This window comes from Paeniglutamicibacter antarcticus (genome assembly GCF_039544305.1).
Classification (GTDB): domain Bacteria; phylum Actinomycetota; class Actinomycetes; order Actinomycetales; family Micrococcaceae; genus Paeniglutamicibacter; species Paeniglutamicibacter antarcticus_C.
In genome coordinates, this window is the sequence record NZ_BAABLK010000009.1 from 56,923 (window position 1) to 113,055 (window position 56,133).

Here is a 56,133-nt window from a genome sequence, read left to right on the forward strand (position 1 = left end):
CGAACCAACGAGCTGGCTGGCCACGAAGGGAACCCGTGGCTCCGAACCCGGGTTCAGGAAGTTGTCGCGCTCCGCCGCGAGGCCGTCCCGGCGCAGCTCGTTCCAGGAGGTCACCGACCAGACATCCGCCGATACACCCCAGTCCTCTGCCAGGAGGCGCTGGGCTTCCAGGGCCCACGGCACCGACACGCCCGATCCCATCAGTTGGGCGCGCGGTCCTTCGAGGTGGCTTTCCGAGACGCGGTGGATACCACGCAGGATTCCCTCGACGTCTGTGTTTTCCGGTTCCTTGGGCTGCTGGTAGGGCTCGTTGTACACCGTGAGGTAGTACATCACGTTCGGATCTTCGTGTTTGCCCCCGTACATGCGCTCCAGGCCGGACTTGACGATGTGGCCGATCTCGTAGCCGTAGGCCGGATCGTAGGTGACCACTGCCGGGTTGGTCGAGGCTAGGATCGGGGAATGCCCGTCGGCGTGCTGCAGGCCCTCACCGGTCAGCGTGGTGCGCCCGGCCGTCGCGCCGATGATGAACCCGCGGGTCATCTGGTCCCCGGCTGCCCAGAAGGCATCTCCGGTGCGCTGGAAACCGAACATCGAGTAGAACACGTAGACCGGGATCAACGGCTCGTCGTGCGTGGCATAGGAGGTTCCGGCGGCGGTGAATGCCGCCACGGCCCCTGCCTCGTTGATACCCGGGTGGATCAGCTGGCCGGCCGGGGATTCCTTGTAGGCCAGCACCAGGTCGCGGTCCACCGAAAGATAGTTCTGCCCGGCAGGGTTGTAGATCTTTGCCGTCGGGAAGAAGGCATCCATGCCAAAGGTGCGCGACTCGTCGGGCACGATCGGGACGACACGCCTGCCGAACTCCTTGTCGCGCATCAGGTCCTTGAGCACACGCACGAACGCCATGGTGGTGGCGGCCTGCTGCTTGCCCGAGCCACGTGACGCGGTCTCGTACGCCTTGTCCTCTGGGAGGTGGATCTCCGTTGTCTTGGTGCGGCGGGCCGGAACGGACCCACCCAGTGCCTCGCGGCGCTCCATCATGTACTTGTACTCGGGCGAATCCTGCTCCGGGCGGTAGTACGGCGGCAGGTAAGGATCGGCTTCGAGCTGCTCGTCGGTGATCGGGATGCGCAGGTAATCGCGGAAGTTCTTGAGGTCCTCGAGGGTCATCTTCTTCATCTGGTGCGTCGCGTTGCGCCCCTCGAAGTGCGGGCCCAGCCCGTAGCCCTTGACCGTCTTGGTCAAGATGACTGTCGGCTTGCCCTTGAACTCTGTCGCGGCCTTATACGCGGCATAGACCTTATGGTAATCGTGGCCGCCGCGCTTGAGGTTCCAGATCTGCTCGTCGGTCAGGTCCGCAACCATTTCCTTGGTCTGCGGGGACTTTCCGAAGAAGTGCTCGCGGACGAAGGCACCGTTCTCAGCCTTGTAGGTCTGGTAGTCCCCGTCCGGGGTCTCGTTCATGATGTCCACCAGTGCGTTGTCCGTGTCGTTTTCGAGCAGGGAATCCCACTCGCGGCCCCAGACGACCTTGATGACGTTCCAGCCGGCACCGCGGAAGAAGGCTTCGAGTTCCTGCATGATCTTGCCGTTGCCGCGCACCGGCCCATCGAGGCGCTGCAGGTTGCAGTTGACCACGAAGTTGAGGTTGTCCAGCTTTTCGTTCGCAGCCAACTGGAGGAAGCCGCGTGATTCGGGCTCGTCCATTTCGCCGTCGCCCAAAAAAGCCCAGACCTGTTGGTCGGAGGTGTCCTTGATGCCGCGGTTCTGCAGGTATCGGTTGGACTGCGCCTGATAGATGGCGTTGGCCGGTCCGATGCCCATGGACACGGTGGGGAACTCCCAGAAATCCGGCAACGAACGCGGGTGCGGGTAGGAAGGCAGCGCATGGCCTTGACGGGACTTTTCCTGGCGGAAACCGTCCAGGTCCTCTTCGCTCAAACGCCCCTCGAGGAAGGCGCGAGCGTACATTCCTGGCGAGGCGTGGCCCTGGAAGAAGACCTGGTCTCCGCCGCCGGGGTGGTTCTTGCCGCGGAAGAAATGGTTGAAGCCAACTTCGTACAGGGTTGCAGCACCGGCATAGGTGGAGATGTGTCCACCGACACCGACACCGGGACGCTGGCCGCGGTGCACCATGACGGCGGCGTTCCAACGCATGTAGGCGCGGTAGCGGCGCTCAACCTGCTCGTCACCTGGGTACTCCGGTTCGCGGTCAACGGCAATGGTGTTCACGTAGTCGGTGGTGTGGACCAGCGGCAAATTCACGCTGGCCTGTCCCGCACGACCCATGAGCGAGGTCATGATGCCTTCAGCAGTTTGGGTACCGCGGGCTTGCACCAACGCATCGAATGATTCGATCCATTCAGAGGTTTCTTCGGGGTCGAACGACGATGCTTGAGTGAACTCATCAACGATGGTCATAGATGTTTCCTTCAGACGTGGAGGGGTGGCAACTTTTGGTCACCAATTAAAGCACGAGAATATTTCACTGTGTGAAATCTTCCTCTCGCATACTAAGATTAAGTGAACGCTGTCACAAGCCCAAAAGTCAACGTTGCGTCATTATTCGATAGATGCTTCCCTTTCGTGACTGCCGATCCAGGCCTAAAACCCTGGATGGAAGTCCAACTCATCCAACAAGATATGATCCAAATTCCTCGTTCCCACTAGGGCAATTCAATATCTGTCGCCTCTCTTGGAGCCACAGCAGGTGAGCTCGGACAAGTTTTCCGAGGATAAGACCGAATGAAAGCAATCTTTCCGGTCTAGCCGCCGTCACCGGCAAACAGCTCGGCGCATTGAAGCCCTGAGTTATCCGTCGCAGGGGCCAAGGGGTCCGAATGCTACGTCCGGCCGCAGGTTCCTGACAATCCGGGCACGGCTGGATAACCTTGTCCGTGGGCCCACCATCGACAGCCAACCCCTGCATTTCCAATCCACGACCATAAGGATGGTTTCCCTTTGAACCCCGTTGAAGACCAACACACTCACAACTCGCGAACCATCGTGGTCACCGGTGCCGGATCAGGGATCGGCCAGGCAGTCACACGCCGCATGCTCAAATCCGGCTGGAACGTGGTCCTTGCCGGGCGGAGGGAAGCCCAGTTGCAGCGAAGTGCCGAGGACCACCCCAACGCACTGGTTGTCGTCACCGATGTCACCGACCCAAACGCGGTGGAGGCGCTGGCCACCGCCGCAGCCACTCGTTTCGGCAAGATCGATGTCCTCTTTAACAACGCCGGGATCTTCGGCCCCGCTGCGGGCATCGGAGAACTCACCCCGGAGCAATGGCAGCAGGTCTGCGCAGTAAACCTCAGTGGTGCCATGTACTGCGCCGGTGCCGCGTTCAGGCACATGCAGGAATCAGGTGGCGGACGAATCATCAACAACGGATCCATAAGCGCGCAGGTTCCGCGTCCGGCATCCGTGGCCTACGCGGTGACCAAACACGCGATCACCGGCCTGACCAAGTCCATCGAACTGGACGGGCGCCCCTACGGAATCACCTGCTCGCAGATCGATATCGGAAATACCGCCTCGGACATGATGGCAGACGTCGGTGCGAACTCCGGCGCATTACAAGCTGACGGGAGCAGAAGGATCGAACCTTCCTTCGATATCGACCAGGCCGCGGCCGCAGTCGAGTTCATGGCCAGCGCGCCGGCCGACGTCTCGATCAACAACATGACCATCACAGCCGCGGGCATGCCGTTCATCGGGCGAGGTTAAAGGCTATACGCCCTAGAGGTGCTTGGCGAACAGTCGATCCAGTTTGTTGAACGAGGATTCCCAACCGGTCCGTGAGGGCTCGAGGACCTCGGCCGGAAGCGGGCCTTGGATGACCCGCAGCGCTGTCCCCGTCGGGCAGTCGGCGAGCTCGACGCGCATTTCAATGACCAGGTTCAGGGTCATTTCATGCGGTCCGTCCTCGGTGACCATGAGTTCGTGCTCTCGGACCTCGGTAAACGTCGCATGCACCGGGGAAGTTTGCGTGGCGTCATCGAGCAGATGCATCACGAACTTCTGGACCCCTCCAACTCGGGGCTCGATCTCCACGGTATCCACGTGTACTCCCCACCCTTGGGGGCCAAACCATTCGGCAAGGATCTCCGGTTCGGTGAAGGCAGCCCATACGGCGCTGCGGGGTGCCGAAAATTCGTGTTCAATAACCAGTTCGCCCATATCCATGCGCATGAGGATATCGCGTTCTTGGCCATGAACCGAAAATTCAGGTGTCGTGCATGGGAGCAAACACCCACCTGCCGAGTGCGAGAGGATTGCGGGTATGACCTTGGTGAAATCGATCTTGCTCTTTGGCGTGGCCGCACTGCTGGAAATCGGTGGTGCCTGGATGGTGTGGCAGGGCATCCGTGAACACCGCGGATGGCTTTGGGTCGGCGGCGGGGCCGTTGCCCTGGGCCTGTATGGAATCGTGGCCACGCTCCAGCCGGATGCCAACTTCGGCCGCATCCTGGCTGCCTACGGCGGAGTCTTTATTGCCGGATCATTGCTGTGGGCGGTGTTCCTGGACGGCTTCCGCCCGGATCTCTGGGACATCACCGGCGCCCTCGTTGCCTTGGTCGGGGTAGGGCTGATCATGTACGGGCCGCGAGGCGCCTAAGACCCGAATAACCCGCGCCCGGTTTCGATGTCGACGGGCAACGAGGATTGCTCGTGGTCGATCAGCCAGCCCGACGCGCGTAGTGAAAGTCCCCTGGTGAACCTATCGGTTGGCGAACGCTTTTTCACATCCGGGCATCGACGAAGTCGACCTGAAGTGTTTCGGCACGCAGCAATCCGGCTCATCCTTCCTCCATCGTCCACCACGCGGGGGAACCCTCATACTCGAAACATCCCCACGCATCGTAGAAGTGGACATCACGCGCGCAGAGTCCCTGAAACCCGCAACATCCTTGCCCTTCACCGCCGTTGCATAGGAACCGAGGATCTGGCGGCCATGATTTTCGCTGAATCAGCTTTCCATGAAGCGGACCCTGGCTTGACGACGCATGGCGCGGATGGCTTTCTGCCGGCGCGGCCTTTGCCTCACCCGTCTAGGTGTGCGGTCACAGAGTAGTTCGCCCCCCCGGCTCAACCGGCGGCCGGCAAGCGACACCGCGGCCGACCTGGCACTACCTCGGCTGTGCGTCCATTTGATGGAGTGCGGGCGAGAGGCATCCCGGGATGCGGCATTCGGTCCCAGCCACGACTCCGGGGTCCTTTCTGGCATCCAAGCGGCCAGGAAAAGTGATTGCGCGAGCACCTGGACCAGCCCGCCGCCCAGGAACGCCATGTCCGCAAAGATGCCGGCGAGCAGAGCAACCACCACGGCCACTGGTGGGCGTCCTGCCTTGGTAGAGAACGCGTGCCACGCCAATCCCAGCAGCATCAGTGCGGGAGCCGCAATGGTGAAGCTAAAGCCCAAGGCATTCAATAAATCGACAAACGGTGTTTCGCCGGTCAAGGGCGTGGAGAAATTTGCTGCATAGTCGGCCATGAACAGCCATGATCCAACGGTTCCGGCAACAATTCCCAAACCACAGAGGAAGTTGACGGTGGTCAACTGCCAAGCAGCTAGTCATCCGATCCGATATAGAAACGCTGTGAGTGCCATGATCGTCAGGAAGTACGGCACGGCAAACGAGGCCAAGGACCGTGCACCGTCCAACGAAGCAAGGGCAATGCTCGAGAGGTTCGTCGATTCCAGAATCGATCCCTGGACTAATTCCGGGAGCGCTCCCAGCACCAGCCCCACGAACCATAGTCCCGTCGCGACCAACGCCAGGATACGCACCCTTTCGAATGTGTAGTGTTCCGCCATCCCCTGGAGCCTGAGGCCCACAAGTTGGCCAACGGGCACCTTGTCCAGGGCCTTTGCGTCGGTATCGTGCAGAAGCATTCCCAGGACAACTTCCGAGTGCCTTTCCTACCACGCCTTCGGAAACCTCGCCAGTGACCGGCGATAGGTTCGTTCCATCTCATTGCTCACGCAATCACCGCCCCCGGGCTGGGCACACCAGATGCCACCATTGGGGAAGTCACTTTTCTGGCTGCTTTCAACCTGTTCTCCATTGACTTCACCTCCGCCGACAGGGCCTGTGCGCCCTGGTCACTGAGCTTGAAATAGCGTCTAGCGCGGCCTTCCACGATTTCCTCGCCGTCCACGATGATTGCCCCGCTGCGCGTCAGACGTTCAAGCGCGGCATAGAGTGTTGTCACTTTCGGGGTAAAAGCTCCGCCACTTGAGGTGGCAATTTGCTGCATGATGGCGTATCCGTGCCGTCGCCCGCCGGCCAAGGCCGTAAGGATCCAGAAAGACGATTCGTTCAAGGCTCCACTCATGCAACAAGCATATTCCCATGATTGCAGTATTACCGGGAATCGAAAGATTTCCTTTCTCCATACCGCTGGTTCTCGATACTGGGGGATGATCAAGTCGTGGAACTTTCAATGGCATCGATTCCCTCCGGAACAATTTGCATGCGCGACGCACGCTCAGAGCGGGTCAGAGAGGTGCACCTGCGCCCATTTCAACTCGCACACACCCAAGTCACCAACGCCCAATGGGCGCAAGTCCCGGGCATGAGGCCGGAACACCATGCGGGATCGAACCTTCCGGCACACCCGGTGACATGGTTTGAGGCCGTAGCCTGGTGCAATGCTTCGTCGCTCGCCGCCGGCCTGGAGCCCGCATACGGGTTCGGCGAGCGCGGTACCCTCTGGAACGTTGGTGCGGAGGGCTACAGGCTTCCCACCGAGGCTGAGTGGGAGTTCGCTTGCCGTGCAGGGACAACGGGACCGACCCATGGGCCGCTGGACGACATCGCTTGGACCGCCGGCGACAGCCTCGATGGACCGCGGCAGGTCGGCCTCAAGGCGGCCAACGCCTTCGGCGCTTTCGACATGCTCGGAAACATCTGGGAGTGGTGCTGGGACTATGCCGATACCGCCCGGTACGGAGACTACCGGAGCCTGCGCGGTGGTGGATGGGATGACAAGGCCTGGAGCTGCCGGGCTTCGGTGCGCCGTGGCAGCGCCCCCGATGCCGTTATTGATGATGTCGGTTTCCGCGTGGCCCGCGGAGCCGTCGGTGAGCCGGGCGGGAGCATCGCCCAAGGTTGGTCGGCTCAGGCCGATCGCCGTCGCGCAGCTATCCGCGGCCCGCTTCCCGTCGGGTGGACACCGTTGCGCAGCCTGCAAGAGGATTGAGGCCGCCGGGCGACGGCTCTGCCCCCTGCCCCCCGAGCAAGGGACCGCATGCAACACCCTGTCGGGTGGGCTGTGCAAGAACATCATCAGCCGCGGTAGGCGGGCCAGTGGAGCACCTCGGGACCCAGTTCCCGACCAGCAAGGATGAGACGCTTCACCGATGCCTCCCCCACTGCTTCCACCGTGCTCGGCGATGGCCGCCCCTCCCAACGGAGCCGGAGCCCGGCCCTCTGCGCGACCGTGAGAGAGGCCGGGCTCAATGGGAGCATCCTGTCAACAACCGGAGTCTTGTCCCGGCAGGCGTGGGCACCCTCAATACCATGGCATGCCAGCTCGGTGTCAAAACCGTGGCCCCAACATTCCGGGGCAATCCGGTAGCCCAGCTTCCACAGCGGGGAACCTTCATTGGCCTCAAGTAGGTGGACTCCCCCTCTTCCCACGAGCTTCCTCGGAGCCAAGCCCGGCAGGGCTTGGTCGTTTCCCAGGCGCACCGCCCAATGTGAAAGCCCGTTCTGCTGCCAACCTACGCCAAACATTTCCAACAACGACTCGGTCGGCGCAGGTTTTTGGGTCCGCGATGTGCCTCGATCTTCGCTGGTTGCCGGCGATTGCGAAGACGGCAGCCAGGTCTTCCTGCGGGTGTTCGGAGAGCAGTAGCCGTGCCGTCGCACATTGCATCTGGGGCATTGCACCTCCTGGCGTTGCCGCAGAGGACATGTTCGCAACTCCGCACCACATACGCGGCCCCCGTGCTTTGGCAACGCGTAAAGCGGTTTCTTGGTCCCGGGGCCTATCGAGGGTCCTTTTTATGCGGTCCAACTCTTGTATCCGGGACCTTGGGATGTTGCACTGTTCTCCATGGACACCGAACCTCGAACCATCCTGGCCATCGGAACCAAAAAGGGCCTTTGGCTGGCTGAAAGCACTGACCGTGAAGACTGGACGCTCAACGGACCCCACTTCCTGAACCTCGAAGTGTCCTCCGTTGCCATTGACACCCGCGAAGGCAGGACCCGCATCCTGGCCGGGGTCAACGACTGGCATTGGGGGCCGAGCGTCCTCTACAGCGACGATCTCGGCGCCACCTGGTCCGAACCCGAGGCCGGCGCCATCAAGTTCCCCACCGACACCGACACCGCACTGGCACGTATCTGGCACCTGCGACCGGACACCGCCGATCGCCCGGGTGTGGTGTGGGCCGGATGCGAACCGATCTCCGTCTTCAAGTCCACCGACTCGGGGGAACACTTCGAACTGAACCGCGGGCTCTGGGACCACCCGCACCGCAGCCAGTGGGGCGCTGGGTTCGGCGGGGCCGCGGTGCACAGCATAGTTCCCCATGCCCAGGATGAGAACACCATCCACGCAGCCATGAGCACCGGAGGGGTGTACCGCAGCACAGACGGCGGGAAGAAGTGGGACCCACGGAACAACGGGATCTCCGCGTATTTCATGCCCGATCCGCTCCCGGAGTTCGGCCAGTGCGTCCACCACATCACCGCCGACGCCGCCGACGCCAACCGTCTCTATGCGCAAAACCACCATGGGGTCTACCGCAGCGATGACTCCGGGGACCATTGGACAAGTATCGCCAAGGGACTTCCCTCGGACTTCGGGTTCGTGTTCCTGTCCCACCCGCGCACCGGAGGCACCGTGTGGACCATCCCGCTGAAGGCCGACTCGCAGCGCATCCCGGTCGACGGCCGTCTCTCGGCGTTCCGATCCACCGATGCCGGAGAGTCCTGGAGCGAACAGCACGAGGGCCTTCCCGATGTGGATTACAACGCAGTGTTGCGGGACGCCGCAGCGGTGGATGACCATCCCGGAAGTGTTGGCGTGTACTTCGGTACCCGCGGCGGGGAGGTCTTTGCCAGCAACGACGAGGGTGCGTACTTCGCCACGGTCGCCGAACGACTGCCCGATGTGCTCAGCGTCAGGGCTGGCACGCTGGCCGGAGTGCGGCAATGAGCACGATCGTCATCGAGGTGCCCTCGGTGCTGGCCGCTACGTTGGCCGGGCAACGCCGGCTTGAGGTCCCGCTGCCGCGGGAACCGACCATGCGTGGGCTGCTGGATGAACTCGATGTCCAATACCCACTGTTTGGGCGGCGGGTGCGTGATGAGCGCGGGGATGTCCGCCGATACGTGAACATCTTCATCGGACAGGACAATATCATCGACCTTGAGGGCTTGGAATCGACGGTGCATCAGGGTCATTGCGTGCTGATCATGCAGTCCGTGGCGGGGGGTTAGCGACCCATCACGGCCACCGGGGCTAATCTGGCCTGAAGACCTTCTTGAAGGAGACATCGTGCCATCAGTGAACCGCCAGCCCGTCGCCGCCGCCGTCCCCAGCGGGTCCCTGGTGCGGTTGGACGCGGTGGTCAAGGGTTTCCCGCCTGCCGCCTTTTCGTTCGTGATGGCCACCGGCATCCTCTCCACCGGGCTGTGGATGGTGGGCCACGGGGCATTGTCCGTGGTTCTGATGTGGATAGCCGCGGCGGCCGGGGTCCTGCTGTCGGTGGCTTTGGTGTGGCGCGCGATTTCCCACCCGGGAACGCTGATGGCCGATGCAAACAACCCTGCCAAGGCCTTCGGGTTCTTTACCATCGTGGCAGGCGCCAACGTGATGGGCCTGCGCTTGGAGATAGCCGGCATGTCCGCTGCGATGATGGTGCTGGCGAGCATCGCGGCAGTGGTGTGGGTGGCGCTGACCTACGGAATTCCGGCCTCCATGCTGCTGCGCGACCGCTCCACCCCGATCCTGCACGACGCCAACGGCAGCTGGTTCCTCTGGGTCGTGGGCACCCAGTCATTGGCCAACGCGTTCGCGGTGTTCGCCCGCAATACGCACAACGATCTCGCCGCGGTCGGGGCCACGGCCGCGTGGGGCATCGGATTGGTGCTCTACCTGTTGGTCAGCACGCTGGTGACCCTGCGCATGCTGACGCTGCCCAACCGGCCGGAAACCCTGAGCCCTACCTACTGGATCTTCATGGGAGCGACCGCGATCACCGTGCTGGCCGGGGCAAACGTGCTGTCGATGCCGGGAGACCTGGCGATCTCCATCAGCACCCACACCTTCGTCGCCGGGGCCAGCTTCGTGTTGTGGGCCCTGGGCATGTGGTGGATCCCGCTGTTGGTGCTCTTCGGCATCTGGCGCCATGTGATGTCCCACTATCCGATGGGCTACGAGACCGGGCTCTGGGCCATCGTCTTCCCGCTGGGCATGATGTCGGCTGCAAGCATCTCCTTCGGCCGGGGCGAATCCATCTCGGTCATGATCCGCATCGGGGAAGTCGGGGTCTGGATTGCGGCCGCAGCATGGATCGGCACCATTGCGCTGATGCTGGTGTGCTTCGCACGCTGGCTGCGTGCCGGATCCAGGTCACTGGCCGCGAGCACGCAAGGGGATGCCTAAAGCCGACCCCGGCACTACGCTGGGGCCATGAGCAACATGGATGTCCATCCGGACGAGATTCTTTGCGGGGCCGGGGCACGGCACCCGGGGATCGAGCTGCTGGTCCCACGCAATGTCCCGCTCGGCGGACCGCGCTCCATGAGCGTACGCCGCACGCTGCCGCAAAAGCAGCGCAGCCTCATCGGCGCCTGGTGCTTCCTAGACCATTACGGACCCGACCCCGTCGGTGATACCGGCGGGATGAGGGTCCCTCGCCACCCGCACACCGGGCTGCAGACCGTCTCGTGGTTGTTCACCGGAGAAATCGAGCACCGTGATTCAGCCGGCTTCCACGGAATCATCCGCCCCGGCGAGCTGAACCTGATGACCGCGGGCCGCGGCATCAGCCACTCCGAATATTCCACCCCCGAAACCATTATGCTGCACGGGGCCCAGCTGTGGGTTGCCCTGCCCGACTCCGCGCGCCACGTGACACCCGCCTTCGAGCACTATCGGCCCGAGCCCCTGTCCGGGGACGGATTCAGCCTCAGCGTCTTTCTCGGCGGGCTGGGCGTGCTCAACCCCGGCGGCACGGACCAGCATTCGGCCTCGCCGGTTTCGACGTATACCGAGCTGGTGGGTGCCGAGATCCTGCTTCAGCCCGGCGCCACCCTCCGGCTCGCGGTGAAGCAGCAACACGAACACGGGGTGTTGCTGGATACCGGCACGTTGAGGATCGGCATAGACGAACTGCGCGCCGGCCAATTGGCCTACCTGCCACCCGGGAGCCAGGAAGTCAGCCTTACCGCAGGCTCCCATCCGGTGCGCGCACTGCTGATTGGCGGTGAACCGCTCAATGAGCAGATCCTGATGTGGTGGAACTTCGTGGGCCGCACCCACGAGGAAATCGTTAGGTACCGAAGGCAGTGGCAAGCGGAGACAGGTGCGGAGCCTGCGGGCCCGGACACCAAGCGTTTCGGGGACTTCCCTGCAGACGGGCCGGCGCCGTTGCCCGCCCCGGTCTTGCCCACGGTAAGGCTCCGGCCACGCAACTGATGCTCACGCACGCATTGCACGAAGACAAGGGAAGGAGCCGGGCGAAGATGTCGTTGAACGAGGAACTAGCCACGCTGCGCAAGGAACTGGCCGAACGCGCGGCGCTGGGCGACCAGCTCGTTACCAAGCGCGAGATGGAACATTTCATGTCCTTCCGCTCGCTACGCGAAGTCACGGAGGCCGCCGGGCATCTTGAGCGTTCGGGCTGGCAAGTCGATCGGACCGAGGGCCAGGACGCCAACTCAAGATACCTGCTGCGGGCCTACCGTGAGCAAACCCTGGACGTGGAAAGCGCCGAGCAGGCCCTGCGCGGCGTGTACGCCATCACCGACAAGCACGGCGGCAGCTACGACGGGTTCGGCGCCCGCTTAATCACCGCCGAGGGGAGCGAACCTCAGGGCTTCTTCGGGCGGCTTTTCGGGACCCCCTGAGTAGCAGCCCCACTTGGGAGCAACACCATCGGCTGACCCGTATCCAGCGCCCCCGCCGTGGACCGCGGCCTGCCCGGCTCCGTGATCGGCGCCGGGGCAATGGCTACGGAGCGGTTTAGCCCATGCCGTCCTGGGCCATGTTGTTGAACCGCGAGTAGTGGCCCTGGAAGGCCACAACGATGGTCTTGGTCGGGCCGTTACGGTGCTTGGCCACGATCACGTCTGCTTCGCCGGCACGCGCCGATTCCTTGTCGTAGATGTCTTCACGGTGCAACAGGATCACCATGTCGGCATCCTGCTCGATGGATCCCGATTCGCGAAGGTCCGAGATCATCGGCTTCTTGTCCGTGCGTTGCTCGGAACCACGGTTGAGCTGGGACAGGGCAATGACCGGCACGTCGAGTTCCTTGGCCAACAGCTTCAAGGCACGCGAGAACTCGGAGACTTCCTGCTGGCGGGATTCGACCTTCTTGCCAGAGCTCATCAGCTGCAGGTAATCCAGGACCACCAGTTTCAGGTCGTGCTTCTGCTTGAGCCGGCGGCACTTGGCGCGTATTTCCATCAGCGACATGTTCGGGGAGTCGTCGATGAACAGCGGAGCGTCGTTGAGCCGGCCCATGGTCGTGGCGATCTTGGACCACTGCTCATCCTGGATGGTGCCCTTGCGCAAATCCTGCAAGGCGATGCTTGCCTCGGCCGAAAGCAGGCGCATGGCGATCTCGTTGCGACCCATCTCCAGGGAGAAGAAAACGGCCGTCATATTGTTCTTAATGGATGCTGACCTAGCAAAATCCAGTGCGAACGTTGATTTTCCAACAGCTGGCCTGGCAGCGATGACGATCATCTGGCCGCCGTGGAGACCTTGGGTCAGTTCGTCGAGTTCGAAGATTCCGGTGGGAACACCGGTGACGCCCTCGCCACGGTGCCCGGCCGACTCGATTTCATCGACGGTGCCTTCGATGATGTCACGCAGCGGGACGTAGTCCTCGGCGGTACGGCGCTCGGACACCTTGTAGATCTCGGCCTGGGCCTCGTTGACGATCGCGTCGACTTCCCCGTCATGCGAGTACCCGAGCTGCACGATTTTGGTGCCTGCTTCGACCAGGCGGCGCAGCACGGCACGTTCGCGCACGATCTCTGCATAGAAGCCGGCATTCGCTGCGGTGGGCACCGACTGAATGAGCGTGTGGAGGTAGGCGGGGCCGCCAATCCGGGTGATCTCGCCGCGCTTGGTAAGCAGGTCGGAGACCGTAACGGCATCAGCAGGCTCACCGCGGCCGTAAAGGTCGATGATGGCCTCGTAGATGGCCTCGTGCGCCGGGCGATAAAAGTCGAGACCGCGCAGAACCTCGACACAGTCCGCAATCGCGTCCTTGGAGAGCATCATGCCGCCCAGCACGCTTTGCTCGGCTACAAGGTCTTGCGGTGGAGTACGTCCATAGTCCGACTCACGTGAGTCCGAGCTGGTTTCGACATTGGCTAGCGACACGGGCTTTTCCCTTCGAGCTTCGCGGGTTCCCAAGTTTTCCGCTTCATTACCTATTCAGTGTCTCAGGGAGCAATGACAATTCGTTAGGTCCAAACTCACTTGTGCGCAAGGGCACCGCGAACCTGTGGAAATAGGTGGGGAACACTGTCACCATAGACCGGTTTTCCCCTAAACCCAACACGGTTATCCACAGCCCATGTGGATAACCTGTGAACCTTACGGCGTGTTGTGTGCACAGTCTGGGGAAAACGTTGTGGATTTCACTTAGATTCTTGTATCAAAAGATGACTGACTAGGCTTTACGTAATCTGCACCTTGTGGATACAAAGTAAATTTCGGCATACTCCACGGGCGTAAATGCTAGTTATACACACAAGAAGCCCATGATTCCGGGGTTAACCCGCGCCTAACGCAATAGTTACCCACAAGCTATCCACAGACACGCCGAGGTTTACGAGAAAGCTGGGGATAAGGAACCTTGATGCACATCACTGCCACTGGCATACTGGCCAGCATGAACCCCACCAGGACCGTGCCGACGCACCTTGATCCACGGGAGTTCATCGCGACGGTGCCAAACCAGCGGCGGAGCGCCGATGTGGAGGTCCTGTTGGAGCTGATGGAGGAAGCCAGCTCTCAGCCAGCAACCATGTGGGGGCCGAGCATCATTGGCTTCGGTAGTTATCACTACATGTACGACTCTGGCCGCAAAGGTGATGCATGCCCCATTGGGTTCTCACCAAGATCATCAAACCTGGCCCTCTACGGGCTCACGATCGGCCCGAACGCCGAGCAGCTTCTGCAGACGCTGGGCAAGCACAAACGCGGAGCTTCCTGCCTCTATGTCAACAAGCTCGAGGACATTGACCTGGAGGTCCTGGCCCAGCTCGCCCGTGAAGGATACCGGCACATGATGGATACGGTCCACGACCCGTCATAGTGGCGCTCGTCAACGTCGATCTCGCGCCAAAGCCCACTCCCCGAGGCCCCCGTTCTCCATCCCGGGCTTCGGAGAAGCAAGCCTTGGTGTAGGAATGCCCTTAGGAGACCAGTTGCTCGGCTTCCAGTCGACGGAACGCCGACCCGTGGAACACCAGCGGAGGATTGACTGTCTCGTGCCCCTGGTGGCCGTGTACGCGCAAGAGGACGATGTGGTGGTCGCCCGCCGGGATTTCCTGCTCGATCGAGCAATCCAGCCACAGCGTGGCCTCGTGCAGGAAGAGGGCGCCCTCGTCGGTTGAATTCAAGCGGAGCCCGGCAAAGCGGTCCCCCGATTTGGAGGCTATCTGGCGGCATACCCCTTCGTTCTTTTCGCTCAGGACAGAGACGCCAATTCTTCCTCCGCTGCGAACCAACGGCCAGGTCCGCGAAGTATTCTGGACGGCGAACATGACCAGGGGCGGATCCATCGAGACCCCGACGGTGAAGGAGGAAGCCACGATCCCTTGCGGCTGTCCCTCCACAATGGTGCAAAGTGCTGCAATTCCTGAGGGGTGCTGGGCAAAGACGTTGCGCAGGGTATCGGGTGTGAGGTCAGAGGTGAGGGCCATGGTTCTCAGTCCTTCGGCTTCGGCCCACCGTCGCTAAGGTGCGTGAAATCACGCGCAGCCAAGCGAGGTGTGCGGTACTTGCCCCCGGGGTCCCCGAAGGCCGAATCTTCACCTGGAGCACCCCACCACCGTGAGAGGGTTGCCGGCCAACAAGCCAGGGCCTATAAGTTGACACTCTTGATTCATCACCAACGTTAGGAGAATTGTTGCGCTCGCGTCAAAGTTTGTTTCGACACACTTGGACATGAAGCGTAAAAATCAAAGATCCATCGCTCACATGGGGTCTTCTGCGCCCCCGGGCCTCGCCCCGCGCCGGCATGGCCACTGGTGGTGTGATTGCTGGCCGCTCGTCCGGCTCCATGGACCCGTTCTGCCTCCCGGTGCCTGTACCGCCCGGGCGCGGCCTCCCAAGGGGCCAGCAGGCCCAACGCCGGCCCCCTGCGCTCCCCCGGCCGCGGAACCCTGCGCCTTAAAGCAGTGTGGGCTCCGCCATTGGCGGGGCCCACACTGCTTCGTCGTCAACCACAAGGGTCGACGTGCAAGAAACTACTTCTTGCCAGCAACTACCTGCAGCGAAACCTTGGCCGATACATCGGCGTGCAGACGCACGGTCGCCGAGTAGTTACCCGTTGACTTGATGTGATCGTTGATTTCGATGTTGCGCTTGTCGAGCGAGCCCAGGCCAGCGGCTTCAACAGCCTTGGCGATGTCCTCGGTCTTCACGGTGCCAAAGAGGCGACCGGTTGCGCCGGCCTTGACGGTCAGCTTGACCGGCTTGGCCGAGATCGATGCGGCAAGTGCCTTTGCATCGTCCAGGGACGCCACGGCGCGAGCAGCACGGGCGGTCTTGATCGACTCGACCTGCTTCTCACCGCCCTTGGTCCAGACAATGCCGAAGGCGCGCGGGAGAAGGTAGTTACGTGCGTAACCGTCCTTCACCTCGACGATGTCGCCTGCGGCACCGAGGCCGGTAACTTCGTGGGTCAGAATGAGCTTTGCCATGTTGGTATACCTTCCTTAGCCGCGGCCGGCGCCGGAGTATGGCAGCAAGGCCACTTCACGCGCGTTCTTGATGGCCTGGGCGATTTTGCGCTGTTCCTGAACGGAAACACCGGTAACGCGACGGGCACGGATCTTTCCGCGATCGGAAATGAACTTGCGCAGCAGTGCTACGTCCTTGTAGTCGATGACAGTAATGTCAGCGGCCTTCAAGGGGTTGGACTTAGGTTTGGGCTTACGGAGTTCAGCCTTAGCCATCGTGGAGCTCCTTCATCTTGTGGAGCCCGCAGAATTTTCTGCGGGATGGTGAATAAATGTTTTTAGAAGGGTGGTTCGTCGGAACCCGGGTTGCCCCATCCGCCGTTGTTTCCTCCGGCAGGAGCACCCCATGGGTCGCTTGCCGGTGCATTCCAGCCGCCACCGGGGTTTCCGCCGGCGTTGCCGCCACCGAATCCACCGCCGCCGCCTTGGTTGCCGCCGGCATTGGCCCCAGCGTTCTGCTGTTGACCACCAAAGCCACCACCGCCACCACCGGAGCGCTGGGCACGGGTGACCTTTGCGGAGGCGTAACGCAGCGACGGGCCGATTTCATCGACCTCAAGCTCGGTGACGTTACGCTTTTCGCCTTCCTTGGTTTCGTAGGAACGCGACTTGAGGCGGCCCTGGGCAACAACACGCATGCCCTTGGTCAACGTCTCAGCGACGTTTTCGGCTGCCTCACGCCACACCGATGCACGAAGGAACAGCGTGTCGCCGTCCTTCCACTCATTGGTCTGGCGGTCGAAGGTTCGCGGGGTCGATGCGATGGTGAAGTTCGCCACTGCGGACCCTGACGGGGTGAAACGTAGTTCCGGGTCAGCGGTCAAATTACCGATAACCGTAATGACGGTCTCGCCTGCCATTGGAGCCTCCTACAAGGGTGTTGTTCTACGAAGATCGAAGAAGCAGAATTACTCTGCGACGACCTTTGCTTCTTCCGGGCGGGTGATCTTGGTGCGCATGATGGTCTCATTGAGGCCCAGTTGGCGGTCAAGCTCTGCGGAAGTTGCGGGGGTTGCGGTGAAGTTGACTACCGCGTAAATGGCCTCATTCTTCTTCTGAATGTCGTAGGCCAGGCGGCGACGGCCCCAGATGTCAACGTTCTCGATGGTTCCACCATCGTTACGGACAACATCAAGGAACTTACCGATCATTGGTTCGACGGTTCGCTCGTCGACCTCGGGGTCGATCAGCACCATTAATTCATAAGCACGCATGTGAACCCACCTCCTTTGGGCTAAACGGTCACGGTATTTCCGCAACAGGAGGTTCTTTGCATTTGCTGCAGCCGCAACCCGATTGCCGGGCGCGACGGAAACAGCCTCAATTATTCTAGCGGAAAATCCGCATCCCGACCGACAAACCCCGGTGGGGTGCATCACGGCGCACAAAGCCGGGGAAACCTCCCGCTTCCCGACGCGTCAACCACCGCTATGCTGCGAAGAATGCGGCTGAGATCTTTGCCAAGCGCAACGGATCCTCGACACCGCACAGCTCGCGGGCCGAGTGCATCGAAAGCAGCGGGATCCCCACGTCGAGGGTGCGGATGCCCAACCGGGTCGCCGTCAGCGGGCCGATCGTGGAACCGCACGGCATCTGGTTGTTGGAGACGAACTCCTGGTATGGCACGTTGGCCTGCGCGCAGAGCCGGGCGAACAGCGCCGCCCCGACACCGTCGGTGGCATAGCGCTGGTTGGCGTTGATCTTCAGCAGCGGGCCGGCACCCAGCAGCGGGTGGTTCGCCGGGTCGTGGCGCCCGGCGTAGTTGGGGTGCACCGAGTGCCCGGCATCGGCCGAGAGACACACCGAATCGGCGTAGGCGCGGGTGCGGTCCTGGGCATCGGCGCCCAGGCCATGCCCGATGCGCATCAGCACGTCTTGGAGGAACGGGCCCGAAGCGCCCGAGCGGGATGCGGAACCGATTTCCTCGTGGTCAAAGGCGGCAAGCACGGCGGTGTGGTCCCCCGACCGGGTCTCCGCGTGTTCGAGCAGCGCAACAAGCGAGGCATGCATCGAGGAGAGGTTGTCCAGCCGCCCGGAGGCGAAGAACTCGTTGGATCCGCCAAAGACCTCACCGGACTGGGCGTCGGCAACCACGACGTCATAGCCGCCGATCTGGGCCGCGTCCACGCCGGCGGATTCGGCCAGCACGGCAAGCACGTCGGCCTCGGCGGGGTCCCCGATGCCCCAGACCGGGTTCATGTGCGTCTGCGTATCCAGCTTCAACCCGTCGTTGACCCCGCGGTCAAGGTGGATGGCAAGTTGCGGGAAGCGCAGCATCGGGGCGGTGCGGGCGAGCACCACCGTGCCGTCGAGCAGCACCAGGCGACCGGCGAGGACCAGTTCGCGGTCGAGCCAGGAGTTCAGCAACGGGCCGCCGTAGACCTCGACCCCGGCCTGCAGCCACCCGTTGGCGCCGATGGTGGGCTTGGGTTTGAGCTTGAAGGACGGCGAGTCGGTGTGCGATCCCAGGATATGGAAGCCGGTGGTGCTTACCGCGGCTGCGGGTTGCACCCAGGCGATGATGGCGCCGTCGCGCAGCACATAGTGTCCTCCGGCGCCCAGGTCCCAGGACTCGGATTCGCACAGGGCGGTGAACCCTGCTTCATCAAGCCGGCGGGCGGCTTCTGCCGCGGCATGGAAGGACGAGGGCGAGGCCGCGACGAAGGCGGAAAGGTCGTTGATGTGCTTGATGGCTGCGCTTGACATGCATTGTCCTTGACTCGGTGGCTAAAGGAGGGGGCCGGTGCTCCGTGCCGGGTGGAACCGCGGTCCGGAACTTATCGCCGGTGGTATGTTCCCGCCCTAGGCACGGGTGCGGATCAACGCCACCACGAGGGCGGCGACCCCCAGCACGATGCTAGCCCACCCGGGCACGGGCAGCGCGAAGAGGGTGATCAAAAAGGCGCCCAGCACACCGAGCACCACGGCCAGCAGCAACCAGGGGCTGCGCAGGATCTCCGAATTCACGCTTCACCCTTCCTTAGTAGTCCAGGCCCTGGCTGGGGACGACCAACCCGGTCTCGTAGGCGTAGACCACCGCCTGCACGCGATCGCGAAGGTGCAGCTTGGTCAGGATCCTGCGCACATGGGTCTTCACCGTGGCCTCGGAGAGGAAGAAGCGGTGGGCGATCTCGGCGTTGGAGAGCCCCTCGGACATCGCCCCGAGCACTTCAAGTTCGCGCGGGGTCAGGTCTCCGAGCAACGGGTCGCGTTCGGGGGCCGGGGCCAAACTGCGGTTCGGGGCACCGTTGCGCACATAGGTTTCCAGCAGGCGCGCGGTCACCCTGGGAGCGACGACTGCGTCCCCGGAGGCCACCAGGCGCACGGCGTGCACCAGCTCCTCGGGCGCCACGTCCTTGAGCAGAAATGCGCTGGCCCCGGCCTGCAACCCGGCGAAGGCGTATTCATCCAGGTCGAAGGTGGTCAGGATGATGACTTTGGCTTCGGGTGACTGGGCCACGATGCGGGTTGTCGCCTCGATGCCGTCCATCACCGGCATGCGCACGTCCATCAGCACTACGTCGGGCTTAAGCTTTGCCGCCAGGGCAACGCCCTCGGCCCCGTCGGAGGCTTCCCCGAGGACCGCCAGGTCTTCCTCCCCCTCGAGGATGAGCCGGAAACCCATGCGCAGCAGCGGCTGGTCGTCAACCAGCAGCACCCCGATGGGGGCGCATGCCTGCTCGGTGTTTTCGGGCATTTTCTTCACGTTCCTCGGTGTTGGGCTTGGGGTGCCGGTTCGGGGTGCTCGGCCGGTGCCGGGTCCCCTTCACAGTGTGTGGTGTTCGGCAACTTGAGTTTAGCGACGACGCTCCAGCCGCCGCGGGAGGCCGGTCCTGCGTGCAGCGTGCCGTCGAAAAGTGCGGTGCGTTCCTTCATGCCGCGGATGCCCTGGGCCGATCCGATCAGCTCACGCCGGGCTTCCTGGGCGGTGCCGTCGTCGTGGATGCTTACTGTGACGTCCTCCCCCTTGCGGTCAACGCCCACCTGGACCACCGAGACGTTGCGTCCGTAGCGCAGCACGTTGGTCAGCGACTCCTGGATGATCCGGTAGACGGTCAGCTGGAAGGTTGCATCCTCGGGCAGCGGCGGGCCCGAGGCGGTGTAGCGCAGCGGCAGTCCGGCCACCTTGAACCCTGCCAGCATCTGCTCGAAAGAACCGGCTGCAGGTTGTGGCTCCAGCGGCGCGCCGTCACCGGTGCGCAGCACCCCGATGACCCGGCGCATGTCCCCCAGTGCCCGGCGCCCGGTGCTCGAAAGCTCCCCGAGCACCTGACCGGCACGCTCCGGGTCGCGCTTGAGAACCACGGCGGCCCCGTCGGAAAGGGCGATCATGACCGAAAGCGAGTGCGCGACCACATCGTGCATCTCCCGCGCGATGCGGGCGCGTTCGCGGACCCGGGCCAGCGTCTGGACCCGTTTGGCCCAGTTGTTCAGTTCGGCCTCGTGCAGCCGCTGGTTGCGGATCACCGCCCCGATGGCCACCGCCGCGATGTTGGTGCCGAGCACGAAGGCCAGGAAGAGCGCGATCGTCAGGCTTCTTCCGCCCAGATCGGCGAGCACCGCTTGGTCCTCGACGGATTCGGTGAACAGCGCTGGCATCCCCACGATCACGAAGATCAGCCCTTGCAGGGCCGTGATCAGTGCCATCAACATGAACATGCGCCTGGCGGCATATTTGGTGGAGGCGGTATACAACGCTATCCACACCCCGGGGTTGCCCCCGAAGTACGAGGAGTCAAGCAGTGTTGCGGCCGAGTCCAGGAGGACCACGGCAACCAGCACAAGCATCGGCCAGCGGCGGCGGAAGGCCAGGACGGCCCCGGTCAGCACCAGCAGCACCACGGTGGGCCAATGCCCCGAGAGCCCGGAGTCGGTCAGGGACGTGGCGGTCAGCAGGAAGTAGAGCAGCAGCACCGCGGCGTTGACGAGCGCCGGATGGGCACGCATGAACCGGCGCAGCCAGCCGATGCGTTGAGCGGAGAGCTCGTCGAAGCCGCCCTCCGTGGTTGCCGGGACCGGTTGAACCATCATCTCTCCCATGCCCCTGAGCCTAACGGCCCGGAGGTCCCTAGATGTCCCGGCGCTGCAACACGAGCGCAGCGCCGATCAGCGGAACAAGGACCCAGGCGGCAACCACCAGGGACGAGACCCAGGGTTCCAACGCGTTTTCCGCCCCGGGTATCTTCATCAATGCGGCACCGGCCTGGTCCGGGAGGAACCGGGCCGCATCGGCCAGCCACGACACCATGGGGGCGAACCCGCTCACGGCGATGGGAATCACGAAGAACAAGGCAGTGAGAACCACGATTCCACCGGCCGAGTTGCGCAGCAGCGTCCCCAGGGCCAGGCCGATCAGCGCGACCATCAGCACGTAGAGCACCCCGAACCAGAGATTGCGCTGGAAGGCCTCGGAGTCGAAGTCCAGGGCCAGTTTGTAGTTGTCCGCGATTGGCTTGGCCACCAGGAAGGAGGCCAGGATCGAGGCCAACGCCACAACGATGGAGACGATTGAAACCAGCAGGGCCTTGGCCCAGAGCACCGGTGCCCGGGTGGGGACCGCGACGAACGTCGAACGGGCCGATCCGGTGGAGAACTCCGAGCTCATCACCATCACCGCGAGGGAACCGACGATCAGCTGGGCAAAAATCAGCCCACTGGCCGGCAGCGAGGCGACGGCCTCGTCCATGTCGCCCATCTGGGCTGCCATCTCGGGATTGGAGGCGAACATTTCCATCGTCTGGCCGATGCCCCAGGTGCTCAGCGCGGCGAACCCGACCATCACCACGATGGTGGCCAGGATGAGGATCAAGGTGGAGGTCAGCGAAAAGAACTTGATGAATTCGCTGCGCAGCACCCCTGAGAAGCTCAGCTTCCCGGACCCGGCGGCACCCGGCGCCGCGGCGCGTGGGCGTTTCATGGTTTCGGTGCTCATGGCTGCTCCTGGCTTTCTTTTATCGTTTCTGCCGGGCCGTCCGTGCTACCCGATTGGTACTCGACCTCGCCCTGGGTCAGTGCCATGTACGCCTGCTCGAGGGACTGGAGGACCGGTGTCAGTTCGTGGATCAGGATCCCGGTCTCCAGCGCCCGGGTGGCGATGGCCCGTCCGTCCAGGCCCGCAACCTCGATGGTCTCGGCGTCCAGCCGGGTCAGTTGCACGTTGGCCGCGGCCAGCGCGTTCATCAGCTCGGGGGCGGCATCGGTCTTGACCTTGCAGGTGGGCACGTTGTGCCCGCCAATGACCTGTTCGATGGGTGCATCGGCGACTATCCGGCCGCGCCCGATCACGATGAGGTGGTCGGCCGTCACTGCCATTTCGCTCATCAGGTGCGAGGAGAGGAAGACGGTCTTGCCCGCGGCCGCCTGCTGGCGGGCCAGGTTGCGCACCCAGAGCACCCCTTCGGGATCCAGGCCGTTGACCGGTTCATCCAGGATCAGGGTCTGCGGGTCCCCGAGCAGCGCGACGGCGATCCCCAGGCGTTGGCCCATCCCCAGGGAGAAGCCTCCGACCTTCTTGGCGGCGACACCGGCGAGCCCGGTCAGCTCGATGACCTCGTCGACCCGCCTGTTGGGGATCGAATGGGTTGCCGCGATGGCCCGCAGGTGCGTGCGCGCGCTGCGGGACTTGTGCATCGATTTGGCTTCAAGCAGCGCACCTACCTCACGCAGCGGTGCCGCGTGCTCGGCGTACCGCCGTCCGTTCACGCTCACGCTTCCCGCAGATGGCCGGTCCAGGCCGACGATCATGCGCATGGTGGTGGATTTCCCTGCCCCGTTGGGGCCCAGGAAGCCGGTGACCTTGCCCGGTGCGACGGTGAAGCTCACCGAGTCCACCGCCCGCTTGGCCCCGTAGTCCTTGCTCAGTACCTCTGCTGTGATCATGTCTTACACGCTACGCAGTGACCTGGCCGCCCGTCACCGCCCGCATGGATGATCTTGGTGCCGTGGAGCATCACTCTTTCGGCGGACCGCTTCCTCCGCGGCCGGCAGGCTAGCCGGACTCGGATTCAAAAACGCACAGTGCCACCTGGACCCGGTTCTCCATCCCCAGTTTTTCCAGCACCCGGCCGATGTGGGTCTTCACCGTTGCCAACGAGATGAACAACCGTGCGGCAATTTCCTGGTTCGAATACCCGCGCGCCATCGCCACAGCGATCTGGCGCTCCCGATCGGTGAGCACCCCGAGCCGTTGCCGGGCGGCACTGCTGCGCGGGATCCCCTGGCCTGGACCGGCCGCGGCAATGAGCTGCCGGGTAACCGCCTCGGAGAGCATCGTTTTCCCCGCCGCGACCTGGTTGATGGCCTCCATGAGTTCGGCCGGAGGGGTGTCCTTGAGCAGGAAGCCGCTGGCGCCGGCCTTGAGCGCACGCAACACCATCTCGTCGGTGTTGAACGTGGTCAGGATCAGGATCTTCTGCTCCGGAGCATGGCGCAGGATCTCCTCGCTGGCTTCCAGCCCATCCATGACCGGCATGCGGATATCCATCAGCAGTACATCCGGCGCCAACGATGCCGCCATCGAGACCGCGGCCCGCCCGTCTGCGCATTCGCCCACGACGACAATGCGTGGATCGGATTCCAGGATCATCCGCAGCCCGGCGCGCACCAGGTTCTCGTCATCGACCAGCACGATCCGCAGTTGTTCACTCATGGTGCCCACGGCAACCACACCTGAAGCACAAAGGAGCCCGCGTCATCGGGGTCGATGTGCAGCCTCCCACCGGCCAGCCGCACCCTTTCGGCCAGGCCGTTGAGCCCCAGCCCGGAGGCGGGCCACCGCTGTGGCCCCGGGGGCGCAGGGGTGTCGGCGCACAATCGGTTTTCCGCGCGCAGGTGCAGTGAATCGCTGCCGTACCCATCGATGGCAAGGCGCACCTCGCGCCCCGGGGCGTGGCGCCGGGCGTTGGTCAGTGCTTCCTGGACGATCCGGTAGAGGTGCCGGCCGGTGCTGGTGGGAAGTGTTTCCATCCGCGCCGTCGTTTCGGCGTCCAGGTGCAGGTCAACCGGGGTGCCCACGGCCCGGCTGTCGGACAGGATCGATTCCAGCTCCCCGAGTGCGGGCTGCGGCCTGGCCAGTTCGTCCGCAAAGAGCGTGTGCGGATCGCGCAGCATGCCCAGCACCTCGCGCAGCTCGCCGAGGGCCAGATGGGAGTTTTCCCTGATGATTCCGGCGGTGGTCTTTGTCTGTTCCGGGGAAAGGTCGTTGCGGTATTCCAGCGCCCCGGAATGCAGGGCCACCAGGGAGAGCCGGTGCGCGAGCACGTCATGCATCTCGCGGGCCAGACGGGTGCGTTCATCGGCCTTTGCGGCCTGGATCTGTGCATCCCGCTCTCCCTGGGCGGCATGCAACTGCCGCCTGTGGGATTCAGCGAGCTGGCGCCGTCCGCCGATGATCAGGCCGACGAGCACCGGGATGAGGGTGGCCACCAGGGCGGCAATCAAGGACTGCCACCAGATCAACGGCTCCTGCTCCGGGTAGAGCGCATCTGCGCCGTACTGGTCGCCCAGCATTCCCGCGATGACCAGAAGCAGCGACACCGCGGTGATCTGGACCGGCCGGCGGTGGGTGGCCAAGGAGATGATCGCCAGCAGCGTGAAGCCGGTGGCCAGGGTCGAGGGGAAGGACAGCACCACCAGGACGGCGGTGACCACCAGCGGGAAACGGCGCCTGAAGGGGTAGACCACCAAAGCTGCCAGTCCGCACAGCATGTCCAGGCCGATGTATCCGCCTACGGCCTCGACGTCGGCTGCCGAGTCCGGGGAGAAGGCCTCATAGGTGAGCATGAACAGCCCCAGGCCCACGGCCAAGCCAACGCACATTCGCCAGCCATGGCCCATGAACAGCCGCACCCTGGAGGGTGCGCCGGCGGAATTGCCTTCTAAACTCATGGGCTCAACGTTACCGGCAGCCACCGGCGCCGGGTATCGGCCGATAGGACCACGTGGTCGTGGTCCTCCGAGCTAGTCGAAAGATCGTCCTTCGGAGCGAGGCGCCGGAAAGGTCCGGTGCGACAGAATGGTTCCATGAACACGATCCCCCCGCCGTACCCGCCGCCAGGTCCGGATCCGTATCCTGGCCAATATCCCGACTATCTGCCTCCGATGCCTCCGGTCCCCACGCCGGCGGTGGCCGAACCACTGGAATACCACCGGTTGGCACGCACCTACAGCGCCTACCGCTGGTTCAAGCCACTACTGGTGGGGCTGATAGCACTGGGCCTCTACCTGGGGTTGATGCTGGTGCTGGGCATCGTCTTCGTCATCGTCGCCGTGGGCAACCCGGAGCTGGCGGACTCCATGGACTCCCTGGAACTAGCTGCCACCAACATCGATCTTTCGGACCCGGTCTTCTTCGTGCTCACGCTCATCTCGCTGATCGCGATGCTTCCGGTGCTGCTGCTGGCCACCCGCATGATGAACATGCAGAAGGTCGGGACGCTGACCTCCGTTACCGGGGCCATGCGCTGGAGCTGGCTGGGAACGTGCATGCTGGTGGCATTGGGCGTGATGGCGCTGAGCTTCGGGCTCTCCTTTACCATTGATGCGATCACTGGGCAGGGCGCCACCGCGGATTTCGGCGCCCCGGACATGTGGTTGATACTGATCCTGACCCTGTTGCTGGTCCCCTTCCAGTCCGCCGCGGAGGAATACGTCTTCCGCGGATACTTGATGCAATTGCTCGGGTCTTGGCTGCGCCATCCGGCTTTTGCCATCTTGCTGCCCGTCCCGCTCTTCATGCTGGGCCACGCCTACGACATCTACGGACAGCTGGACGTGGGGTTCTTTGCCCTTGTTGCCGGTTGGCTGGCATGGCGCACGGGCGGGCTGGAGGCAGCTATCGGGCTGCACGTGGTGAACAATACGGTGATCTTCGCCTTCGGTGCCATCGGGCTGGTGGATGTCAGCGCCACCGACAGCGACCTGCCCAGCCTGATCGCCTCGATGATCACCACCATCGTGTTTGCGCTGGTGATCGTGCGGTTGGCAAACAATCGCAACATCCAGCGACTTTCCGTTCCGCCGGCCCCTGTGCCCGTTCCTGCCCCTGGAGGATGGGGCGAACCCGGTCAGTGGAACGAACCGCCGCAGCACTGAGCCTTCGCAGGCATACACGTTGACGCATGCACGGCGTAGGTTGGACCACACGGTATCGAGCGTAGAAGCATCAAGCCCACAAGCCACCGAAGGGAAAGCCCATGCAAGTTTCGCGGCGTCGCACGGGCCGGACCATGCGCCTGCGCTTGGGCTTGGGCTTGGGCTTGATGGTGTTCGTACTACCCTTGGTTGGTTGCGTTCCGCTGGATGGCGACAGGTCCGGGCAGGATCAGGACACCGGCACCAACGCCTCCCAGGACTGCGGGGATCCGGTGGCCACCGCGGGCAAGCCTCGGGCCGAGGGCTGGCAGATGATCACCGCCATGGAGTTGGACACCACCGCCGACGGATCAACAACCAAGGTGTTCCTGGATACCGGTTTTGTTCCGGCACTTTTTGGAGGTAAAGACACCCCCACCGATCTTGCGCCATTGCTGCAGTTGGTCAACCAAGACACCGGTTATGACACCACCGGGACCGCTTCCGAGATCGAGGCTGTCTCCCGGCATTTGTCCGGCGTCCAGGCGCCCGGCAAATCACTGAGCTACAAGGCCATGGAGGTTTTGAGCGTACCGATCACGTTGAAGTGCGGCACCCAACGAACCAACCTCACGCTTCGCACCTCGAATCAGAGCGAAACAGGACTCATCGACTGCTCCCTCCCGTGGAATGCAGTCCAAGGCTCGGCCGGCGCCATGGCACGCACGCAATATTGCCCCAGGGGCTGGCCCGAACCCGACTAGCGAATCAGGAGGGGTTTCATTAGGCCGTCTCTTTTCGCGCATCAGCAAGCCGGAAAGGAGGGGGATCATCAGAGGCACCTCTTGAAGCAACAAAGGCCTTTCCTGCCCTCGCCCAATGACTAAGTAAGCCGATATTCAGGGCAAAGATCCTGTCGTGGCGAAATCAGAGAGGTTGGATTAGGCGAAGCTCCAAGGATTTCGGTGGCCGAGCCTGTTGGCCTTGAGCGCTGTCCCTGTGATTGGAATTCAACGGTCCGGGTCAACGGCCGGTATCTGTTTCATCGACCGAGATACGACGATTCAGCCGAATAGGACCCGAAACGGTGTCAGCTTCAACCTCGATGCCTTTTTGGGTGGCAACGATCTCGCCGCGGGAAGCCATCCCGGCAGCTACTCGACGGACATCGCCCATATCTTCACGCCAGGCATCGTCTTCGCCACCCAGAATACGGGCAACGTCGCTCGGACAGATCGACGAGTCGATGCGTTTGCGCAGAAGTGCTCGAATGGTCGCAGAAATCCGCTCATCGAATGCCGCGAGATCGCGCGTTTCCCACCAAGGTTGTCCCCGCTCCCCCAAGGCAACCTTCGCATCGTTCACTCGTGCTCGAGCATCGCTTTCACTGGTTTTTACGGCCCGACGAGCAGACATCAGTTCATCGACGAGTTCCTGACGAAGTTTCGGAGGGATGGAGGGATCGCTCGCTCTCCACTTCCTGCCGTTAATGATGAGGTAGCGCCCGTCCGGGGTGGTTTCCGCAGTCTTGTCGCTCGGCATGATCGGGCTCTCTCCTGACTATTGCATCGGCGTCTTGACGATCTTTGGCCCATCGAAGACCCCCGTATGACAATCATCTTGGACCACACCCGGTGCTGGCAAGGCACGCAGACTAAATCAGCATTGCAGTACCGGACGTCATCAGATCCCAAGTTTCCGATGAGTCGACACACTCTGGTTTTCGCTGGTTCTTCCTCGCACCAACGGTCCCACCGCTCACATGCATCCACGTCGCATCCAGGGACGACCCGGATCCGCCACTTATGTCCGATGGCGCGGTCCTTGGTTGTGCTGCTTCCGATGGGCAGATTGCTGCCCGCATTGACCCGATTAATTTAACCGAAAGGCCTTCATCGCACGGTAAAAGACGAATATTCGTGTGCAGCGGGTTCCCGATCTGGTGCAGTTGTTCAGAAAACCCAAGGTAGGCGTGAGAGATATCGCCAAGCCGGAAGAAACCACTCCCTGGGTGCAGGGATCTGTGTGTGCTTAGCCGAAATCCATCGATTCGCTTCCGACTGCTGCTTGTTCTCGATGCTCGAGAGCAGTTTCGTCTTTGGGCAGAAAAGACTTGCTTGGCGGCTCTGCCTCTGAGTTATCCATGGTCGTCTTCTTCCTTGCACCGGTGAAGATTACCCGGCAAGGAACTAGTTGGCGCGGGCAAGGTTGCTCTCCGACTTTCGGCGTGGTGACCGGGTGTTCAGCATGGCCGGAGGTGTTCCGTGAACAACAATATCTGTGAGACTCGATCTAGCTGGTCTGGGACTGGCTGGCAGGATAGGGACCGACCGTCCCACCCTCGGATGTGACTCAAACAGTATCTGACCTGTCACAGTGTCATGCTGCGGACTTGTCCATCTAATCAGGGTGGGTAGGTCATCTTCCCGCGGCGGCCATTGACGTCGTGGGCACGGCGCTGGCGCACCGCGGTGAGCATCTGATTGCATCTTTGGATGATGTGGAAGTGGTCCAACGAAATTCGTGCCTCGGGCAGGAAATCGCGGATGGCCTTGCGGAACTGAAGCTGACATGTCCATGGCCACGTACTGAATGTTTCACCGCCAGTGCTCGGGGCGCTGGGTCATCCAGTCGGTGACGGCCTTTCCGCGGCGCCCGTCGACAACGTCCAAGATCGTGCCGGTGTCCAGGTCGGTGAACACGATCGACCATGGCTCGACCCGCATCATCTTGCCCGTGGTTCCCAGCACGAAACGGACACGTCGGAAGCGGTGCTCGTCCACGCCGAGCCGGCGCACCAACCGCTGGTCAACGTCCAGGACGATCTGCTCGGTCACCCACAGCTTGCACATGACCGTCGGCCAGGAGACCCCGTGCGCCCGGGCTATCCCGGTGATCGCACGCAGCTCGAGCACGGCGTCCTCGACGATCTCCCCAACCAGCCTGGTGGTCAGCCTCGACCGCAAGGGGATCTGTTCGGTGACCTGCACGAAGGTCCTCTTCGGAGACCCCATTTCTTGGCACACCAGTCGACGTTTCTTCACCAGCACCACCAGGCCCTTTACAACCGCAGGCCACGTCCTTGACGCGGTGCACGGGCAGGGCTTGGATGCGGCGGGAGAACACCGAAGCAGGCAAGGCACGGTGCCTCGGGGTTCCGTGGTTCAACCAACACCAGCCGCCCGGATCCTGCTCCTTCCACGCTCAGCACCGCATAGTCATCAAGATTGAACAGGGTCGACGCAGCATCATCTGCAGCCGTATCGTTAGACACGGCTCGTAGTCCTTGGATATGAATGTTTTAGTCAACGCCATATTTTCGTAGGGCTGCGAGCCTTACTTATTTGATGACGCCACGCTCAAAGTCCGAGAGTCACAAATAGGAGGTGTTCGTATCTCACAATAATCCGGCCCTACCCCAAAGCGGGCCAAGTAGATCTTTGACGAGGGCTGGAGCGCATCCGCCGCGACGAAGATGTTCGTAGTTTGCTAGCAAGCAGCCAAACACTGCCAAATTCATGGGCAGGCTGGAGTGTTCGACAAACTCAGCTGGACACACCGAGTCTTGGCATCATGCTCTCCGACGCCGATATATGCATACTCCGCGCACCCAGCGCGGCGATCTTCCCGGGCATCGCGATCGCTGCATCTGCCTTGCTTTCGACCTGTTCGACTACACCGTGCACGAGGACTTCGACCCGGCGAACCCCACCTGAAAGTGCTCTAATGACATACACACCACCTATTTGCTTCACCACCAGGCCCACGCTGCAGGGAACATTCGGTATGACTGCATCAACACACTGGCTTGCCACCGCCTCCGCGCAGGCCGTTCTGGAACGTGGCGGTAATGCGTTCGACGCAGTGGTGGCCGGGGCGTTCGTACTACATGTGGTCGAACCGCACCTCAATGGCCCCGGCGGTGACATGACCGGGATCTTCGTAACCGCAGCGGAACCGTCCAAACCGGTTGTCCTCATGGGGCAGGGGCCTGCACCAGCCGCGGCGACGCGCGAGCACTACCTCGCCGAGGGCTTGGAGCTGGTTCCCGGCGCTGGCGCTCTCGCTGCCGCCGTGCCCGCCGCCGTCGACGCCTGGCTGATCCTGCTGCGCGATCACGGTACTTGGGAACTTGGAGACGTACTGGCGTTTGCCATCGACTACGCCCGGAACGGCCACCCCATCCTCGGACGCGTCGCAGCGACCATTGCCACCGTGGCGAACCTCTTCACAGATCACTGGCCCACCTCGGCTGCGCTCTGGATGCCGGAGGGCACGCCGCCGCGCGAAGGCGACATCATCTGGAACGAGGCATACGCCCTCGTTCTCGATTCTCTCGTCAGTGCAGCAACGGACGGTGCCACACGGACCGAGCGGATCAATGCGGCACGACTCGAGTGGCGGACCGGACTCGTGGCTCAGGCCGCCGCCGATTTCGTGCAGACCCCGCACCGGCATTCCTCCGGACTTGACCATGCAGGCGTGATGACCATCGAGGATTTCGCCGGCTTCGAAGCCGGCTATGAGGCAGCGACAACCTTCCAGTTCCGTGGCTACACCATTGCCAAGACAGGGCCCTGGGGCCAAGGCCCTGCACTGTTGCAGACCCTCGCCATCCTGGCCGGGTTCACCGACGAGTTCCTCGACCCGTCCACAGCAATAGGCGCACACACCATCCTCGAAGCGCAGAAACTCGCGATCGCAGACCGTGAGGCGTACTACGGTGACGTCGAAGTGCCCATGGACTACCTGTTGTCACCGGAGTACGCCGCCGAGCGACGTACGCTCATCGAGGAGACGGCATCTTTGGAGTTCCGGCCTGGCACCGTACCGGGCTTCACACCCTTCACCCCTCCACTGCGGGTCGCCTACACGTCTCCCGCCCTTGCCGCAGGCAGCGGCTTCGCCGGCGTCGGTGAGCCGACGGTCTCCCGCAGCGGAGAGACCCGCGGGGACACCTGCCATATCGACGTTGTCGATTCAGTAGGCAACATGATTTCCGCGACGCCCAGTGGCGGCTGGCTGCAGTCTTCCCCGACCATCCCAAAGCTCGGATTCTGCCTCGGCTCGCGGCTGCAGATGACGTGGTTAGAGGATGGCGCTCCGTCCACGCTACGACCAGGGAAACGGCCTCGCACCACGCTCACACCAACGCTAATCCTGAAAGACGGCAAGCCCGTCGTCGCTCTCGGCTCCCCTGGCGGCGACCAGCAGGACCAATGGCAGCTGCTCTACATCCTCCGGACCGTCATCGGCGGCTACACACCGCAACAGGCCATCGACGCACCCTCGCTGCACACCACCTCAATCCCTGGCTCATTCTTCCCGCGCACTTGGGAGCCGGGCGGCGCGGTAGTCGAGGACCGGCTAGGGGATGACGTTCTCGTCGATCTTGAAAAACGAGGGCACATCATCACGCGGGCTGGGGACTGGGCGCTCGGCCGGCTCTCCTGCGTTGCGAAGAACCACAAGACCGGTGTGATCTCAGCCGCCGCCAACCCACGAGGAGCACAGGGTTACGCTGCAGGGCGATGAGAATACTCCGGAGGTCAGCAATCTGGAGGTTGATTTCGGTCGCACGTTCGGCCCGCAGCGGATCGGATTCTCGATGCGGTGCTGTGCTGTGAGCGCATGTCAATCAAACCTTAGGCAGACCCGGAGCTAGGGTGTATGCCAGTCTTAAGCCACGGCAACAAACTCAGCATCAGCTGACATCAAGTCAATCGAGTCATGAGTTCAATAATGTGTCATTACACCTTGCGTAGACTCTTTCCTCGATCTGCGATGGTTACTGTTCTTATCGACAGAAGTCTGATCTCTCGCATCCATCCAGTTATCCAGGCAAGATAGGCATCGATTAGTAGAGTCAGCGAAGAAGACGTCGCCACGACCAGTGCACAGAAATATCGCTACTTTAGTGCAATCAACCCTTAGACAATTAAGCTTCTATTAAAATAACGTTATTAAATACCGATAACCTAGATTATGTAAAGTAATACTTATGTACACCCAATTAAATCAAATATTATTTGATTTAATCGATTATTGATTTAGGTTCGAGCATATCTTCGTGCGCCGACAATGGCGCTGACTCACCCGGCTCTGCCGGGACCTAACGCAAGAGCCACCGCTCATAGCCCACGGCGATGCTCTTCAGGAATTGTGGTGTCCAGCCGTCACCCGTGACTGCCACGGATTCCAAAGCTAAGGCAAGGGTACGCTCAGGTAATGCGCGTGCATGGAATATTGGCGCTGTGAACAATGTTGGGCTGGATGAGGGGCTCAGTCAGAGCCCACCAATGAAGATCTGTGGGGTCAGTCCCGCATCGTAGGAGGAATCATGGGTAACTTCGAAGGCAAGACTGCGCTCGTCACCGGCGGAGGCTCCGGACTCGGCGAAGCGATCAGCAAAGACCTCGCCAAGAACGGCGTCAACATCGTTGTTGTCGATATCGACCTCGACAGTGCCAAGCGTGTCACCAACGAAATCACGGCTGCGGGCGGCTCCGCGGTTTCGTTCGAAGCCAACACTGCGATTGCCGAAGACAGCAAGAAGGCCGTCGATTTCGCGGTTTCCACCTACGGCGCCCTCAACTATGCGGTCAACAACGCCGGAATCGGCGGTGCCAGCGCCCCTGTCGGAGAGCTCGACGTAGAGGACTGGGACAGGGTCATAGACATCAACCTGAACGGGGTCCTCTACGGCATGCGCCACCAGATCCCGGCTATCCTTGCCTCAGGTGCCTCCGAAGGCGCCATCGTAAACATGGCCTCGATCCACGGTACCGTCGCTGCTCCGGGCAACGCCGCCTACACCGCAACCAAGCACGCAGTGGTGGGCCTGACCAAGAACGCCGCAGCCGAATACGGATCCCAGGGCCTACGCATCAACGCGGTCGGCCCAGGCTATATCGAGACACCGCTGCTGGCCGCTGCCCCAAAGGAAGTCCTTGACGGACTAGAAGCCAAGCATCCGCTCGGCCGCCTGGGGCAACCGGACGAGGTCGCGAACCTCACCACGTTTCTGCTTTCCGACAAGGCCAGTTTCATGACTGGCTCCTACGTACTCATTGACGGCGGGTACACAGCGATCTAAGCCTTCCCGTCATATCCGGTCAGAGATGGAGCCACGAAAATCCCGAGAACGGGCGTTCTTTGGTGATCTGACTACCAGTCCCAAGATCTTGAATGCGCACTGCTAAGTAGAGATCGACAGCGCGCTCAGCGCTACGTCGTAGCCCAGCTCGAGCAGGCGGCGGACCGCGTAGTTCTTGGTGCTGGCGGGTTTTTTCAGTGATGAAGTTCCTTCTTGGACCATGGTCACGCTCGTCCTTGAGCGTGCTTGTGCCACACGGAAGTGAAAATGCAGAGCTCTATGGCAATGATGCCCAACGCTCCAGCAGGTACCGCTTCCCTGAGCGGTTCCTGCTGGAGTGGACCAACCCGGCAGATTCGCTGAAACCGAGGCTGTGGCCAACACAGGAGGCGAGCCGGCCTGAGGGCCTCACACCACCGCTACACAAGCGGTTCCGTGCGAAGGCTCCGCGTAGGGAGCAGAGCTCGAAAAATGATGCTGCGGCCTCCTGCCACACCCAGCCGTGTCCACCCATAGGATGGTGGAGCGGGGCGTGACAAGACGTTCTTCGCCAGTGCTATATATAGGGCAGCTGAGTTTTTTCGAAAAGGACCACCATGATTACCCTTGAACAGTTGCAAGACTCCATGAGTTCCGGTGCCAATGTCCTGAGCGAAGAAGGCGCCGTGCTGGGGACGATTGAACAACTTCACATCGACGACACTTCCGGAGATCCCCGATGGGTCGTTGTCACACCCCACGTGATTGGTCTCCCTAGTTATTTCGCACCCCTCCAAAATGCCACTCTGAGGGACAACACTGTTGTTTTGCCTTACGCCCAAGCCACAGTCCAGAATTCACCGATGCCCTCCCAGGGAAACCATCTTCTGCCTGAGGAAGAGCAACAATTACTGCGTTACTACTCCCACGCGGCCACAAGGGATACTCCCGTAGATCCTGCGGCAGATACGATCCACAACAGCAGTGCTCCGCCATCTGGAGACGACGATGCGGTCATGATCCGCTCCGAAGAGCAGCTTCTGGTTGGCACCGAAATCCACGAAACAGAGCGCGTACGACTGGTCAAAAGGGTGATCACCGAGGATGTGACCATAACGGTCCAGATCCGGCGCGAAGAACTCGTGATTGAGCGCACTCCAATCACTGACGGGACAACGTTCTACGATGACGGCGAGACCCCCTATACCGATGCTGAACGGGAACGGTTATATGAAGCCGTAGAGACGGCCTTCAACGGGGACGCTGTCGAGGTGGTCCTGTACGAGGAGAAACCGCGCGTCGAAATGGACGTCGTCCCGATCGAACGCATCCGGCTAAGCCGCAAAGCAGTGACACGAGACGAAGTTGTTGAGGGACAAGTGCGCAAGGAAATCATCGAAACCGAACTTATCGAACCTTAAGGTCCTAACGGTCAGCACCCTTCTTCGTTAGGAAGACCCAACGCCTTGGCTACGGCGCTGGCGGGCTTACCGCCGGAGGCAGCACCCGATGACCATTAACGCCATTGAGCTGATCAAGGATCTATTGTCATGGCAGATTCCATACATTCTCTGCTCCGCGCGTTCGATGGCCAAGGGGCAGGACCGAGCCTGCGGTGCACCTTTCTAGCGGCGGTAGCGTGGACCTCGATCGTCCCCTTGACGCGATATATCGTCCTTGTCACGCTGCTGCTGACGATCCCGCTCAGCTTCTTCTCGGTAGGCTCGAGCTTTCCGGGCCGTCTCGGCAGCTTTGCTTATCGGGGTCCCATCCGAGTCGCCTTCCTTGCGATCCCCGCCTTCTTCCTTGCGCCGCTGCTTCATGGCAGCAAGCGCTGTCTTATAAGCCTCGGAGCGCTCTGGTGGGGCCTCCCCTGACTTTTGGCGTGACGCCTTCAAGCGGCGCGAAAGCTCAGCAATACGTTCGGCTCGGGCTTGCTCAGCGGTCAGCGTGGACTCTTCGGCGCGCTCGGTACGCATGTGGTCGATGACCTGCTCGGCCGGCACTTGTTCCTCCATCAGTCGTGTTTCTACCTCGGCGGCCTCGTGCATCAACCGAGCGTCATCACGAGACAGTGGTTCCTTGGCTGTCTGCTGGGTGTATTTGTGCATGGCGGTGATCCTTGCGTTCAGCTCAGACCCGAGGTCCTTGTCCCGGTGTTCGGCCGGGATGGCGGTCGCTTCGGTGACCGGTATCCGGTACTGCTCCCGATACACAGCAACTTCGGCTGCCAGCTGTCGCCACTGTTCTTGGTGTTGGGTATCGGAGGGCACCGGCCCCAAGGCTTGGGCCCAGGTTGGTGGTTCGGCGGCAAGTTCGGAACCCAGGCGATTGAACTGCGGGACCATTTCCTCACGCCGTGCAAGGAGTTCCTGCCTCCACAACACCGGAGTGTCCCACTGTGCGGCGGCAACGGCCGGGGCAATCCATTCGGGCAACCCGTCAGGGATCACCGAGGCGGGAGAAACGGGCATGATGCGTTGGCGGATCAGCTGTTCACGGTGAATCCGATCCAGAATAGTGCTGGCGTGCTCAACCCGATCAGTGCCGCCACGTTGTAGCGTCTCGCGCAGCAAAGCATCTTCTGGGAGCTGTTGACGGGTTTGTTTCTCGTGGTTCAGTTTCCAGAGCTGCCATGACAGGGCCACGGACTGGTTCTGCGGATCCGAAGGGATCTGCCGATCCTTCACATCCGATGCGGCCTTGATGCGTGTATCGAGTGCATCATCGGTGAGGTGCCCGTAGAGGCGTTGGATCCAGGGCTTCTGTCCGGCATCCGGTGTTTCTTCGGCCACGATGTTCCCGGCACGGACCCGCTGTTCGGCCGCGCGCTGCCCCAAGGTCTCCAAGTGTTCATCGGAGACGTTGGCCAACGGTCGTTCCCCGGTAGCCATATCGACGGTGCCGGCGGTTTCGGCTTCGAGCCGCCAGACCATGACCGCGGAGCTATCCACGGCATCGCTGAAACCTCTTTCCGCGTAAGCGCCAGCCAGCGCATCTGGGACGTTGACCCCGGACTTTTCGGCGGTCAGCATGGTCCTGGCTAGCGGCTCCCACGCGTTCTCATCAATGAGTCCTTGGGCCGGCCCATCACCTAGGGCACGACGGGCGACGTTCTTCATGCGTTCCAGGTTCGCTTGGTCATCAACGTCGAGGTAGGCCGCGGACTTTTCTGGGATCGAACGTGCTTGGGCGCGAGCTGCTGCAACGAGCTCATGGGCGGTGAGGTTGGTGTCGTGATTCGCTGCCACGGAATCAAGTAACCCGTCGAGGGTTTCCCCGTCGGCCAACGCACCATAGAGGTGGTTGGATTCCCGGCCGCGTGAGGCTGCCACGTAAGCCAACGAGCGGGTGAGTTCGGAGGACAGCATGGCGTGGGTGGTATCGCACGTCATGCCTTGGGTGCGGTGAATCGTTGCGGCGTAGCCAAGCATGGTCGATTCGCGCACATACTCACCGGGAAGCGTGGTGGTCCCTGAATGGTCCCGGTGCTGTACCGAGAGGCTGCCGTCAGTGTGGACGCCGGTCACGGTCCACACGTCGTTGTTCTTCACGAAGTCTTTGCCTTGGTTCAGGGACATGAGCCGGTTGTTCTTGCGGGTCACCACCACGTCCCCGACGTGGGCGGTGAGTCCGTCGCGCAAGGTTGAGCCGGGGCCGTCGCTGATCTTTTCGGTGGCCAGTCGGTAGGACTGGGCGCGGGCGTTCAGCTCGGTCACGGTGTTGTTGTCGAACGCCATCATCACCGAGTTCTTTCCGGCGTTGGTGTCCTTCTGCCACGCTTCAAACACTTCGGTGGTCATGGTTTCTACGTCGCCGGCAACGATGCGGTGGTTGGTGCGGTAGAACGTCCATGGGTCATCGGTGCCTATGGCCGGGGGTTCGCGTAGTGCCAGCGTGGCGGCGGCTTCTTCCTCGTTCGCTGTACCGTCTGGATGGCGGAAGCGGTGCAAGTCTTCGAGGTGCATGGCTCCGGCTTCGGTGCGGATCAGGCGCAGTGCGCCGCCGGATCCCACGGCTGAAAGCTGTTGGTCATCGCCCAGGGCGCGGACCACGGCACCGTATTGTTCGGCAATGGTCACAGCTGCGGCGAACAACCCGGTACCCACCATCCCGGCTTCATCAATGATGATCACGTCCCCGGGTGAGGGAATGATCGCATCCGGTGACAAGCGCTGGTGTGCAAGGACGAAGGAATCAATGGTGGTTGCTGTCGCACCAAGTTCACCGGACATGACGGCGGCTGCCGCCGCTGTCGGTGCTAGTGCGATGACTTTGCCGCCAGCTTCGTTGATCGTGTCAGCAGCGAGCCGCAGTGCGGTGGTCTTGCCGGCCCCTGCCGGTCCGACACCGACGCGCAACAACTTATCCGAGCACGCGAATTCACGGGCCATTCCCAGTTGCCCGGCATCGAATCTCTTCCCCTGCATCGCCAGTGCGCGCTCGAATGCTTCGCCTGTTGCTGCCGGGATGATTTGCTTCTGTGCTGCTTCTAGCAAGCGGTCTTCACTGTGTAGGACACCGGAGGATGTGTAGAGCTCACGGTGTGCCTTGGAATATTTGGAAGACCCATCAAGGCGCCTCAGCGAGTCCACTAAGGGTGTGCGCTCCCCCGGGGTCAACAGCAACGAAAACTGGTCGGTGGCCCGTGCGGTGACCTGCTCGATGAGGTTGGCCGGGATCGTTACGTCTCCGAAGCGTGAGCCAAGATGGCGGCGGGTCTCCGCCTCGATGTGGTGCGCTCCCCAGGATCCTCGGGAGCGTTCCAGCACACCGATAACGTGTTGTGCCGCTTCTTCGGGGTCAACCTCATCGGCCGTGTTGACCATCCATCCGGGGTTCTCCTTTTCGGCTTTGATGCGTGCATCGAAGCGGTGCTCCCTGGCTACCGTCAAGGCTCGTGGCCCCACGGTGACACCTTCGACCTTGCTGAGGTCTTGCTTCCATTGATGCACCAGTGCTGAGAGCTGTCGGGCTTCCTTCTTCACCGGCCGCGTGGTCAGTGTCGCTTGCTGAGCCAGATCGATCATCTGCTTGGAATTCGGTGCATAACCGTGGTCCTCGGTGAACTGTTTTACTAGCTCATCGATCACGGGTTTGATGGCGGTACGCCTCGAGGATGCTGCTTCTATGGCAGCAAGATCAACACCGGCAATCTCCATGATCGGACGCTTGCCAGCTATCGGGCGTTCCACCAAACCAACGCCTAAGCGTTCGGTGATCTTCTCCATCACCCTTCGGTTGTAATGCTCGGAGGCGGCCACGTTGAACTTGTAAAGCAGTGCTCCATCAAGGGAGGACCAGCGGCCATCCTTGCCCATGACCTTGTTGGATACCACCACGTGATCGTGCAGCTGCGGATCCCCGTTGCGTGAGTCATAGTGACGGAACGTGGTGTAAACCAAGCCACCCTCCACGTCTTCTTGCCGCACACCGTTACGGCCCCGACGCGTATAGACAGCCTCGGACTCAAGGTAAGCCATGGCCTCTTCAATGGCTTCGTGATGGGCTGCCTCGATGGCCTTTCTGGCCTCGTCGCCACCGACTGCCCAAAGCACCGAAGCGGATTTGGCGGGAGCGAAAACAAGGTCATATCCTGCCACGGCTTGTGAGGCTGGCTTCGTCTGGGCGGTGATGAACCGGCCCAGCTCTTCCTTGTCCTTGGGGTTCCTGGCGTGCATTTCACGGAAGTACACCGCACCAACACGGGAGCGGATCAAGCGGCGATCATCCGGTCCTGGTGAACGCTTTTCCATCCGCTCGAAGTCGCCCATGGCCGTATTGATGCGCGAACCAAGGACGTTCTCACCTTGTTGGTAGCGCTTGTAACGCTGCCCCAAACGAACCTCGGCCTGAGGATCCTGCGCTAGCAATGCTTCGGCGTCAGGGTGGATCCCCTCACCGAACAGCGCTGCCATTTGAGCCTCGGTGACAACACCGGTCACGCCCAAATGAACGGCTCCTGCGCCGCCCCACTGGCCGGGAGGGTTCCCGTCAGCGTGGTAGTAATCGCCCAGCTGGCGATCAGCGGCACGGTACTCGTCCGCGCTGGCGACCTCTCTGGTGTAGTACAAGTACCCGTCCCCAGCGCTGAGCTTGTGGAGGGTCATCATCACACAATCATAGCTTCAGCACCCAAATTTATCGATGATGCATGAGGTGTGACAGATATTAGGGCAATTCCTGATTCGAGGGACGAGGAAACAGATCAGGAATCGCGCTATGATCGGGCCATCAATCTTTTGATGCGGTTCTGCACATGAGAATGCGCGGTGGGTAACATGCTGTTGGTTATCCACGGTGTATTCGATTGTGTAGAACCGTACGTGGTGGGTTGTCCACATGTGTGCGGGAAAAGAACTGTGGACTTTATCTTTTGCCGTGCCCATGTGCACAACCCACCACAGAACCAGCCCGGGCGAAGAACGGTCCGCTTGGGCCGGCGAAGACGGCACTCCCCCGCACTATGCAGGGTTCGCTTCCACTGACCGTTAGGTTTCACGAACAGAGGGATGACATGGCATCGCCACGTAAGTCAGCACAGCAAATTGCCGCTCGTGAGAAGGCGCGGCAAAAGGCCGCCGACTTCACCGCCCGCAACGAAGAACTTATCGAGCTGGCCGCGAAATTTATTGAGTTCGATGACGCAGCCCAGGAAATGGAAACAGCAGCACAGGAAAAGGCCGAGAAAATCATTGAACAGGGAAAAGCTGACGCCGAACAGGCAAGAAATGAATCGGGCGATGTTGTAGCCAGGATGCTCGAAACGGGCGAGTCCAGGAGTGCTGTTGCAGCGCGTTTGGGCATGAGTGTTTCAACGCTCAAGAAGTATGTGCCGACCCCTGGTCCTGCCAAGTCGGCTGTTGTTCCCGCCGACGCTTAGAACAACGTAGGAGTGTCCGGATCGTGGTTGAAACGAATCGCGACGATTCGTTCACTGTCCCAACCATGGGCCAACAGTTCTTCACGGATGCGGCGCGACCTATCCGCTTGCGCGGCGCGTCCCACGCCCCAATACCTTAAGCCGGTTCCGTTACTGTGTCGCATCTTCTTGATCCGGTCGAGCATGTTCTCCCGATGAGTGCCGGGCATCAAATGCGAACTGGGATCCACGGTGGCATGTACGCATGTTGGCTCGTCGCAGCCATGCATTAGCGAGGGCATATCATCGAGCCAAACACCGGTCGCTAGATAGTAGGCGAAGCGGTGTGGGCGAACTGCCCTGGTTGTCCCGTTCTTGTTGAGAGTGAAGCGGCCATAGCCATCATCACTGATGGCCCCAACCCAGAACCAGCAGTCACCCGGGGCTGGCCCCTTGATGACTTTGGCCCAAAATCGTTCATCGGCGGCGCGCATTCTTTGGACTCCAATGTTGTGCGGCGTGTAGACAAGTAAAGTATCCGGCGGCCGAGCGATAAGGCAACACCGAGCCCATCAACTGACTAAAAGGGACGCGTTCGAAAATTGGTCATCCTCAACTGGGGCTTCTTCTAAACAGCGTTCCGTAAGCGGTACGCACGCGACACAGTCCAACGGTCGGGCCAAACGGAACAGTCGTCGCTCAACGTCTGCAAAGGATCAGGTCATGCGCTGTGATGTCCGGTGACCGACCCCGTTGCGGTCGTCTGAGAAGGGATCGGTTCGCCATTTGGAACCGCGAGAAAGATAACAGACGAAAGCTATATATCTATTGTATTGCAAGACTACTCGTGCAAGGGTAGTTACATGTCTTCGATCCGTATCTTCATCCTCGGTGCTCTTGCCGATCGTGGCGCTATGCACGGCCACCAGCTCCGCCTCCTCGCCACTGAAGAGCACGTGTCCGAGTGGGCGGACATTACAGTTGGCGGGCTCTACGGGGCGATCAAGCGACTCGCTGCCGAGAGCCTAATCGAGGAACTACGGGTGGAACAGCCCGGCAACTACCCCAAACGACAGGTCTGGGGCATCACCGAAAATGGTCGGCGCGTGCTGGTATCGCTACAGCTGAATGGGCTGCGCGAAGTCATGTTCAAACCGGACCCGTTTGATCTTGCCCTAACACGCCTCGACTTCGACCACCTCGAGAATCTGCCGGCGATTGTCGAGGCGAGGATCGCCACATTCCAGGGCATGCTGGCCGACCAGGAAGCCCAACGGGCAAGCGTGGCCCGATATCTCACCGTCGCCGAACGAATAGCGATGGCCCACCGAACCGAACGGCTGAAAACGGAGATCGACTGGCACCGCCAGCTCGCCGAACGCGTCGGAGACATCATCGCTGACGAGCGAAATCGAAAGGCCATTGTCGATGACTAGCAACCCGACGACGGTGGTGGCACGCACCCTGTTCATTACGTATTGGCATTGTTCATCGGCTCAAGCATGAGCTGGTTCACACTTCCCCGCACCGCCACAACATGTCCGCAAAGCCAGCATATTTTGCCAGAAAGGATGACGACAATGCACATCATCGTTTTGGGGGCTGCCGGGCGAACCGGAAGCCAAATCGTTCAACAGGCACTCCGCGCGGGACACACGGTCACCGCGCTAGTTAGGGATGACAGCACTTACGGGCCTCCTGCGGTTGGGGTTCAGGTTCACCGCGCGGACGTCTCCGACCCCAGCTCACTTGCGGGAGCCTTCGCTGGCTCCGATACCGTGATCAATGCCATCGGGCCACGAAACGGCAAAGAACCCGCGATGGTGTACTCCGAAGGTGCTGCCAATGTCACTGCCGAGATGCGCCGGGCCGGGGTGAGGCGTTTAGTGACGGTCAGTGCTGTTCCCGCGTCCCTCCCGCACGAAAAGAACCTCTTTGAGCGGCTTCTCCTCCACCCGATCCTGTGGCGATTCTTCGGTCCCAGTTACGCCGACCTCCGCATCATGGAGGCAGCCCTCCGCGACAGCGCCAACATCGATTGGACCATCATCCGCCCTCCGCTCTTGACTGATGACGAGCCGACCGGTATCTACCGCACGGCGATCGACTCGCACCTCAACGGAGCCAAGAAAATCAGCCGAACTGACCTCGCTACTGCCATGCTCGCCGCATCCACCAATGACACTCTCATCGGCCACATCCTCACGGTATCCATCTAGACTCGCACGTTCCTCTTGGGCTTCTGGTCACCTGGTCCTGATCGACAATGGCGAGATTCGTGGGGAAAACCGTATCCGGAAGGGAGCATTGGCCCCTCTCTTCTCGCGTTCGGTGACCGTTCCCCCTCGTGGAGGGCCTCACACGTGTCGAGCGTGCACTACGTCGCATACGATCGGTGTGAATTCGGCGAGATCCGCAGCTCTCTTCATGTGGGCACCGCACGCTGGGTCTTCTCGCATGGCATCGAAGTGGGCGCGGCTTTGCCACTGCGCGTAATTCACCACGTGCCGCCCGTCAGTGCTTCGGTGGATGTTGGCCGAGATGAATCCTGGCATATTCTGCATGACTCCATCAGTCGCTTCGACCAGAACGTCGACTAGTTCTTGTTGGTGCTCGGGTGCAACTGAAAAAACATTCACCAAGGTCATCATGGAGTCATCTGTGCTGATTGTTGTGTTGGTCATGGGAACAGCTTAGAAGTAAGAGTCATACATTTGATCCGGTGACCTCACACCTTTCGAATGATCCGGCGGCAATCCAGCAGTTCCCTTCAAGGTTCCCGTCACGGACACATAAGCGCAGTACGTTTGACCTCTGACGGCGATGCCGGGAATCCAGTTGGTGCGGGCCTAGGCCAGATTTTCGCGAAGCCACGTGGATGCCTTGTCCGCCGCAGCCGAGATCTCGGAATCCGGCCGCCGGGAAACGACCAGGAAGCCCACCTGTTGAAGCCGAAAGGTGTTTCGCCGGACCAATGCCCGGTGAACTTGATCGGCGGAGGCAATCTCCGACAGCTTCTCCCATCCATGCCAGACACCCAGGCTGGCAAGATCAGTCGCACGGTCACTCTCGGAAGACAAATTCCAGTCCAGGATGCCGGATACACGTCCTTGATCCCACAAGACGTTATGGCCTCCCAAATCACCATGGGAAAAGACCCGATGCTCCGCACCGAGAGACGCGAGAGCCTCGACTGCTTCCCTGGCCAGAACCCTCGTTTGGGGATCGAGCCGGGGAAGCACCTCATCGACTTGAATCCGGTACCAGGCAGCACCCCCGCAAAAAGACAGTGGATCAGCCAGCAAACCACGGAGCGGGACCGCATCCACGGAGGACACCACATCCAGCAGGCGCCGCAGTTCGCCCGGTGACCCTTCGCCAACGGGGCAAGGGCTCCCGGCAACAAATTCCGTGGCGACGGCACATACGCCATTGATCTCGATGACCGGTCCCAGGGACCAGGGCAATGCCAACCCCATATCGCGCGGAATCCCATCGACAAGCCCTTGTCTCCGACACATTGTCTCAGCCGTAGATTTGTCACGTGCAATTCTGACTGCGGCATGCCCCTGAAGCAGCACGACAATGTGGGCGGAACCTTCGTCGACAACTGTTCTTCGTGCGGCACGCGCCTTGCTGGGAAGGTCGATAACCGCAGCATCAACAATGGAGGCCAAGTCTGAATTGATTACTGGTGCTGGCACAATCACGGGCCTACAAGATCTGGCATTGTGGAGTCTCTTCGTCATGGGTGTCGCCCAATTCTTGCCGACCTACCAAGTACCATAGGCCCTTCCTCTTCGGAACGATAGCGCTGCAAAGCTCTGAAGCCTCGTTTTGAGTCAAATTGCCCCGCCTGTAGACCCTCTTGCGGCCTTGCCATAGTGGGCTCCACCAGTGGGTATAAGCCTCTTGCTCAATTCCATTGCAGCGTCGCCGCCCGCTGAGATAAAGAGACGTCTCGTTAAGCAGCCACGAGCGCCGCGGCCACGGCCCACCCGTTCGCGAAGACGTGAACGACGACGTTGGCGAAGAGATTTCGGTATCGCCACCACATGATCCCGAGAAATAACCCAAACGAGCCTTGAACGACAATGACGCGTGCGACGTCGATGAAGAATTCGCCTGTTCCATGCGAACCAAGATGCATGAGCGCGAACGCGAAGGACCCTATAACGATTCCCGACCATGCCCCGAGGCCCGCTTCCAGTCGAGTCTGAAGCCATCGACGGCAAAAGAGCTCCTCACCAACGCCCGCTGTCAATGCCGTCGCAACCGCAGCAGTGACGACAAAAGCCGGATCCAAACCACCTATGTCGAAAGTTGGATTCCACGGGGCAACCTGCGAAACGATCACCCACAGCACGATCACGATCGCTGGAGCCCACCACCGCGCAGCACTATTACGAAAGTCGATCTGCACACTTCGGCGGACCAGAAGCAGGAGTCCGCCGGGAATAATGATCAAAAGAAGGAGCTTGCCGAGAACGTACAGCTCGCCTTGAAGCGGAATCGTCGCGGAAGCCAGCGGGAATAGCGCAGCTAGCACCAACAGGACGACCGTCGTGATAAGAAACCTTCGGCGTTCTTGCACGACTGCTATACGAGCAAGCGAGCGTCTTGGAATCAGAAGAACCAGTGAAATTCCCACCGCCGACGGAAGTAACGTCACCCAGTATGCGATCGCCTCCGCACCCGGATCCGACGACACCGAGGTCCCCAAAGGTGACACCACGAGCAAAACCGCGAAACTGACGATCCAGAGAACGGCCCCAGCAGCCACCACCCATAATTCAAGCCTCTGGCCACCTCGAATCGAATTTTGCAACATCCAACTGACAGTACTGCATACCTTCAGCACCGTTCAGCTATCAGAACGGTTCGGAGTTCCGCTACGGGTTCCTTCAGTGACTCCACTTCTTGCGGCCCAAAACATTATCCAACCAAGGTTCTCGTTTCAGAGGTTTTGATTAATCCCAGAGGGGCGAGGAGACAGCCAGATACCGCGGTCCCCGCATAGCGAACAACGCTAGACTGAACAGAATCCTGGCCTGATGCTGGCGCGGTTTTGGGAGCGACGAATGCCAGGCATGGGCCAGGAGATTGGCTATCCTCCACGGAAAGTTTGGTCGATACATGAGGGAATGGCTCTGGCAGCACAGGATGGCCGTCATCCCGCTGGCAATCGTACTGATGACTTTGGTGTCACTTCTCGCCTACGGGGCTAGCGGAAACAGTTGGTCCTTTGGGTTGTACTCAACCCTGTTCAATCTCATGTGGTGGGGCGGCCTGTACTACCTGTACGCAAGGGAAGCTAGGAAACGGACGAACGCCTTGGAAAAGCGGGGCATCTTCATATACCTAAGGTATCCGGGTTCCCGCCCAGGGTCATTGCAGGACGTGTGGGCAGGCGGAACTGCGGCCTGTCAACCACATCAAATCCTGTTCCAAGAGGTCATGTCAGGCTCCGAAGTTTCCCTGGGTAGGCCGACAACACTGGACATTGTTGGTATCCCCGGCCATCCAGAGCGCATCTCAGGTGGTAGGGTGCCGCGCCACCTGCCTCCGGGTCTGATGGTACTGACACTGGCCCTGCCCCATGGCACCGTGGAAATCGCCGCTGAATCCTTGGCTCTAGAGCAATTGAAACAACAAGTGTTCCATGCTGGACCGGTAGCCTAATTCTGGCTTGGACAGACGTGACTTCCAAGGAAGCGACCGTATTCGAGGATAACTTGGCAGCGTTGTCCCACAGAGCGTTCCGCTCTGGAACGTCAGTGCCACAAAGCCTAGAACCCTCGATTCCGAGCCCAGCGGCCCCGGCAGCCGACCGTCTCACGGGACGTCTTCGGATGACCGAACATCAACAAACGTTACGACACTGCTAGCCTCCACGTTTGTCCATGACCCATCACGATTCATGAACATATTCGGTGAGAACGCAGACAGAGTCAGCGCATCAGTGAACCCTACGTCAGTCCTGATCGGATCCGGATTTAGCCGCTGTCACAAACGATGCTCTGTCATACTTGGCCCATGAATCATGTGCTGCAGTCCTACCAGCGTGACCGTGCTCGACGAGTGGCAGGCGCTGTGGTGGCCATCATGGCTATTCTCGGCTTGCTCTCGGCGGCTTCGCGCCCGTTGCGGGGGATGTTGGCCGAACTCCTACAGATCGTTCCCTTCGTGGTTCCGCACACAGCTTCGATCACATTGGTATTCGTCTCTTTCGGCATGCTGCTTACCGCTCGCGGACTGCGACGAGGACATCGCCTAGCGTGGGTGGCGGCACTGGTGCTCCTGGCTGTTTCTAGCATCCTGCATATCGCCAAGGGCGTGGATATCGCAGAGGCCTCCTTGTCAGTTGTTGCGCTCGTTTGGTTAGCGACCCAACACCGCGCGTTTCCCGTCCTTCCCAGTCGTTCGATGACCGTGCGCACAATTGTTGTCGGAGTTGTCGGCAGCTCGACTGTCTTAGCTTTAGCGACGGGTCTGGCCATGAGGGCAGACCGGCGTCACCGTCGGGACTTCGACGACACCGTTGGGGCATTGGTGCAGAAAATGGGTGGGAACAGCGTCCTGCCCATCGATTTCGGCGGACGCTATGCGGCTCCCGTACTCTTCGCCATCGGATTGTGCGTCTTGGGCAGCGTGTTGTGGCTGCTCCTCTCGCCGCGTACTCCTGCGCCGCTGACCGGTTCGGCGCAGCACGCCGAACGCGAACGAGCCCGCACGCTGGTGGAAACCCATGGCGGTGGAACGCTGGACTACTTCGCACTGCGCAATGATAAGCAGTGGTTCTTCACGGGCCACAGCCTCGTGGCGCACACGGTGAAAAATGGTGTTTGCCTGGTGTCCCCCGACCCCATCGGACCTAGCGAAGAACGCGAAGAAACCTGGGCCGAATTCATGATGTACGCCCAACGCTCCGGATGGTCGGTCTCTGTGTTGGCCGCAGCCTCCGAGTGGTTGCCCATCTATGAGTCCTCCGGACTGCGCAGCGTATACATGGGCGATGAAGCCGTGGTGGAATGCCCATCGTTCACCCTTGATGGCCCACCGATGAAATCCCTTCGCCAGGCCTATCGACGTGTCCAACGCAGTGGCTACACCACCAGTTTCCACGACCCCGCAACGCTCGAGGATTCGGTCCGCGATGAACTCATCGGCTTATCGACCCAGAGCCGCCAAGGAGACACCGAGCGAGGGTTTTCCATGACCCTGTCCCGACTCTTCGACCCAGAGGACACCGGACTCTTGTTGACTGTTGCCCGGGATGCCGGCGGGGCAGCCCAGGCTTTTGTGCAGTGGGTTCCGGCCCGGGATATCGACGGGTGGTCACTGGATGTGATGCGCCGATCCACGGCACCGGACCTGCCCAACGGCATCATGGACTTCCTGATCACCGAGACGATCCATCACATCGCCGAGGAGGGCGGCCATGGCCTGGGCCTGAATTTCGCGATGTTCCGCCGCGTGGTTGCCGGTGAATCCGAGGGACGCCTTGCCAAGACATCGCAGTCCGTGCTGCAACGGGCCTCCAAGCACACGCAAATCGAATCACTGTGGAAGTTCAATGCAAAGTACCAACCCTCCTGGGTACCCCGTTACGTCATCGTGGGAGCCATGGACGACCTCGCCGCCCAGAGCATCGTGATCGCCAACGCGGAAGGCATCACCGAAATCCCGGTAATCGGCCGGTTCATGAAACAGCCCAGCCGATGACACTCGCGCTACTGGCAGCCCTGCTGGGCACCGTCGGGTACGGAGCCGGCTCGGTGCTCCAAGCCGCCGGGGCCTCCCGCGCCTCCGGTCCGGCAGTGGTTGTCCAACCCTTATACCTGCTTGGCCTTGGCTGTGACGGAGTGGCCTGGCTCGCCTCCTTGGTCGCACTGCAATGGCTCCCGCTGTTTGCCGTCCAAGCGCTGCTGGCTGGATCACTGGCAATAACGGTGATCTTGGCACGCATTTTCCTCGGTGCCCGGCTGCGCGTCAAAGACAGGATCGCCATTGGAGCTGTCGGCATAGCCCTGGTGACGGTTGCCGCCGCCGCCGGCGCCGAGTCAGCCACCGTCCCTCCTGTTTGGTTTGCCCCCGCTCTGCTTGCCTCCATGGCCCTGGTCGTCGCTGCCATGCTAATCCTGTACCGAGCTGGCGGAACCATGGGGATGGCGGTCGTCGCCGGGCTGGCATTTTCCGGTGCAGCACTTGGCGCGCGCTCGCTGGTGGGAGTCAGCTCACCATGGCAGGTGGTTAGCGAGCCCGTTGCTTGGTCGATTGCAGTTTTCGGCATCGTCGGTGCCGTGGCCTACGCACGCGCGCTGGAACATGGTGCGGTGGGTCCGGTGACATCGGTTCTCTGGGTCATCGAAGTAGTGGTCCCTGGCATCGTTGGAGTGATGATTCTGGGCGACGGAGTACGAACGGGCTGGGCCACCGCCGCTATTGCCGCGGTCGTTGTCGCTCTGGTGGGTTGCGTCGTGTTGGCCATGAGCCCGAGCCAACCGGAAAGCTAAATGAGCCCTATTTCCCAGGGAGCTCCCGGGAGGCAAAAACGAGTGCATAGGGCAGGCCCGCCCGGACCTCGGACCATGTATGCCCTTGGCCCGCATTGATCCGGTAGTAGACCTTCTGCTGACGGCTCTTGAGTTGATCGGCCAGCTTCTTGACCCGAGCAACCCCGCTGCGGTCCCCGTTGTCCAGGTAGAACGCCTGGGGATGCGTGAATTTCATGGTCGGAAGGTAGTCGCTCGGTGAGTGCGCCTTGATAAGCGCCTGATTGCCGTTGAACGCACTCTTCCCGCCACTTCCTGGATCTCCATAGCCTTCGAAAGAGATGATGGTGCTCCACGTGTCCTGATGGCGCAGGCCCTGGTCCAGTGAGCAGTATCCACCGGAGGACATTCCCCCCAGGATCCTGCCGGATCGGTCTGTCCGTGTCGGATAGGTCTTGTCGATGAAGGGGATCGCTTGGGTGTAGATCCACGATTCGATCTTTGGCCCATTGATGGCATCAAGGCATTCGGTGTCCCGTTGCCCGCCGCCGTTGACATCCAGGGACACCACGATCATCGGCTTGACCATGTTCTGTGCAATCAGGGCGTCCATCGTTTGGTCTATTTGGGCCGCGGCGAACCAGTCGGCCGCCGTGCCTGGATAGCCGTGGATGAGATATAAGACGGGGTATCTGGTCTTTCCCGATGCGTCGTATCCGGGGGGCGTGTAGACCCAAGCGTCACTGGCCGCGACACGGAGTTTGGTGTCGCCGGGCATGCCAACCGACCCCACCGTTCCCGGTCCCCCGACGGCGACAGTCCCCGGTGCCCCGGCATCGCTGCCCTGGCCCGTGGCGGCGGCAAGAACACGGCCACCTGCGGTGAGGTTCGGTACGTAGCCTACGTAGGCATTGGCCAAGAATGCGCCAGCAACCAGCACCAGGACGAGGACCCCGGCAATGCGTGCCACGATGCCTGCCCAGAAGCGGTTCCTTGATTTGGGCTGCCCATTTCGTCCCGGTCGTTTGCGCGACAGGGGGCGATGGAACAACAAGAGGAATACTGCCACCAGCAGGCACACAGCAGTCACCGCACCGGCCGTCCACCATGAAGAGAGCCACGTCGAACCACCGGTGCTGGAAAGGACCGCGTCGGAAAGGTTGATGGGGGCAACGTCATTTGAAGAGAATGGTAAGTACATGACTGCTCCTGAGTATGGGGCCGGTTGGTAGTGGTCCGCCGGTTCCCGGAACGTCAGCGTCACAGAAAACACTGTCGTACACAAGATCCGGTGGCCGCGCGGACCCAGCCACTAATCGTTGATGTCGGCGAATACCGGCAGTTTAGTGCTCGGCCACGATGCGCAAGCAGCAGCAGCAAACAATGTACCGGCAAGCCAGCCGAATACGGCATCTGACGGACTCTGCTGGCCGAGATAGACATGGCTCAGTGCAATCAGCGGAGTGATCGCCACCAGCCCGGTCAGGGTAAGCACTGCCCGGCGCCACTTTGCCGAGTACCGTCGAAGCACCAACCATGCGGCACCGGTAAGTAGCGCGGTGGAGACCAAAGGCTGACCAATCGCCGAATCCACGGCCATGGCCTGCCCCGCAAGATGCGCGACCCATACTCCGGTGACCGTGGCCAGCAGCAAAACCACCGACAGGTACACAGTGAACCACCACGGTTGAACGACCGGTCCCGTACGGGTGAGGAAGACGCACCCCACGAGCACGGATACCACTAGGGCCGGGTGCCCCGCGATGTTAATGATCTCCATCAACACCGTAAATTCGTCATCTTGGTGGCTGCGGAACCATGCCTCCACCGTGCTGTCAATATTCCCCAACACCTTGCCCGTCACTGCGGTATTGCTGATCCAGTTGTAGCTGCCGACCAGCGCAATGATCGCAACTGCGAGCACGCCACGTACCTGTGCACCGGCGACAAGAGGAAACCACCGGGTTTTCCTTGCTGTTGCACCGTATGGGGTCTCAGAGGCGGCGGCTCTGGTCTTGATGGCAGCCATGGGTGCGGAGGCGATGAGCCTGGCCACCCATTGTTTGGTGCGTTCGGGATTGCGCAGGGCAAAGCGCGCAACCAAGGCGATCAGCAACGCCCCGACAAGTATGAGAGTCAGAATCAGGCTTGCTTTGCCGAGGTATTGTTCAATCGTCTTATAGGATTGCCCGGCAAAGAAACCCACGAGGACCACGGTCACCGCCCAGAGCGTCCCACCAATGGTGTTATACAGCAAGAATGTCTTGTACGGCATGCGTGACATTCCGGCGATCGCCGGGACCAGTGCGCGCAGCAGACCGACCCAGCGGCCGAGCAAAACCGCGGTGCCCCCGCGTTTGGCCAGGAACTGCTCACCTTTGGCCCATTTTTCGGCCCCAACGAACCGTCCAGCCCGACTGCGTTTGAGACTCGGCCCAAAACGCCGTCCGATTTCATAACCCACAGAATCCCCGGCGATCGCGGCCACGACGGCGATCACCAGCATGATGCCCAGATCCACTTTCCCCTGGCTGGCGATCACGCCGCCGAGAAACAGTGCGGTTTCACCAGGCAGCACCAACCCGACGAATGCCGCAGCCTCCCCAAAGGCCAGAGCGCCCACGATCACATAAACCAGTGGAGCGGGCAGGGAGACGATCGAGTCCAGGAAGGCGCTCATGTTTGTTTCCGCCCGGAGGTCGTTGTGGGTGATCGCTGTTTGCCGGAAAAGAATCTTGTTGCAGGATTGCGGGAGGACAGCTTATCCGCGGGTTCCTTCCCTACGGGGTGCACTTGTGGTTCCAGTGGCAGACTCACCAGGAAGCACGTGAATCCCTGCGGGCTCTGGCTGACCTCGATGGTGCCGCCATGGGCGAGGATGATTTCCTTGCTGATGGCCAAGCCAAGTCCGCTTCCACCGTGCTCGCGGGCGCGGCTGGCATCCAACCGGACGAACCTGTCAAAAATGCGTTCCCTTTCAGCTGCGGGGATCTGATCACCGTCATTTTCAATCCGCACCACGACGTGGTCGCCCTGTGACGAAAGTGAGATCCGGATGATGCCCTCGGCGTGGCGTTCGGCATTGTTGACCAGATTGCGGAAGACCTGCCCCAGGCGGTTCGCATCGCCCCTCATCCGCACCGGCACCAACTCTGTCCGAACCACGTGCGCCGACATCGACCGAAGACGCCGGGCTTCCTGGTTCAGCACGTCGTCCAGGTCCACATCCTCCATACGGAAGCGCAGACCAGAATCATCGATTTTGGCCAGCGTCAAAAGATCTTCCACCAGGTACCCCATGCGTTGGGTCTGGTTTTGCAGCATATCGGAGCTTTCAAGCCATGTTCGTCCCGTGGGATCGGCAACAGCGACTTCCAAGCCGGTCCTGAGGGTCGCTAAGGGGCTGCGTAGCTCGTGGCTGGCGTCTGTGACGAAACGACGTTGTGATTCATCAGCCTTTTGTAGTCGGTCCAGCATGGCATTCATGGTGTGTGCGAGCCGTTCGATTTCATCTGCCGTATTTGGCAGCACGACCCTGTCGTCCAGGTTCTTTTGAGAGATTCCTGCAACGGTCTCGCGGATGCGTTCCACCGGCAGCAACGCACGCCCGATGAGGAACCACATCAGCCCTCCTGCCAGTATGACCAGAAGCGGGACCCCGGCGAGCAGGACCCACCCGACGGTGCTTACCGCGTCTCGCTCGATCGAGGTCTCCGCACCCACCACCACCAGCACGTTCCCTTCGGCAGTGGCTACGCCCTGTGCGGCGATCAAGTGCTCATCAAAGTCCAGGATGCCGACCAGACCGGCATTCTTTGAAAAGTAGCTTTCCCCAGGCTCCAGGACGGCCCCGTCGTAAAGTTTCCCTTCGTCGGCATCTTTCGAGGCAACCAAGATGGTGCCATCGGTTTGAAGGATCTGCGCGAACTGGATCCCGGAATCCCGCACATCCCCGGCGAAATCTTCGGCATCGTCCGCCTGGATCGTTTCCACAAGGCTGTCGAGCTGTTGAACTGTCATGTCCCGGGCGTTGGTGATCAACGTTGAGCGCAGCACGAACAGCAGAACGAAACCCGCCACGACCAAGACAGTGGCCATGATCGCAATAGCGGCAAAAACCACCTTCTTGCGGACCCCCCAACGACGTCGCGACCGCCTCTGGAGGCCGTCCTCTTTGAGCGTTGGTAACGGTAGGTGGCGGTGGCTAGCGTTCATCGGAGACCAAGCAGTATCCCATGCCTCGAATGGTGGTCAGCGTGGATTTGCCGAAGGGAACGTCGATCTTTTTTCGAAGGTACCCCATGTACACCTCCACCACATTGTCGCTGCCCTCATAGGCGGAGTCCCAGACATTGTCGAGGATTTCAGCCTTGGAGACCACCTCGTCATGGCGACGCATCAAATAGTGAAGGATGGCGTACTCCTTGGGAGTCAAGGACACGGTGCTGCCTTGCCTGCTGACGCTACGACGTATCGGATCCAACGCGAGAGTTCCCACCGACAGAGTGACCGGACGCTCCGGAGCGCCTCGACGGATCAACGCCCGAAGCCGAGCGACCAAGACCATGAAACTGAACGGCTTGGTGAGATAGTCATCAGCCCCAAGGTCAAAGGCGTCTGTTTGATCGTATTCACCGTCCTTGGCCGTGAGCATGAGCACCGGGGTCCAGATATTGGCAGCACGGATCTCCTTAAGGATCTGGTAGCCGTGTTTGCCCGGAAGCATGATGTCCAGGACCGCGACGTCATAAGGATTCTCCAGTGCCATCCAGGCACCACCGACCCCCTCGTTGGCAACGTCAACAACAAATCCTTCATTGATGAGTCCACGACGCAGTGTCTCGGCCAGTTCCTTCTCGTCCTCAACCAGCAATAAGCGCATGGATGCCTCTTTCATCAGGTGCTCTCCATCCTAGTTGGATCCGCGTACCGCTCTCCTCCAGCAGAAGGAGCCGTCTTTGCTGCGTGCCTCCAAGGGTTGAACGCTGGTATGTGGCTGGTGAGCAACCCGGCGACCAGGACCACCGCCGCCGCGGAAAGAACGAAGGCAGCAAAGACATCCGAAGGATAGTGCACGCCCAGATATACGCGAGAAACCCCCACTGTCACGGCGAAAACAACCGCTAGGGTGACCGTCAAATAACGCCACCGCGTTCCCCACGCAGCCAACGACACCGCAATGGCCAAGGACACCGCAAAGGCAGTATGACCCGAAGGGAAGGAGGTGAATCCGTTCATATCCGGAACCAAGACATCGGAGAGCAATCCCTGCTCGGGACGCGCTCGGGACACGGCAACTTTCATGACCGTGGTCAAACTCCAGCCGGCTGTGGTGAGAACGATGACCAGCAGGGCATCGGCGGCGGAACGCTTAAGCACGTAGACAAGACCTGCTGCCAGCACAAGAACGACCACTGCGAAAGGACCGCCAAGACCATGGTGAATGCCCAGGGCCACGAGGTTGGCGACCTCACTGTGATGCGTTCCCAGGTCTTGGACGATCCCCATATCCGAAGCCGTTAGGAACAAGTTGTGTTTCAGTATCATTCCCGCAGAGAACACAGCGATGACAGCAAGCATCGTAAAGACAAGCCAGCCTTGAATCCGCACCACACCCCACCGGGCAAACCATGCAGCCAGGCTACGAAGAAGGTCCGAAATACCCGGAGTTACCTTGGAAATGCCTCGATACGTGTGTGTTGGGGAAAGACCGCCACTGGTCCGCTGATATCTAGGCATTAGGCATGCTCCTGCACTGGTCGTTTTCATCACCTGCATATCGGTTCTGCGAAGAGATGCAGCCTGTGGTTCTTTCCATCACTTCGCACCCTTATCGAGGCCGCTTTTCGCAGTCCGGGGCGCCCTAGCTCCACAACTTCGTCTCACGCACCTCCACAGGCCGACAGGGCAGGTGCTTGGCTGGGACCAATGAACGGCAACCGGCCACGCACTCGGGGGGTGAATACGTGGCCGGGGTTCTTGCCTCCTGCTCAGCTCCGCTTGTACTTACTTTCCGCTGGTAGCGCTGGGGCTGGCGTCTTGAGGATTGTTCAACTCCACGTTGGTTCCCTGCTCAGGACTATCGGAGGTTTCCGTGCCTTCGGGAGCTTCAGCGGATTCGTCGTCCTCAATCTCTGAAGCCAAGACCTTCGAGTTTCCTGCGTCGATGGTGACCTCGGTGAAGACACCTACTCCGTCCTTCACCGTTGCATCGTAAACGAGCCAACCATCTTCTTCCTCCAGTTCCATCTCCACAAGGGTGCTGCCTGAAACAGTGGCCAGTGCGGCTGCGCCGGCATCCTTCTCGCTAACCGTCGCGAGCTTGGCCAACTTGGCGGCCTCAGCAGCATCCGACTCCTCAGTCGCAGACTCCGCCACCACAATGGAACCTTTGATCTTCGTTTCTTTCTGTTCACCCTGCGATGATGCCGACTTCGTATCGCTTGCCGCGTTAGCTGCGGCTACGCCAACCGTGGCGACTCCACCGAGGAGCGCTACGCCAGCCAAGGAAGCAAAGACGTTTCTTTTATGCTTGGTCATGTTCACGGGGTGGGAACCTTTCACTGGGGATGTAGCACCAGAAATTTCCTCCGGTGCTTTCGTGCGGTGTTCACTGCTTTGACGCCACGGCTGTGGTGCCATGGAACAACCTTCTCCCCTAGGTGCTAAGACAACGCTGAGGAATCCTGAAGATTTACTCAGCTAAGGCAGGATCAGCATCGTTGTGGGTCAATTGTCCCTTGGCACTCAGCGTTCTTTCAGCCAATAGCGCGCATTCTTAAGCCAAGGCGTTGGCGGACATCTTGCACCCAGCGCCAGTCACCACACATCAACGGGGGAACATGCAATGGAGCAACGGGGAAGCAAGGCCTACAGGGCAGCTCGGGCACTGCTAGTAAGTACGCTCCTCGGAACAGTGCTGGTGTCCTGTGCTGCCATCGGGAATTTTCCTCACTTGGCTGTTGGCTCCCCACCCAGCGCGACCCAGAGAGCCTCATCTAACCAGAGCACGGTCACAACCGCTGCGCAGGATCTTGGTACCGGTTCGACGACGGGCCTCAGCCACGTAGGTAAGCAGATCATTGACACCCGAAAGGTGGCATTGCTGATTGGTGATTCCCAGTCTGCTGGAGCTGCGAACGTCCCCGGAAATCGAACCTGGACCCAAAGTGCCCTGCGCGCAGCAGGATACAATATCCAATTCCTCGGAGCCGGCGGGACCGGCTTCGTTTCCTCGAATGCCGCGGGGGCATTGAACTACCCTTCTGCACTAAAGCAACATCGATGGGCACTGCCGAGCATCGCGCCAGCGTTGATCGTCGTTGAAGGCGGTGGCAACGATGCAACGATTGGTGCCTCGAATGCGCAGATATTGCTGGGTGCGGCCGAAACAATCAATGCTCTTCAGAAGCAGTACCCGTCTTCACAATTGCTCATGGTGGGGACCCTCGC

General features: G+C 61.1%; 54 protein-coding genes, 1 pseudogene and 1 riboswitch (2 of these 56 cut by a window edge). Of the genes and pseudogenes, 20 read left to right on the forward strand and 35 right to left on the reverse strand.

All coding sequences use genetic code 11. The annotated features are described in order from the left end of the window. Positions 1-2,424: the 5' portion of a pyruvate dehydrogenase (acetyl-transferring), homodimeric type gene (gene aceE / locus ABEA12_RS02810; RefSeq protein ID WP_210099333.1), read on the reverse strand. 294 nt of this gene lie to the left of the window's left edge; the window shows 2,424 of its 2,718 coding nt (coding positions 1-2,424); its start codon is at positions 2,422-2,424; its stop codon lies beyond the left edge, outside the window. Between the two features lie 540 nt (positions 2,425-2,964). On the opposite strand from aceE, the gene ABEA12_RS02815 reads away from it, so the two are divergent. Further along, positions 2,965-3,732: an SDR family oxidoreductase gene (locus tag ABEA12_RS02815; protein ID WP_210099332.1), complete on the forward strand. Its 768-nt coding sequence runs from the start codon at positions 2,965-2,967 to the stop codon at positions 3,730-3,732. Positions 3,733-3,744: 12 nt separating this feature from the next. On the opposite strand, the gene ABEA12_RS02820 is transcribed toward ABEA12_RS02815, so the two are convergent. Then, the gene (locus ABEA12_RS02820) at positions 3,745-4,197 is read right to left on the reverse strand and encodes an SRPBCC family protein (RefSeq protein WP_210099331.1); all 453 of its coding nucleotides are present in this window, start codon (positions 4,195-4,197) and stop codon (positions 3,745-3,747) included. A gap of 91 nt (positions 4,198-4,288) precedes the next feature. Here ABEA12_RS02820 and ABEA12_RS02825 point away from each other — a divergent pair, with 91 nt between their 5' ends. After that, positions 4,289-4,624: a YnfA family protein gene (locus ABEA12_RS02825; RefSeq protein WP_210099330.1), complete on the forward strand. Its 336-nt coding sequence runs from the start codon at positions 4,289-4,291 to the stop codon at positions 4,622-4,624. 351 nt (positions 4,625-4,975) lie between these two features. Here ABEA12_RS02825 and ABEA12_RS02830 read toward each other — a convergent pair whose 3' ends face one another. From ABEA12_RS02830 to ABEA12_RS02840, 3 genes are all read right to left on the reverse strand, one after another. Then, on the reverse strand, positions 4,976-5,566 hold the full coding sequence (locus ABEA12_RS02830) for a hypothetical protein (protein WP_210099329.1): 591 nt from the start codon (positions 5,564-5,566) through the stop codon (positions 4,976-4,978). Between the two features lie 15 nt (positions 5,567-5,581). Continuing rightward, entirely contained in the window at positions 5,582-5,902 is a 321-nt protein-coding gene (locus ABEA12_RS02835; RefSeq protein ID WP_210099328.1) for a hypothetical protein, read from the reverse strand. Positions 5,903-5,988: 86 nt separating this feature from the next. Next, on the reverse strand, positions 5,989-6,345 hold the full coding sequence (locus tag ABEA12_RS02840) for a PadR family transcriptional regulator (protein ID WP_210102402.1): 357 nt from the start codon (positions 6,343-6,345) through the stop codon (positions 5,989-5,991). A 108-nt stretch (positions 6,346-6,453) separates the two neighbouring features. Here ABEA12_RS02840 and ABEA12_RS02845 point away from each other — a divergent pair, with 108 nt between their 5' ends. Continuing rightward, positions 6,454-7,212, forward strand: coding sequence for a formylglycine-generating enzyme family protein (locus ABEA12_RS02845; RefSeq protein ID WP_210099327.1), 759 nt, complete (start codon positions 6,454-6,456; stop codon positions 7,210-7,212). Between the two features lie 86 nt (positions 7,213-7,298). On the opposite strand, the gene ABEA12_RS18580 is transcribed toward ABEA12_RS02845, so the two are convergent. Further along, complete coding sequence (locus tag ABEA12_RS18580; protein ID WP_425571719.1) at positions 7,299-7,904, reverse strand: GNAT family N-acetyltransferase; 606 nt, start codon at positions 7,902-7,904, stop codon at positions 7,299-7,301. A 166-nt stretch (positions 7,905-8,070) separates the two neighbouring features. Here ABEA12_RS18580 and ABEA12_RS02850 point away from each other — a divergent pair, with 166 nt between their 5' ends. From ABEA12_RS02850 to ABEA12_RS02870, 5 genes are read left to right on the forward strand one after another with little or no spacing between them, the layout of a single operon-like run. Further along, on the forward strand, positions 8,071-9,180 hold the full coding sequence (locus tag ABEA12_RS02850) for a WD40/YVTN/BNR-like repeat-containing protein (RefSeq protein ID WP_210099325.1): 1,110 nt from the start codon (positions 8,071-8,073) through the stop codon (positions 9,178-9,180). Further along, positions 9,177-9,464, forward strand: a complete 288-nt coding sequence (locus ABEA12_RS02855) for a ubiquitin family protein (RefSeq protein WP_210099324.1) — start codon at positions 9,177-9,179, stop codon at positions 9,462-9,464. The genes ABEA12_RS02850 and ABEA12_RS02855 overlap by 4 nt, the downstream gene beginning before the upstream one ends. Positions 9,465-9,522: 58 nt before the next feature. Further along, the gene (locus ABEA12_RS02860; RefSeq protein WP_210099323.1) at positions 9,523-10,632 is read left to right on the forward strand and encodes a tellurite resistance/C4-dicarboxylate transporter family protein; all 1,110 of its coding nucleotides are present in this window, start codon (positions 9,523-9,525) and stop codon (positions 10,630-10,632) included. A gap of 27 nt (positions 10,633-10,659) precedes the next feature. Further along, complete coding sequence (locus tag ABEA12_RS02865) at positions 10,660-11,667, forward strand: pirin family protein (RefSeq protein WP_210099322.1); 1,008 nt, start codon at positions 10,660-10,662, stop codon at positions 11,665-11,667. 47 nt (positions 11,668-11,714) lie between these two features. Then, positions 11,715-12,098, forward strand: coding sequence for a ribonuclease E inhibitor RraB (locus tag ABEA12_RS02870; protein WP_210099321.1), 384 nt, complete (start codon positions 11,715-11,717; stop codon positions 12,096-12,098). A 115-nt stretch (positions 12,099-12,213) separates the two neighbouring features. Here the strand turns inward: ABEA12_RS02870 and dnaB are convergent, their stop codons facing one another. Further along, on the reverse strand, positions 12,214-13,587 hold the full coding sequence (gene dnaB, locus ABEA12_RS02875) for a replicative DNA helicase (protein WP_210099320.1): 1,374 nt from the start codon (positions 13,585-13,587) through the stop codon (positions 12,214-12,216). A gap of 481 nt (positions 13,588-14,068) precedes the next feature. Here dnaB and ABEA12_RS02880 point away from each other — a divergent pair, with 481 nt between their 5' ends. Beyond that, positions 14,069-14,527, forward strand: a complete 459-nt coding sequence (locus tag ABEA12_RS02880) for a DUF1801 domain-containing protein (RefSeq protein WP_345466301.1) — start codon at positions 14,069-14,071, stop codon at positions 14,525-14,527. A 100-nt stretch (positions 14,528-14,627) separates the two neighbouring features. Here ABEA12_RS02880 and ABEA12_RS02885 read toward each other — a convergent pair whose 3' ends face one another. The 13 genes from ABEA12_RS02885 to ABEA12_RS02945 all read right to left on the reverse strand — a co-directional run bounded on the left by ABEA12_RS02885 (position 14,628) and on the right by ABEA12_RS02945 (position 25,064). Beyond that, positions 14,628-15,137, reverse strand: coding sequence for a flavin reductase family protein (locus ABEA12_RS02885; RefSeq protein ID WP_210099319.1), 510 nt, complete (start codon positions 15,135-15,137; stop codon positions 14,628-14,630). 69 nt (positions 15,138-15,206) lie between these two features. Beyond that, positions 15,207-15,320, reverse strand: a riboswitch (SAM riboswitch). 363 nt (positions 15,321-15,683) lie between these two features. Further along, positions 15,684-16,139: a 50S ribosomal protein L9 gene (rplI, locus tag ABEA12_RS02890; RefSeq protein WP_210099318.1), complete on the reverse strand. Its 456-nt coding sequence runs from the start codon at positions 16,137-16,139 to the stop codon at positions 15,684-15,686. 15 nt (positions 16,140-16,154) lie between these two features. Next, entirely contained in the window at positions 16,155-16,394 is a 240-nt protein-coding gene (gene rpsR, locus ABEA12_RS02895; RefSeq protein WP_007269381.1) for a 30S ribosomal protein S18, read from the reverse strand. Between the two features lie 62 nt (positions 16,395-16,456). Then, positions 16,457-17,038 carry a single-stranded DNA-binding protein gene (locus tag ABEA12_RS02900; RefSeq protein WP_210099317.1) on the reverse strand — a complete coding sequence of 194 codons (582 nt, stop codon included), beginning with the start codon at positions 17,036-17,038 and terminating at the stop codon, positions 16,457-16,459. Positions 17,039-17,086: 48 nt separating this feature from the next. After that, positions 17,087-17,392 (reverse strand): 30S ribosomal protein S6, encoded by a 306-nt coding sequence (rpsF, locus tag ABEA12_RS02905; protein ID WP_210099316.1) that lies wholly within the window; start codon positions 17,390-17,392, stop codon positions 17,087-17,089. A gap of 214 nt (positions 17,393-17,606) precedes the next feature. Further along, positions 17,607-18,884 carry a M18 family aminopeptidase gene (locus ABEA12_RS02910; protein WP_210099315.1) on the reverse strand — a complete coding sequence of 426 codons (1,278 nt, stop codon included), beginning with the start codon at positions 18,882-18,884 and terminating at the stop codon, positions 17,607-17,609. Between the two features lie 96 nt (positions 18,885-18,980). Beyond that, a complete protein-coding gene (locus ABEA12_RS02915) occupies positions 18,981-19,145 on the reverse strand; it encodes a hypothetical protein (protein WP_210099314.1) in 165 nt (54 codons plus the stop codon). 13 nt (positions 19,146-19,158) lie between these two features. Further along, complete coding sequence (locus ABEA12_RS02920; RefSeq protein ID WP_210099313.1) at positions 19,159-19,875, reverse strand: response regulator; 717 nt, start codon at positions 19,873-19,875, stop codon at positions 19,159-19,161. A gap of 5 nt (positions 19,876-19,880) precedes the next feature. Then, on the reverse strand, positions 19,881-21,218 hold the full coding sequence (locus ABEA12_RS02925; RefSeq protein WP_210099312.1) for a sensor histidine kinase: 1,338 nt from the start codon (positions 21,216-21,218) through the stop codon (positions 19,881-19,883). 28 nt (positions 21,219-21,246) lie between these two features. Beyond that, positions 21,247-22,110 (reverse strand): ABC transporter permease, encoded by an 864-nt coding sequence (locus ABEA12_RS02930; RefSeq protein WP_345466311.1) that lies wholly within the window; start codon positions 22,108-22,110, stop codon positions 21,247-21,249. Next, on the reverse strand, positions 22,107-23,057 hold the full coding sequence (locus ABEA12_RS02935; RefSeq protein WP_210099311.1) for an ABC transporter ATP-binding protein: 951 nt from the start codon (positions 23,055-23,057) through the stop codon (positions 22,107-22,109). The genes ABEA12_RS02930 and ABEA12_RS02935 overlap by 4 nt, the downstream gene beginning before the upstream one ends. 109 nt (positions 23,058-23,166) lie before the next feature. Continuing rightward, on the reverse strand, positions 23,167-23,826 hold the full coding sequence (locus tag ABEA12_RS02940) for a response regulator (RefSeq protein ID WP_210099310.1): 660 nt from the start codon (positions 23,824-23,826) through the stop codon (positions 23,167-23,169). Beyond that, positions 23,823-25,064, reverse strand: a complete 1,242-nt coding sequence (locus ABEA12_RS02945) for a sensor histidine kinase (RefSeq protein WP_210099309.1) — start codon at positions 25,062-25,064, stop codon at positions 23,823-23,825. The genes ABEA12_RS02940 and ABEA12_RS02945 overlap by 4 nt, the downstream gene beginning before the upstream one ends. A 135-nt stretch (positions 25,065-25,199) precedes the next feature. Here ABEA12_RS02945 and ABEA12_RS02950 point away from each other — a divergent pair, with 135 nt between their 5' ends. After that, positions 25,200-26,270: a CPBP family intramembrane glutamic endopeptidase gene (locus ABEA12_RS02950; protein WP_210099308.1), complete on the forward strand. Its 1,071-nt coding sequence runs from the start codon at positions 25,200-25,202 to the stop codon at positions 26,268-26,270. A gap of 101 nt (positions 26,271-26,371) precedes the next feature. Further along, positions 26,372-27,013, forward strand: coding sequence for a hypothetical protein (locus ABEA12_RS02955; RefSeq protein WP_210099307.1), 642 nt, complete (start codon positions 26,372-26,374; stop codon positions 27,011-27,013). A 259-nt stretch (positions 27,014-27,272) separates the two neighbouring features. On the opposite strand, the gene ABEA12_RS02960 is transcribed toward ABEA12_RS02955, so the two are convergent. From ABEA12_RS02960 to ABEA12_RS02970, 4 genes and pseudogenes are all read right to left on the reverse strand, one after another. After that, on the reverse strand, positions 27,273-27,791 hold the full coding sequence (locus tag ABEA12_RS02960; protein WP_210099306.1) for a DUF3253 domain-containing protein: 519 nt from the start codon (positions 27,789-27,791) through the stop codon (positions 27,273-27,275). An 862-nt stretch (positions 27,792-28,653) separates the two neighbouring features. Next, positions 28,654-28,800, reverse strand: a pseudogene (locus ABEA12_RS18585) (transposase); the annotation flags it as partial. 46 nt (positions 28,801-28,846) lie between these two features. Further along, positions 28,847-29,239, reverse strand: coding sequence for a helix-turn-helix domain-containing protein (locus tag ABEA12_RS02965; protein ID WP_210099305.1), 393 nt, complete (start codon positions 29,237-29,239; stop codon positions 28,847-28,849). Between the two features lie 71 nt (positions 29,240-29,310). Further along, positions 29,311-29,523 (reverse strand): hypothetical protein, encoded by a 213-nt coding sequence (locus ABEA12_RS02970; protein ID WP_210099304.1) that lies wholly within the window; start codon positions 29,521-29,523, stop codon positions 29,311-29,313. A gap of 452 nt (positions 29,524-29,975) precedes the next feature. Between ABEA12_RS02970 and ABEA12_RS02975 the strand changes: the two genes are divergently transcribed. The 3 genes from ABEA12_RS02975 to ABEA12_RS02985 all read left to right on the forward strand — a co-directional run bounded on the left by ABEA12_RS02975 (position 29,976) and on the right by ABEA12_RS02985 (position 34,745). Then, positions 29,976-31,784 carry a gamma-glutamyltransferase family protein gene (locus tag ABEA12_RS02975; RefSeq protein ID WP_210099303.1) on the forward strand — a complete coding sequence of 603 codons (1,809 nt, stop codon included), beginning with the start codon at positions 29,976-29,978 and terminating at the stop codon, positions 31,782-31,784. An 805-nt stretch (positions 31,785-32,589) separates the two neighbouring features. Continuing rightward, complete coding sequence (locus tag ABEA12_RS02980) at positions 32,590-33,345, forward strand: SDR family NAD(P)-dependent oxidoreductase (protein ID WP_210099302.1); 756 nt, start codon at positions 32,590-32,592, stop codon at positions 33,343-33,345. 596 nt (positions 33,346-33,941) lie between these two features. Next, on the forward strand, positions 33,942-34,745 hold the full coding sequence (locus ABEA12_RS02985; RefSeq protein ID WP_210099301.1) for a YsnF/AvaK domain-containing protein: 804 nt from the start codon (positions 33,942-33,944) through the stop codon (positions 34,743-34,745). Positions 34,746-34,949: 204 nt separating this feature from the next. On the opposite strand, the gene mobF is transcribed toward ABEA12_RS02985, so the two are convergent. Further along, positions 34,950-39,437: a MobF family relaxase gene (gene mobF, locus ABEA12_RS02990; protein ID WP_210099300.1), complete on the reverse strand. Its 4,488-nt coding sequence runs from the start codon at positions 39,435-39,437 to the stop codon at positions 34,950-34,952. 404 nt (positions 39,438-39,841) lie between these two features. Between mobF and ABEA12_RS02995 the strand changes: the two genes are divergently transcribed. After that, positions 39,842-40,207 carry a helix-turn-helix domain-containing protein gene (locus ABEA12_RS02995; RefSeq protein ID WP_210099299.1) on the forward strand — a complete coding sequence of 122 codons (366 nt, stop codon included), beginning with the start codon at positions 39,842-39,844 and terminating at the stop codon, positions 40,205-40,207. On the opposite strand, the gene ABEA12_RS03000 is transcribed toward ABEA12_RS02995, so the two are convergent. Next, positions 40,204-40,680, reverse strand: coding sequence for a hypothetical protein (locus tag ABEA12_RS03000; RefSeq protein ID WP_210099298.1), 477 nt, complete (start codon positions 40,678-40,680; stop codon positions 40,204-40,206). The two genes, ABEA12_RS02995 and ABEA12_RS03000, sit on opposite strands and share 4 nt — an antisense overlap. Before the next feature lie 369 nt (positions 40,681-41,049). Between ABEA12_RS03000 and ABEA12_RS03005 the strand changes: the two genes are divergently transcribed. Further along, complete coding sequence (locus ABEA12_RS03005; RefSeq protein ID WP_210099297.1) at positions 41,050-41,622, forward strand: PadR family transcriptional regulator; 573 nt, start codon at positions 41,050-41,052, stop codon at positions 41,620-41,622. Between the two features lie 144 nt (positions 41,623-41,766). Continuing rightward, positions 41,767-42,405, forward strand: a complete 639-nt coding sequence (locus ABEA12_RS03010; RefSeq protein ID WP_210099296.1) for an NAD(P)-dependent oxidoreductase — start codon at positions 41,767-41,769, stop codon at positions 42,403-42,405. 138 nt (positions 42,406-42,543) lie between these two features. On the opposite strand, the gene ABEA12_RS03015 is transcribed toward ABEA12_RS03010, so the two are convergent. From ABEA12_RS03015 to ABEA12_RS03025, 3 genes are all read right to left on the reverse strand, one after another. Then, the gene (locus tag ABEA12_RS03015; RefSeq protein WP_210099295.1) at positions 42,544-42,870 is read right to left on the reverse strand and encodes an antibiotic biosynthesis monooxygenase family protein; all 327 of its coding nucleotides are present in this window, start codon (positions 42,868-42,870) and stop codon (positions 42,544-42,546) included. A 165-nt stretch (positions 42,871-43,035) separates the two neighbouring features. Next, positions 43,036-43,935, reverse strand: a complete 900-nt coding sequence (locus ABEA12_RS03020; protein WP_210099294.1) for a phosphotransferase — start codon at positions 43,933-43,935, stop codon at positions 43,036-43,038. 215 nt (positions 43,936-44,150) lie between these two features. Then, a complete protein-coding gene (locus ABEA12_RS03025; RefSeq protein WP_345466331.1) occupies positions 44,151-45,017 on the reverse strand; it encodes a CPBP family intramembrane glutamic endopeptidase in 867 nt (288 codons plus the stop codon). Between the two features lie 1,274 nt (positions 45,018-46,291). On the opposite strand from ABEA12_RS03025, the gene ABEA12_RS03030 reads away from it, so the two are divergent. Beyond that, complete coding sequence (locus tag ABEA12_RS03030) at positions 46,292-47,911, forward strand: bifunctional lysylphosphatidylglycerol flippase/synthetase MprF (protein WP_210099293.1); 1,620 nt, start codon at positions 46,292-46,294, stop codon at positions 47,909-47,911. Further along, positions 47,908-48,702 carry a hypothetical protein gene (locus ABEA12_RS03035; RefSeq protein WP_210099292.1) on the forward strand — a complete coding sequence of 265 codons (795 nt, stop codon included), beginning with the start codon at positions 47,908-47,910 and terminating at the stop codon, positions 48,700-48,702. Before ABEA12_RS03030 ends, ABEA12_RS03035 begins: the two co-directional genes overlap by 4 nt. Positions 48,703-48,709: 7 nt before the next feature. On the opposite strand, the gene ABEA12_RS03040 is transcribed toward ABEA12_RS03035, so the two are convergent. The 6 genes from ABEA12_RS03040 to ABEA12_RS03065 all read right to left on the reverse strand — a co-directional run bounded on the left by ABEA12_RS03040 (position 48,710) and on the right by ABEA12_RS03065 (position 55,323). After that, entirely contained in the window at positions 48,710-49,882 is a 1,173-nt protein-coding gene (locus ABEA12_RS03040) for an alpha/beta hydrolase (RefSeq protein WP_210099291.1), read from the reverse strand. A gap of 111 nt (positions 49,883-49,993) precedes the next feature. Next, positions 49,994-51,361, reverse strand: a complete 1,368-nt coding sequence (locus ABEA12_RS03045; RefSeq protein ID WP_210099290.1) for a VTT domain-containing protein — start codon at positions 51,359-51,361, stop codon at positions 49,994-49,996. Beyond that, positions 51,358-52,779 (reverse strand): sensor histidine kinase, encoded by a 1,422-nt coding sequence (locus ABEA12_RS03050; RefSeq protein ID WP_210099289.1) that lies wholly within the window; start codon positions 52,777-52,779, stop codon positions 51,358-51,360. The genes ABEA12_RS03045 and ABEA12_RS03050 overlap by 4 nt, the downstream gene beginning before the upstream one ends. Before the next feature lie 106 nt (positions 52,780-52,885). Continuing rightward, on the reverse strand, positions 52,886-53,563 hold the full coding sequence (locus ABEA12_RS03055; RefSeq protein ID WP_210102397.1) for a response regulator transcription factor: 678 nt from the start codon (positions 53,561-53,563) through the stop codon (positions 52,886-52,888). Positions 53,564-53,577: 14 nt separating this feature from the next. Further along, entirely contained in the window at positions 53,578-54,189 is a 612-nt protein-coding gene (locus ABEA12_RS03060) for a phosphatase PAP2 family protein (RefSeq protein WP_210099288.1), read from the reverse strand. 498 nt (positions 54,190-54,687) lie between these two features. Beyond that, positions 54,688-55,323 carry a PepSY domain-containing protein gene (locus tag ABEA12_RS03065; protein WP_210099287.1) on the reverse strand — a complete coding sequence of 212 codons (636 nt, stop codon included), beginning with the start codon at positions 55,321-55,323 and terminating at the stop codon, positions 54,688-54,690. A gap of 454 nt (positions 55,324-55,777) precedes the next feature. Here ABEA12_RS03065 and ABEA12_RS03070 point away from each other — a divergent pair, with 454 nt between their 5' ends. Further along, a protein-coding gene (locus ABEA12_RS03070) for an SGNH/GDSL hydrolase family protein (RefSeq protein WP_210099286.1) crosses the window boundary here: on the forward strand, positions 55,778-56,133 show its 5' portion. 241 nt of this gene lie beyond the right edge of the window; only the first 356 of its 597 coding nucleotides appear in the window; the start codon lies at positions 55,778-55,780; the stop codon falls past the right edge of the window.

Excerpts from the sequence above, each read along its gene's own strand:
- ABEA12_RS02820 (WP_210099331.1), bottom strand. The coding sequence starts at position 4,197 with ATGCGCATGGATATGGGCGAACTGGTTATTGAACACGAATTTTCGGCA.
- ABEA12_RS02825 (WP_210099330.1), top strand. The coding sequence starts at position 4,289 with ATGACCTTGGTGAAATCGATCTTGCTCTTTGGCGTGGCCGCACTGCTG.
- ABEA12_RS02835 (WP_210099328.1), bottom strand. The coding sequence starts at position 5,902 with ATGCTTCTGCACGATACCGACGCAAAGGCCCTGGACAAGGTGCCCGTT.
- ABEA12_RS02840 (WP_210102402.1), bottom strand. The coding sequence starts at position 6,345 with ATGAGTGGAGCCTTGAACGAATCGTCTTTCTGGATCCTTACGGCCTTG.
- ABEA12_RS02845 (WP_210099327.1), top strand. The coding sequence starts at position 6,454 with ATGGCATCGATTCCCTCCGGAACAATTTGCATGCGCGACGCACGCTCA.
- ABEA12_RS02850 (WP_210099325.1), top strand. The coding sequence starts at position 8,071 with ATGGACACCGAACCTCGAACCATCCTGGCCATCGGAACCAAAAAGGGC.
- ABEA12_RS02855 (WP_210099324.1), top strand. The coding sequence starts at position 9,177 with ATGAGCACGATCGTCATCGAGGTGCCCTCGGTGCTGGCCGCTACGTTG.
- ABEA12_RS02865 (WP_210099322.1), top strand. The coding sequence starts at position 10,660 with ATGAGCAACATGGATGTCCATCCGGACGAGATTCTTTGCGGGGCCGGG.
- ABEA12_RS02870 (WP_210099321.1), top strand. The coding sequence starts at position 11,715 with ATGTCGTTGAACGAGGAACTAGCCACGCTGCGCAAGGAACTGGCCGAA.
- ABEA12_RS02880 (WP_345466301.1), top strand. The coding sequence starts at position 14,069 with ATGCACATCACTGCCACTGGCATACTGGCCAGCATGAACCCCACCAGG.
- ABEA12_RS02885 (WP_210099319.1), bottom strand. The coding sequence starts at position 15,137 with ATGGCCCTCACCTCTGACCTCACACCCGATACCCTGCGCAACGTCTTT.
- rplI (WP_210099318.1), bottom strand. The coding sequence starts at position 16,139 with ATGGCAAAGCTCATTCTGACCCACGAAGTTACCGGCCTCGGTGCCGCA.
- rpsR (WP_007269381.1), bottom strand. The coding sequence starts at position 16,394 with ATGGCTAAGGCTGAACTCCGTAAGCCCAAACCTAAGTCCAACCCCTTG.
- ABEA12_RS02900 (WP_210099317.1), bottom strand. The coding sequence starts at position 17,038 with ATGGCAGGCGAGACCGTCATTACGGTTATCGGTAATTTGACCGCTGAC.
- rpsF (WP_210099316.1), bottom strand. The coding sequence starts at position 17,392 with ATGCGTGCTTATGAATTAATGGTGCTGATCGACCCCGAGGTCGACGAG.
- ABEA12_RS02910 (WP_210099315.1), bottom strand. The coding sequence starts at position 18,884 with ATGTCAAGCGCAGCCATCAAGCACATCAACGACCTTTCCGCCTTCGTC.
- ABEA12_RS02920 (WP_210099313.1), bottom strand. The coding sequence starts at position 19,875 with ATGCCCGAAAACACCGAGCAGGCATGCGCCCCCATCGGGGTGCTGCTG.
- ABEA12_RS02925 (WP_210099312.1), bottom strand. The coding sequence starts at position 21,218 with ATGGGAGAGATGATGGTTCAACCGGTCCCGGCAACCACGGAGGGCGGC.
- ABEA12_RS02930 (WP_345466311.1), bottom strand. The coding sequence starts at position 22,110 with ATGAGCACCGAAACCATGAAACGCCCACGCGCCGCGGCGCCGGGTGCC.
- ABEA12_RS02935 (WP_210099311.1), bottom strand. The coding sequence starts at position 23,057 with ATGATCACAGCAGAGGTACTGAGCAAGGACTACGGGGCCAAGCGGGCG.
- ABEA12_RS02940 (WP_210099310.1), bottom strand. The coding sequence starts at position 23,826 with ATGAGTGAACAACTGCGGATCGTGCTGGTCGATGACGAGAACCTGGTG.
- ABEA12_RS02945 (WP_210099309.1), bottom strand. The coding sequence starts at position 25,064 with ATGAGTTTAGAAGGCAATTCCGCCGGCGCACCCTCCAGGGTGCGGCTG.
- ABEA12_RS02950 (WP_210099308.1), top strand. The coding sequence starts at position 25,200 with ATGAACACGATCCCCCCGCCGTACCCGCCGCCAGGTCCGGATCCGTAT.
- ABEA12_RS02955 (WP_210099307.1), top strand. The coding sequence starts at position 26,372 with ATGCAAGTTTCGCGGCGTCGCACGGGCCGGACCATGCGCCTGCGCTTG.
- ABEA12_RS02960 (WP_210099306.1), bottom strand. The coding sequence starts at position 27,791 with ATGCCGAGCGACAAGACTGCGGAAACCACCCCGGACGGGCGCTACCTC.
- ABEA12_RS02975 (WP_210099303.1), top strand. The coding sequence starts at position 29,976 with ATGACATACACACCACCTATTTGCTTCACCACCAGGCCCACGCTGCAG.
- ABEA12_RS02980 (WP_210099302.1), top strand. The coding sequence starts at position 32,590 with ATGGGTAACTTCGAAGGCAAGACTGCGCTCGTCACCGGCGGAGGCTCC.
- ABEA12_RS02985 (WP_210099301.1), top strand. The coding sequence starts at position 33,942 with ATGATTACCCTTGAACAGTTGCAAGACTCCATGAGTTCCGGTGCCAAT.
- mobF (WP_210099300.1), bottom strand. The coding sequence starts at position 39,437 with ATGATGACCCTCCACAAGCTCAGCGCTGGGGACGGGTACTTGTACTAC.
- ABEA12_RS02995 (WP_210099299.1), top strand. The coding sequence starts at position 39,842 with ATGGCATCGCCACGTAAGTCAGCACAGCAAATTGCCGCTCGTGAGAAG.
- ABEA12_RS03000 (WP_210099298.1), bottom strand. The coding sequence starts at position 40,680 with ATGCGCGCCGCCGATGAACGATTTTGGGCCAAAGTCATCAAGGGGCCA.
- ABEA12_RS03005 (WP_210099297.1), top strand. The coding sequence starts at position 41,050 with ATGTCTTCGATCCGTATCTTCATCCTCGGTGCTCTTGCCGATCGTGGC.
- ABEA12_RS03010 (WP_210099296.1), top strand. The coding sequence starts at position 41,767 with ATGCACATCATCGTTTTGGGGGCTGCCGGGCGAACCGGAAGCCAAATC.
- ABEA12_RS03015 (WP_210099295.1), bottom strand. The coding sequence starts at position 42,870 with ATGACCAACACAACAATCAGCACAGATGACTCCATGATGACCTTGGTG.
- ABEA12_RS03020 (WP_210099294.1), bottom strand. The coding sequence starts at position 43,935 with ATGACGAAGAGACTCCACAATGCCAGATCTTGTAGGCCCGTGATTGTG.
- ABEA12_RS03025 (WP_345466331.1), bottom strand. The coding sequence starts at position 45,017 with ATGTTGCAAAATTCGATTCGAGGTGGCCAGAGGCTTGAATTATGGGTG.
- ABEA12_RS03030 (WP_210099293.1), top strand. The coding sequence starts at position 46,292 with ATGGCTATTCTCGGCTTGCTCTCGGCGGCTTCGCGCCCGTTGCGGGGG.
- ABEA12_RS03035 (WP_210099292.1), top strand. The coding sequence starts at position 47,908 with ATGACACTCGCGCTACTGGCAGCCCTGCTGGGCACCGTCGGGTACGGA.
- ABEA12_RS03040 (WP_210099291.1), bottom strand. The coding sequence starts at position 49,882 with ATGTACTTACCATTCTCTTCAAATGACGTTGCCCCCATCAACCTTTCC.
- ABEA12_RS03045 (WP_210099290.1), bottom strand. The coding sequence starts at position 51,361 with ATGAGCGCCTTCCTGGACTCGATCGTCTCCCTGCCCGCTCCACTGGTT.
- ABEA12_RS03050 (WP_210099289.1), bottom strand. The coding sequence starts at position 52,779 with ATGGCCACTGTCTTGGTCGTGGCGGGTTTCGTTCTGCTGTTCGTGCTG.
- ABEA12_RS03055 (WP_210102397.1), bottom strand. The coding sequence starts at position 53,563 with ATGCGCTTATTGCTGGTTGAGGACGAGAAGGAACTGGCCGAGACACTG.
- ABEA12_RS03060 (WP_210099288.1), bottom strand. The coding sequence starts at position 54,189 with ATGGGGATCGTCCAAGACCTGGGAACGCATCACAGTGAGGTCGCCAAC.
- ABEA12_RS03065 (WP_210099287.1), bottom strand. The coding sequence starts at position 55,323 with ATGGCACCACAGCCGTGGCGTCAAAGCAGTGAACACCGCACGAAAGCA.